This is a genomic window from Balneola sp. (assembly GCA_002694685.1).
Lineage (GTDB): Bacteria > Bacteroidota > Rhodothermia > Balneolales > Balneolaceae > Gracilimonas.
The window spans coordinates 359,787-417,457 of sequence record NZMW01000004.1 but is presented as its reverse complement, the minus strand read 5'-3'; the positions used below and the strand labels follow the sequence as shown (position 1 = coordinate 417,457).

The following is a 57,671-nucleotide window of genomic DNA, read 5'->3' as shown; positions in this document are numbered from 1 at the left end:
TTGTTACAAAAACGATGCTCATTAATCCTACCAGAACTGTCATCACATTTACAATCCTTTTAAAACTCCCTGAAAACAAAAGCCAAAAAGCGATTAAGCCGATTAACATTGACGTTAACCTGATATCAAATCCAAGAAGCGTTATATCAAGCCCAACAAAAAACTCCTCCCAGCCTAAAACAGCTCCGGAGATATTCCCCCCTTCATAGGCAATGTTTCCTATTACAATTGCACTCAAAACCATTAACATCCCGGCTATCTTCAAAAAGGGATTTCCCAATTGCTCTCGAATGGCTTCTCCAAATCCCTTCTGCGTAATGATGCCCAACCGACCGGTCATCTCCTGCAAAACAATAGTCGCGATGATGGAAAATAAAAGAGCCCAAAGCAGTACATAACCTGATCTAACTCCGGCCAGCGTACATACGGTTACTGTGCCGGGACCAATGAATGCTGCAGCCACTAATGTGCTGGGTCCAAAGTATTTTTTTAGTGGATTGTTCATGGCTCGGTATATAGTATGTAACTTCTAAAATCCCAAACGGATTTACGCTTCTAAACAAATAGAAATATCCGTAATGTTAGAGCAGAAGTTATCAAATATTATAGCTTTCCTTAAATTCACTATTTTAATAAACGTTAAACTATCAGGTAGCTTTTAGAGCAGATGGACGGAAAATACAAAGCAAATATTCGACCCGGCATGAGTGTTGGTATTGTACTCAAAAAGGATCAAAGATCAGGTAAAATTACCAAGGGTATTATTCTGAATGTGTTAACAAAATCATCGACCCACCCTCACGGAATTAAAGTTCGTCTGGAAGATGGGCAGATTGGAAGAGTGAAAGAAATTCTATGAGCACCCTTTCTTTAAGTGATTTTACTGAGCAAGTTATTGAGTGTGAAGAAGATTATGAGGGAAGAGTCATAGCGACTCTTCTTAAGTCTATAAATAATCAGCCTAATCAGCCTTCGATTCTATACATACATGGTTTCAACGATTATTTTTTCCAGGCGCATGTAGCGAATGCTTTTCACGAACAAAACTATAATTTTTACGCTCTGGATCTAAGGAAGTATGGGCGTTCGTTATTATCTCATCAGCATCCTAACTATTGCCGATCTGTTACCGAATACTATGAGGAGATTGACAAGTCCTTGCAGATTATTAAAGAAGAATATGATACTGAAATAACACTGCTTGGCCATTCTACAGGTGGTTTAATAAACAGCTTATATTTGAATGAAGGCCAAAACCGGAATTTAGTAGATAAACTCATCCTCAACTCGCCCTTCTTCCAGTTTAATATGAAACCGTGGCAAAGAGCAGTTATCCTGCCTCTAACGGGACTGATATCTGCTATTTCTCCTTATGCCTCCCAGAAAAAACCTTTCTCGCATTTATATGGGACAAGTATCTCAAAACAGAAAAAAGGGGAATGGGATTTTAATACAGACTGGAAACCTTTAAATGGGTTCCCTGCTTATTTGAAGTGGGTTCACGCAATCTATACCGGCCAAAAAAGACTTCATAAAAACTCTGACATTCATAAACCCATCCTTGTACTTCACTCAGATAAATCCAGCCAAAACACAACCTGGGATGATGAGATTCTTAAGACCGATATGGTCCTGAATGTAGAACACATGAAATACTATGGGAAAGAATTGGGGCCAAAAGTAGATCTAGTTGAAATCCCCCATGCCATCCACGATATATTCCTCTCTACAAAAGAAGTTAGAGAACTCGCTTTTGAAGAAGTGTTCAATTGGCTTGACGCTAAGGGTTCCTGAAGCACACCCAAACATTTGCTTATTCCCTAAAAATGGTTTTATTAGAGTAAACCATCCAAAAATAAAGGGAGGAAGGTATGAAAGTAAGTGAAATTCTAAATCAAAAAGGCCGGGATATTTTTTCAGTAAGTCCTGAAAGTACAGTTTTTGAAGCCATAGAAAAGATGGCGGAATATAACATTGGGGCTTTGCTGGTTATACAAGATTCAAAGTTAAAAGGAATTATTTCTGAACGTGACTATCGGAATAAAGTAATCCTGAAAGGACGTACTTCAAAAAGCACTCCTGTAAGTGACATCATGAGTGAGGATGTTATTTGTGTAGAACCCACCGACTCTGTGAACCTATGTATGCAGCTCATGACAAATAAGAAAATCCGTCACCTGCCGGTGTTGGACAATGAGCAGGTTGTGGGAGTGATTTCGATTGGTGATGTTGTTAAAACAGTGATCGCTAATCAAAAATCCGAGATCGATTCGCTGAGAAGCTATATCGGCAGTGGCGGTGGATACCCAACCTAGTTCTTGGAATATCTAGTATCATTGGGTTGATGTTCAATACCGACATGAATGTTAGCTCCATTTCTTTAGTTTGAAAATTGAATATTAATTAATCCCATAAACATGCTTCGTAATTTCATCTTCGTAGTTCTGGTTTCGCTTTTAACTTTTAGCTTGGGCTTTGCTCAGTTAAATAATGATCCGGATCGGATTGAAACGGAGCAGGGTGACTTGGTTATCCATCCTGTCCTACACGGAACTGTAATTTTTGAATGGAATGGACAAACGGTTTACATGGACCCATGGGGTTCAGCTAATTTGTATGATGAAAAACCAGCACCGGATGTCATACTCATAACTCATCCACACGGCGATCATTTAAGTCCAGAGGCGCTCGCGAGCCTGAATACGACTAACACTTCTTTCTACGTACCCCAAGCTGTTGCAGACGAAATGCCCGAAGAATATCTCGCGCAAACTACAGTAATTTCAAATGGCGAAAGCATGGAGTATGAAGGAATCACCATCAACGCCGTTCCTATGTATAATCTCCCGGAAGAAGGCGCACGGCATGCAAAAGGCTGGGGAAATGGATATGTGCTGAGTATGGGCGGTAAAGACGTGTACGTTTCCGGTGATACAGAAGGCATTCCTGAAATGCGTAATCTTGAAGGAATTGACGTGGCCTTTGTTTGTATGAACTTACCCTACACCATGGATATTAATCAAGCCTCAGATGCGGTATTAGATTTTGAACCGACCATCGTGTACCCTTATCACCACCGCGGACAAGATATCGAAGAGTTTAAAAAGCTGGTTGATGCTGGAAATAAAGATATCGAAGTGCGACTCAAGAATTGGTATCCAAGATAGGGCTTAACATATGAAGGAAGGAACTCCTACCTTCCTTCAAAAAGTATTATGAAGTGTACACTCTGTTCCTCCAAAACAGATCCCTTTTATTACTATGAAAAGGAAGACCGGCAATACCATCGCTGCCAAAACTGCCGGGCAATCTTGATGGATATAAATGACTACCCAACTCCCGAAGAAGAAATATTTCGGTATGAAAGTCATGACAATAATGTGGAAGACCCGCGCTATCAGGAATTTGTATCTCCACTGGTTGAAAAAATTATGGGGGCTTTTAAACCAGACTCTTTAGGATTAGACTTCGGTTCTGGGACAGGTCCCGTGATCACTAAAATGCTTATCGACCAAGGCTACACCATAAATACCTTCGACCCTTTCTTTGACAATAACCCTGATGTACTGAGTTTAAAGTATGACTATATCGTGAGTTGTGAGGTTATGGAACATTTTCATCATCCTCATAAAGAGTTCACCAACCTAAAAAAAATGCTTAAAAGCGGTGGTGCTCTTTTTCTTAAGACTGATATTTATACGGATGATATCGATTTTCACGCCTGGTATTACAAAAGTGACGAAACGCATGTTATCTTCTATCACCCTGATACATTAGAGTGGATGAGAAAAGAGTTTGGTTTTAAAAAACTGGATATCGACGGCCGCCATATCACCTTCACTATTTGAGTTTACCCTAACTTATTGCCCTGTAGACTATTAGAGAAAAATTATGCAAATTAGGCTCAACCTATGAGGCTGTTTGTTTAATAATCGGGATACAAAAGCTTCTCTAACTACATAATAAATGCAATGAAAAAGTTCTTAATGGTATTAGGGGTCACATTTTTTGTCTTAATAACTGCGGTTTCAGTTTTATTGATCTATGTTTCGAACGGACTTCCAAATGTTGGACCTGCTCCTGAGATTCAAGTCGAACAGACTGAAGCACGTATAGAAAGAGGTGAGCATCTTGCTAATAATGTAGCAGTTTGCATGCATTGCCATTCCCCACAGGAAAAGTCCAAATTCACCCATCCCATAAATAGCGAAATGCTCGGTGCCGGTGGGAATAGATTTGGTGTAGAAGAAAACTTTCCGGGCAATTACTATGCATCAAACCTCACTCCTGCAAATTTAGGTGACTGGACTGATGGCGAAGTATATCGAGCCATTACATCTGGTGTTGGAAAAGATGGACGAGCCCTATTCCCCATTATGCCTTATCCAAATTATGCACAAATGGACAAGGAAGACGTGTATTCTATAATCGCTTATTTAAGGACATTAGAACCTGTCGAAAATGAAGTCCCGGCATCTGAATCATTTTTCCCGATGAACTTCATCATAAATACAATACCCGCCAAAGCTGAGCTTTCGGATGCTAAACCTGACAAAAGTGATCCTGTGGAGTGGGGTAAATATTTAGTAACTACGGCGAGTTGCATGGACTGCCATACCCCCAAAGAACAAGGTGCTGATATACCGGGAATGACCTTTGCCGGAGGCATGGAGTTTCTTATGGAGGATGGAAGTATTACACGAACTGCAAATATAAGTCCCGATATGAATACCGGTATTGGCTCATGGACTGAAGCTCAGTTCGTTGACCGGTTTAAGGAGTATGCAGATTCTACATTTATATTTCATGAAGTCTCAGCCGGTCAGTTTAATACATCCATGCCATGGAGTATGTATTCCAGAATGTCGGAAGATGAACTTAAAGCTATTTATGCTTATCTGAGAACTGCCACTCCGGTTGAGAATCTCATAACTAAGTTTACGCCTGCTGGAGATTAATTTCTTACTCAGCAAGTAAATTGAAGCTGCTTACATAATAGTTTGGGTCAACGGCGAGTTTAAGGGATTCAACTGACCCAACCTTTAACCTCTGCCATGAAGTGGTTGGTTGCAGCCTGACTTCATTACCATTCAAATTCACATCTATCGGAAGGTTAAACCCCTCTACCGCATTCCCCCAGCGAAAGTTCAGCTCTCCATTTCTATAGGCATACTCCAGAGTTGGAATTCGGATATCTCGGAGATATTGATCAAAAACCGGATCTAAGTTCAACCCAATTTTTTCACTTATGTAATCTTCTATTTGTTGGGTTGATACGGTTTGGTGGTAGAATTCTTTATTCAGCCCTCGCAGTGTTGCCCTCCATAAAGAATCGTCATCTGCAACTTGCCGAAGTGTATGTAAAAGATTCCCACCCTTATTATACATATCTCCTGAACCTTCATGATGCACTCCGTAAGTTCCAATCAGAGGTCGATCATTCTGAATACCTAATCTAAGCCCCTGAACATATTCGTTAGCCGCCTTTTCTCCATAGTGATAATCCAAATATAAGCTCTCCGAATAGTTGGTAAAACCCTCGTGAATCCACATATCAGCAACATCTGCATAGGTAATACTATTGGCAAACCACTCATGACCGGTTTCATGAATAATGATAAAATCAAACTTCAACCCCCATCCTGAACCGCTCAAATCTCGTCCTAAATAACCGTTTTCATATCCATTGCCATAAGTGACCGAACTCTGATGCTCCATGCCAAGATAAGGGACTTCTACTAGTTTATAGCCATCCTCATAAAAAGGATACGGGCCAAACCAGTACTCAAAAGCATCCATCATTGGCTTTACCTGTTTGAATTGCTCTTTAGCTTTCTCGAGGTTTTCACGGAGCACATAATAGTCCAGATCTAAAGTACCCTTTTCACCCTCATACTCTTCGCTAAAATGTACATAGTCACCGATATTAATATTAACTCCGTAGCTGTTAATTGGATTTGAAACGAACCAATTCCACGTCTTAGTCCCGTTTTTAAGTTCATCAACTCCCCGGAGTCGGCCATTGGAAACATCCATTAATGAATCCGGTGTATTTACACTGATGAGCAGGCTGTCAACTTCGTCATAAGGATGATCTTTATTTGGCCACCAAATACTGGCTCCAATTCCTTGATTTGAAGTTGCAACAAAGGGGTTTCCATTGCTATCCTGAGTCCAGGTAAATCCACCATCCCAAGGCGGCCGAACCGCCACCGTTGGCTTTCCTGAAAAATTAATTTGAATTTGATTTACATCCCCTTCAACCTGCTTTTGGTTTAGGGAAATAAAAAAGGCATTTCCTTCTCTCTCAAAATCTAATGACTCCCCGGCCTGTGTAATTCTTGATATCTCCATAGGCTCCTGCAAATCAATCTGCATCACCTGAAATGGCTTCAGCACTTTATACTGCACTAGATTAGAACCTGAAATAGAACTATCCGCTATATCCACTTTAACGTTCAGGTGATAGTACGTCAGATCCCACCATTCCCTTTCCGGAGTAATTGAACCCCGAAGAGTATCTTGACGAGTAAATTCGGTTTGAGGGGTGAAAATTTGGGCATTAAGCGAATTTAAACTAAAGGCGAGAATGACAATCACAAGAAATATGAGACGACCAAAACTAAGTAAACTAAAATTCATATTGTTAAACTTGCATGATTGTTATTTCAGATAATTCTTGCCAAGTCATTATCGGCCAGTTACTTAATGTAACAAAAAAGGCAGTCTGGTATGACTGCCTCTTGGCTCTTAAAAACAAAAATGAATTTTTTTTAAGACATCAATTCAAGAATTTTCTCAACAGCTTCTTCAACTGAAAGTTCATCTGTATTAATTGTTAAGGCAGGGTTATCCGAAGCTTCATAATCAGCATCATAACCTGTTAATCCGGTAATCTCACCTTCTTCAGCTTTCTTATATAAACCTTTTGGATCTCTTTCTTGGGCTGTTTTAGGATCACATTTAATATGAACTTCCTGAAACTCTCCGTCCGGAAACAATTCTTTGGCTTCTTCTCTGTCCTTCACGTAAGGAGACACAAAGGTGCACAACACAATGTTTCCGTGCTCATAAAACAAACGAGCTACTTCGCCTACTCTACGGATATTTTCCGTTCTATCAGAAGCACTAAACCCTAAGTCGCCATTGAGTCCGTGACGAACCTGATCGCCATCGAGAAGCACGGTTTGTTTCCCTTCTTCCCAGAGCTTCCTTTCAACTTCTTTAGCTATAGTACTTTTGCCAGCACCGGAAATACCCGTAAACCAAATAATTTTAGATTTATGACCGTTTCTTTTTTCGCGAAGTTCGCGTGGAATGTTCCAAGGTTCCCAAACTACGTTTGGAGATTTCTTACGTCCGGAAGATTTATCTATTAGTGCCTCAGCATCTGCTTCATCAGAGGTGCCCGATTCTGTTGAACCCGCTCTTATCATACCTGCTCCAATAGTCACATTGCTTGCAGGGTCGATGATGATAAAACTTCCTGTTTTTTGATTGACCTGATATGGATCGTAGAAAATAGGCTTACTTGTCTTAAGCTTAACCCGACCAATCTCATTCAGGCTCAAAGAGTCCGAATCTTCACGGCTTAATGAGTCCACGTTAATTCTATAGATCAAGTCTTCAACAAATACCTGGACCGTGCGAGTGTTATGCTGGAGTATATACTGCTTGTTAAGCTCCAAATCTTTTTCATTCATCCAGCAGAGATAAGCCTCAAGCTCGTTACTTACCATGGGCACATTATTCTTGCGAACAATCATATCCCCACGGCTGATATCTATTTCATCCTCAATAGTTAGAGTTACGGAGTCACCCGGATAGGCAATATCAAGATTCTCATCCCTGGTTACTATTTCTTTTACTTTTGAAGTTAAACCTGATGGTAATACTTTGATTTCATCACCGGGACGAATATGACCAGAGGCGATCCTTCCTGAAAATCCACGAAAATTCTGATTTGGGCGTATCACATATTGAACAGGTAAACGAAAATCCACAATATTATCTGAAGCATCTACCTTAACGGTCTCTAAATGGTGTAATAATGTGGAGCCGTTGTACCATTCGGTGTTTTCACTTTTATCAACCACATTATCCCCCTTCAAGGCAGAAATAGGGATATATGTTACGTTACTTACATTTAACTTTTTAGCAAAAGCTCTGAAATCACTGACTATTTTATCAAATACTTCTTCATCATAATCTACCAAGTCCATCTTATTCACAGCCACTACCAAATGTGGAATTCGAAGAAGAGAAGATATAAATGCGTGACGGCGTGACTGAGTTAAAAGTCCTTTTGAAGCATCTACCAATATAATAGCTAAATCGGCAGTCGAAGCGCCGGTCACCATGTTTCGGGTATACTGAGTATGCCCCGGTGTATCAGCAATAATGAATTTTCTTTTTGGCGTCGCAAAATACCTGTAAGCAACATCGATGGTGATTTTCTGCTCACGCTCCGCTTTCAATCCATCTGTTAACAAAGCAAGGTTTACATCTTCTTCCCCGCTGCTTTTACTCGATTTCTCGATAGCTTCCATCTGGTCTTCGAAAATCGACTTAGAATCATAGAAAAGTCTCCCAATTAATGTACTCTTTCCATCATCCACACTTCCGGCTGTAGTAAACCGGAGCATATCCATATCAAGGTATTTATTATCTGTATTTGGATTGTTTTTATCGCCGTTATTTGAACTCATTTCTCGTCTTTAAAGTAATTTATATTCTTTTGATGGTCTGGCTTGATGTGTATTTGGCAATCTAGAAGTACCCTTGTCTTTTTCGATCTTCCATGGCCGTCTCACTTCGCTTATCATCGTGGCGATTACCCCGCTCTGTTTGACGTGCTGAAGCAACTTCCTGAATAATCTCTTCCATATTTGAAGCATCTGAAAGTACAGCCCCTGTACAAGTAGCATCACCAATAGTTCTAAACCGGACTGTTTTGGTTTCCAGTTTTTCTTCGTCCATACGATTCACAAAGTCTGTATCAGCTAACCAAACTCCCCTTCTATTGAAAACCTTTCGCTCGTGTGAGAAATAAAGCTCAGGAATATCAATTTCTTCTTGGGCTATATATTGCCAAACATCCATCTCAGTCCAGTTACTTATCGGAAATACTCGGAAGTTTTCTCCCGGATTTTTTCTTCCGTTGAACATATTCCACAACTCAGGACGCTGATTTTTTGGATCCCACTGGCCAAATACATCTCTGTGAGAAAAGAATCGCTCCTTAGCACGAGCTTTTTCTTCATCCCTACGGCCACCACCTAATGCAGCATCAACCTGATGTTCTTTAAGTGTATCTAAAAGTGTTGTGGTTTGAAGGGCGTTACGACTGGCATCAGGCCCCGTCTCCTCTTCAACACGACCGGCATCAATAGAATCCTGAACACTTCCTACAATTAATTCGACTCCGTACTTCTCAACTAATTTATCTCGGAATTCGATGGTCTCTTTGAAATTATGCCCCGTGTCAATGTGCATTAAAGGAAACGGTACTTTACCCGGATGAAAGGCTTTTAATGCTAAATGAAACATTACGATCGAGTCCTTTCCTCCAGAAAAAAGAAGAACAGGTCGCTCAAACTGAGCAGCCACTTCCCTCATTATATAAATTCCTTCGTCTTCTAATTCTTTAAGATGTGAATGCGTTCTTTTTTCACTCATTAGACTGATGTCAATATTTATGATTTTATAAAAATTTCCGAGTTCTATAGACTCTCTAAATCTGTTTTGGTATTTGTTCCTAAAAGAAAATAAGGATTTTTTAAGGACTCTTTGTTGTAAACCAAAGGTGAGAACTTTTCCCCTCCATCAATAGAATACCTGTAAATAGCATCGGCTGCACCGGTATCCCATTCCATGGTTGGTCCTAAGCGTGGGTATAAATCTGCTTTACCTTCAGCCACCAAACAAAACTTAATAGAGCTTCCGGAAGGCACTTCCTCACTGACCTCTATTCCAAGTTTAGATAATTTCTTCGCGGTTTGGTCATCACCGTGAGATCGGCTCACCACAATACGTGCTTTACCGGGTGCTTCAAATGCAGGACTGTTTAGCTTAACTGCTTCTTTTCCATTTTCCTTTTTAAAAGACCCTATACTTTTTTCTGCATAATACATAACATCGAAAGCAGGAACATAAACCACACCCATAACCGGTTTTTGGTTTTCTATTAAAGCAATATTGACGGTAAATTCGCCATTCTTCTTGATGAACTCCTTAGTACCATCCAGTGGATCAACCAACCAAAACTTAGTCCATTCTTTACGCTCTTCGTAGCTTGGAAGGCCGGATTCTTCAGAAATGATGGGAGTTCCCGGATCAATTTCTTTGAGTGCGTCTACAATTATATGATGAGCTGCGAGATCGGCTTTTGTTAGTGGAGAGTCATCTTCTTTGGTGATTACCTCCACGTCCGTCTCATAAAATTCTAATATCTTTTTTCCCGCTTTCTCTGCTGTCTTAATGACTTGATTAAGCATTCACCTATCTTTGTTTAAAAATTCCATATATGAGGAATCAAAGATACGGCTACTGTTGCTATGATCAAATTCAATGGGAGCCCGATTCTTGTAAAATCAGTGAATCTATATCCTCCAGGACCATAAACCATCAAATTAGTTTGATATCCAATTGGAGTTGAAAAACTAGAGGATGCTGCTATTATCATTACCATAGCAAAAGGCATAAAGTCTACCCCGAGTGAGTTTGCCAAAGATACTGCTATTGGGAATAGGAGGACAGCTGCGGCATTGTTTGTAATCATCTCGGTAAGAATCCAAGTTGCCAAATACGTAAACAATAGAGCTAATGTAGGATTGTCCCCAGCAAGCGATAACAAGTTAGCTGCGAGATGTTCTGCGACTCCTGTATAGTCCAGTGCGCTTCCCAAGCCTAAAGCTGAGGCGATTGCGATTAAAACGCGCCAGTCTACACTTTCCAGTGCAGTTGAGTATCTGAAACATTTGGTTACTAGTAACAATCCCCCTGCTACAATAGCCGCCTGAAGCATACTTAAAACACCTGTTGCTGCGAGCAATACCATGGCTACTAAAGACAATCCTGCAATCCAAGCTTTGTCATAGGTTACCGGAGAAGAGTCTTCAATTGAGCTCACTAAATAAAAATCACTCGAATTTCGGTATTTCTGAACAAAATTTGGGAGTGTTTCAAGAAGTAAGACATCACCACTTTTCAAAGTGATATCACCGATTTTCTCATTGATCCTTTCCCCACTTCTTGAAACCGCCAAAACGACCGCATCATACCGATCCCTAAAATTACCGTCCCTTATCGTTCTTCCCATCAATGGGTTGGAACGAGAAACGACCGCTTCAATCATCTGCCGTTCATTACGAGGCGCGTTAAGCTTAAAAACCTGGGTTGTAGCATGTTTCAAACCACTGATCTGTTGCAAATCTATAATGGAGTCAACAATTCCGGTGAAAATTAACCGATCATCCCCTCTTAGTTTTTCATAAGGACCAGGCGCCGGTATAGCTCTGCCATTACGCTGAATTTCAATTAGAAATAAGCCGGGTAGATTTCTCAGACCTGCATCCTCAATTGTCTGACCTGATAGAATAGCATTATCCTGCACAATCATCTCAATGGTATATTCTCTTGGATCCTTAAATGTATCCATACTGGAACCCCGGACCGGCAATAGCTTGTCACCAAATATAAGCAGATAAATAAAGCCAACTATTGCACATGGAATTCCGATTAAAGCAGGTTCTAGAATTCCTATAGATTGGGTTGATGCTTCATCAATTAACAACCCGTTGATAATCAGGTTTGTACTTGTCCCAATAAGGGTACAGGTTCCACCTAGAATAGCCGCATAACTAAGAGGTATAAATATTTTTGAGACCGGTATCTTTGAAATCCTACTCCAGCGCTCCAATGCAGGTATAAATGAGGCTACAATTGGCGTGTTATTTAGAAAAGCACTCATGATCATCACAGGACTCATAATCCTTAATTGAGCTGCTTTTACCGTTCTTGCATTCCCCATTACTTTTTGGACAATAAACTGTATTGCTCCAGTTTCTTTTAGACCTGCTGCTACGATATATAAAGCCCCGACTGTTAACATCCCTTCATTTGAGAATCCAGAAAGTGCCTGATCGGCAGGAATAATACCTGCTATGAATATGAATGCAAGTCCTCCGAAAAGAACTATATCAACCGAAATAGCAGTACTTATAAGCAGTACTAAGCATATTAGAATTATACCTAAAACTATTAGCCCCTCAATAGTCATAAGCAATACTCATTAATTAAAAGCCCTTTCTGCGAGAATAATAATAGTTAATGCACTTGTTAATGTAGCAACCGATTTTTGTAGTATCTCTCCAGCATCAGGCTTTGCACCTTCAGGCTCAGGCGCTTCATATATTACATTAATTCGTGCTCCATCTTCAACAGTAGGATTGTCTTTGAAAAGCCCTCTTCTTTTAACCTCATAAATTGCGCCATTAGCTTGCGTTAGCTGAACATATTTATAGCTATCTTGTTGCATGCCTCCAGCCTGATCCAGATAATAGGTAAGCTTTTCTCCTTCCTTGTATTTAATAAACCCATCTAAAGCTACATTTCCTGTTACAAGAACGGTATTAGGTATTTTGGGGACTCGAACAGTATCACCAGACTTTACAAATATATCTTGCGTTCTGTCACCTCTGAGTAATTCATCCATGTCGATAATTACTTCTTGGTTACCTCTTTTCAGACGTGCTCCGGAAGCATATCCTTCATTTGTTAACCCACCTGCTCTCTGAATAACTGTTGACAATTTTTCATTTTCTGAAAGAATTGTATAAACACCTGGGAATTCAACCTCTCCTTCTAAGGTTATAAACTGCTGTTCCTTAAACCTTGGATTTTTTCTTATATAAACTTGGTCTCTATGTGTTAAATTAAATTCTTTGGCATTATCTAGCATAGGCCAAAAATATTCCACCGAATAAAAATCATCCTTTTTATCTGAATCAGAAACTAACTCATGTGTAAGCTTGCTTGCGATTAAAGATTTATTGCTTGTTTTTTCAGTTCTTGTTATTTCAACATCACCAATATAAGCCCCCTCTCTGAATCCACCGGCCTTTAAAATCAAATCTTCCAGGGTCATATTTTCACTATACGAGAATCGTCCTGGATTCACTACTTCGCCTGTAATATTTACATATCGCTGATCTATAAGTTCAACAGTATTCCTTAAAATTTGGACATTATCTCTTTTTTGAAGAGTCATATTGAAACTGGAATTTTCATTTTGCATGAGTTCATCCAGTTCAAGATTGTATAATTCAGTGGTTGAATCATCTAAGGTTCGTGTCAGTAACGCTCTCCCAAAAAATGCATCGTCTTGCAAACTGTCTGCGGCAATAATCAAATCTCTAACAGTCTGTATGTCGTCAGACAGCTCATATGTTCCTGCTTGATTTACCTGACCATTTATTTCAACATAGTCGTCAGAAACATCAGAAATTTTGAATAACCTAACCCTATCCTGATCAAAAAGTTTAATATTTGTCCCTCCCATTAAGACTTCTTTTAGAGAGTAGTCAGTGATTTCTCTGGCAAAACTAGGATTCTGTCTTTCTTCAATTGGTATAACCCTACTTATCTGAAAACGATCACCATAAGCTTCCGGTTTGATGCCTCCGGAAAATTCAAGCAATACATTAACATCTTCATCTTCATTTAGTTCATAAATCGCTGGTCTCTTCACTTGCCCCTCAATAGAAACACTACTTTTTCTTGGCGGAATAAAAATTCTGTCGTTATTCTGTAGAGATATATTCTGATTCTCAGTGCCTTTTAAAAGCAAATCATACAAATCTATGGAAGCTATTTGCCGGCCATCCCTAATAACTCTAACATCTCTTAAAGAACCTGAAACTTTAGGTCCGCCAACACTATATAAAATATTAAATATGTTAGAATTATAATTGATTGTATATCCCCCAGGGTTTTTTACTTCACCCAACACATATAGCTGAATCGGGCGTAGTCTTGTCACCGTCAAGTCCATAAAAATAGTTGGTGGATTCTTTAATAAACCAGAATAGCTTTTTCCAAGTCGTATTTTCAACGATTCCCGTAGTTCAGATAATTTCTGCCCCGCTACAGTAACCATACCAATATTAGGTATTAGGAGTCTACCTTCTACATCAACCAATAGTTCATACTGAAACTCGGTAGCCCCCCAAACGGTAAGTCTCAATTGATCTTCCGGACCAACTACATATCCATCCCCTACAGGACCTACTGCTCTTGGCTTGAAGGGATCAGGTGTATCAGAAAAAATGTTATATCCAAAATATTCAAGATTACTATTTCCTGCACTTGCTGAGGTATTTGGTTTGTCATTTTGGCTCGATTCTGAAGTAACTACAATATCATTGGAAGTTGTAGCATTTCCACTTAAATCTTGAAATTGACTATCTGTAGTATCCCCCCCGTTTCTTAGCCTAAGATCTACCAACCATTCCTGGATTTGCTCCTCAGAAACCCCCTGACTACGGGCAACACGAGCAAGCTGATTAGGATCATTTGGATTAACACCTGCCTGTCTTGCTAATTGCTGAGCCTGAGCTAACGTTAAATTTCTACTTGATAGTTCTTGTTGTACAGATGTTTGTGCATACAAAGTAGTTGACACTAAAACAATACTAAGACCCAACAAAAATATTTTTCCGACATTCATAGCTACTAAAACCCTAACCTAAGTTTCCCCAATATTATAAATTGATTTCTTGACGCACTAAAATAGCAAATAACATGAAATTAAAAATATATGAATCGTTAATTCAAGATTTTTAAATAAGATACATTCATAATTGTAATCTTACCTGCAAACCAATCGAATTTCTAACATTCCCATCCACTTCACTTAGACCGCTTCCTATCGTCTGGGTGTTTTCAAAGATAGTGATTCCATACTTAAACCAAACATCAAGAAATTCAGCCGCTTCATATTTTATGGCTACATAAGCCCGCTGTCCCTGATCATATAATACTGTATTCGATAATACGTAGAGCAAATCACTTTCAAATTGATAGACTCTTGTAGTGAAACTATCTGTATCAAAAAGGGAAACTCTGCCATCAATTCGTAATTTGTTGATGGGCTGAATTCGTATATCCTGATAGATCAAAAACCCTGATTCCCAACCTGCACCGGCTTCTTTGTTGCGGACAAACTCAACTCTTGAGCGCAGGCGAACGCTTGAACTCACCCAATATTCGAAGTTGGTACGAATACTTGCTCTCTTTTCTTTCCCTAAGAAAAGTTCTTCTGATCCCCTCGGGTTTATTTGGACATATGCTTCATCCTGAATTTCATTTCTTACTAATACATAGATATTTAATCGTGAATTAAAAAACACCTCAGCCAGACCTAACATATCAAAACCCGAAGTAGCTTGTGTAGCACCAAATCGGGGGGAAGCAAAGTAGTACTGGTCAAAATATCCACTTAGGGTTACTTTTTGATTAAGATTATGCCGTAATCCTACATAAAACCCTTCTTCGTTTTGCGGGGATGATGATCGTTCTCCGAATCCGCTGGACATGAAGGACTGAAAATCACGCTGGTAGTTTCTGTACGAGATTGCCAAATCGGTATTATCTGCCAGCGGGGCCTCAACACCGGCGACACTTCCAAGGCCTCCGTTTTGACTTCGGGCCATCTCTCCAAATACAAAAGCATTCCCCAGCAGGCCTCTATAATCTATTCCCAATACTGAATTCTCCGAACCTTCGAAATCATAAAGGTTACTTAAAGACGTACCCTGAGCAATATAGCTACTGAAAGAATTATAGTATCCACTGGCACCGATCAGACCAATGGGCGTATCAACCCTTGCACGACCTCCTACAACCATCTGATCGATATTATTCTTTCTTTGTTGCTCATTTATAGTGCGATGAAATCCACTTGAGGTTGGAAACCGGGTAGTATCTCCGCTAATTATTGAAGCCGTTCTGGGGCGATTTGAGTAAAAAGCAGTAACTTCAATAGTCTCTCCATAGGTTGCCGCAACACCTCGGAAAAAGTCGGTTTCCTGAGCGGATGAGTAAGGCTTTATCCCGCGCTCATTTTTACTGATGGTGCCGGTTACTTCCCGACCTTTACCGAATGCACCACCGGTCCATAACACTAATCCCTGACCAAAGCTGAGACTGTAATCACCAACCACAAAGTCTTTAAGCTTTCCATTATTGGTGAGTGCCAAGTGGCCGGAATTATAGTCAAAACCCGTAATGCCTTGAAGAGTCTCTCCGGGATCTTTTTCTTGTGTTAGGTTGACGGACAAGTGATTTGTGGTCATTCGAAATCGCTGATAATATTTTACAGGATTCCCCAGATACCCCCCGGCTGAATCGGGTTCCTCAAACCCTTCTCTTGTTTGCAGGTTTTGTTGATATCGAGAAAACACCTCGAACTTTCGGTTGGCGAGCCAATATTCAGGCCTCATATACATTTCACGAAATTGATCTTGTGCACCGCCAATAGAAACATAGGGCGACATCCGCTGGTAAGTTGCCTCGCCGATTCCCCGAACGTCCAGCAGCTCGTTTCTGCTTTCAAAAGGCTTATTCTTTCGGAAATCGATAATAGCCCGAGCAATTTTCAGGTTTATTCCTGGAACCTGCAATAATTCATCAAGACCCCCGCTATTAATGTTTACCGGATTTGCTGCGAGGTCTTCCAAAAACTGGGTCAGTTGCTCACCATCCAAACCCGATTCTTCCGAATCCAATTCTTCGAAAGCCTTTTCAAGCTGTTCTTCTACACTTGATGCTGTTGTATCCTGACCATATAGTTGGATAGTTGAAAATGCCATCACCCCAAAAAAGCTAAAGATCGATATGCATATAATTCTAACTTTCATTAGAAAAATAGCATAAAATCCAGACCCGGACTCAGACCCAATTCCTGATGTTGCTGAACAGCAAAATTGATATCCCACCTGTTGTTGCCATACCCAAAACCAAGCGAATAGGTCAGCGGTTCCGTTGAGAGACCTACCCGACCTTTTAGGTTTTCAATAATTTTAACTTCCAACCCACCCCGATATGAAACAGGAAAATTCACATCCTTAACAACATCAAAGGCGAGCAATGCCAACTCATTTAGTCCATAAGAGAATCCGATCGCAACTTCTCTGGGCAAGTCTTCCCTTATCCCCTTATAGCTTGGTTGATTTAGATTGGTTGATTTCGCTCCTACCCACAGGCTTTCTGTGATTTCAGCAGCAATACCAACATCAACCCCAATAGCTCCACCGGCTCCGTAATCTTCCCCAAAAGAAATGTGGCTGTAATTTAAAGCGACTCCAAAGTGAAGCAAGCGCCATTCATTTTTAATCCCCAACCGAGCACGGGTTTCACTAAATAGCTTGTCTCCATATCTGTGAAATCCCAAAGAAGTGACTCCAAACTTTGTTGGTATGGTACTGATGGCAGACATATCAGTTAACTCTGCAAAGCCATAATTTCGGATGCCGTAAAATCCTACGGCAATTTGTTCGTTGTTAGCTAAGGCCGGGTTTGAAAACAAGGACCAGTCGTAACCGGGAAGTGCGGTAGTGGCTTGTCCCATCCCCAGGCCTTTTGCCCCCATGTTAAGTTGTGCATGTGCCGGCAGGGAGAACAATCCCAAAATTAAACTCAAAGAAATTTTATATAGAAGGCGTTGTATTCGTATCATTAGGGCGCTATTATAATCAACAATATGATCTATACAAGAACCATTCTCAAAGTAATAAAGCAGATCCTTTTTTGTGGGATTCTTTTTTTGATGCTCCCCACTCAAGCTCTTGCTCAGGAATTCGAATGTGTTGTCGAAATTAATACTGACCAGCTTGAAGGGTCTTCATTCGAATATCTCAAAAATTTAAAACCCACTCTCGAGAACTATATCAATGACTACCAGTGGACAGAAGAAGATTTTGAAGAGCTAGAGCGTATTAACTGCCAAATTCAAATTTTGATGACCAGCAGCACCTCTGACTTCACTTTTTCTGCTGAGGTAGTGTTTCAGGTTGAACGCCCGATCTTTAACTCCACGGCGCGCACCACAACTGTTTTGTTAAGTGATAATGCCTGGCAGTTCAATTATCCTGAGGGCAAGTCGTTAATTCATGACGAACTTCAATTTGAAGCCATTACGGGATTCATTGATTACTATTGCTACATGATGCTTGGCTACGACTTTGATACTTTTTCTGAGTTGGGAGGTGAAGAATACTTTGTTAAAGCTCAAAACATAGTAAACCTTGCTCAATCTACGGCGGTAGTCGGCTGGACTAGAAGTACCAATAACCGCAGAAATAAAAATACCTTGGTAACTGATTTAGTTTCCACAAACTACCAGCCGCTGAGAAGTGCTTATTATAGATATCACAGACTCGGTTTAGATCAATTTGTAGATCAACCCAAAAAAGCGCGACAAGAAATTTTAACTGCTTTGAAATCCATTCAAGAAGTTAAGCGAAGATCTACCAGCAACTATTTATTCGACATTTTCTTTGATACAAAATCCCGGGAAATTGCCGCCATATTCGATGAAGCTGAAACCGCTGTCAGGCTTGAAGCATATGATGTGCTACAACAAACCGATCAGGGTCATTTATCTGAATACGAAAGCTTACAGAATTAGTACTCAGCCGGCAAAATTCACTTAGTGTCCGTGACCATTTTTCCCGTTCGTATATCCATTTCCATTTGATAATTGTCCTTCACCAAACGAAGTCCGAGTCGTCTTTGTAGAACCTAAATCAAGGTCACCATTTGCATATACAAATTTTTGGCTTAGCTCCTCTTTTATATAAGGATGGTGTGGATCTGAATTGTTTATCACGGCATCTGATTGCCCAGCTACTTTTTTATTAATCTCTTCTATCGATGTTTTCAGGGTGTGAATTTGCCCCTGTAACTCTTCGGCTGTTGCTGCATTTTCCTGCGCGGCTCCCGAAGTACTTTCTGTCGTTGATGCTATTCGCTGAATGGTGCTCTTAAGATTATCTAAGTGTACAATTTGAGCGTCGCTGCTTTCAAGTACAGTCTCTATCCATTCTTTGAGCTCATTGATTTGACTAAATATTTGGCTGGAAACTTTTGTGCCTCCTTCGGCTTTATAAATATTTTCCTCAACCATTTTTTCAATCTCAGTAGCTGATGAGGCTGTCTTTTGAGCCAAAACACGAACCTCTTCAGTAACCACCGCAAATCCCTTCCCAGCTTCACCTGCACGTGCAGCTTCAACAGCAGCATTTAAAGCTAAAAGGTTTGTTTGTGAGGCAATACTGTCGATAATCTGAGTGATTTTGGAAATATCACTACTCGATTTTTTCAGGTCTTCCATAGATTCATTCATCTTCGCGGAATTAGAAGAAATTGCATCTACCTTATTCTTCACAATTCCGGTTTTATCATTTAAATCTACAATTCTCTTGTTCATTTCTTCGATCGATTCGTTGGAATCAACGACCGCCTGAGAATTATCAGAAGCATCGATTGCCAGCTGTTGTCCAGATTTAGAAATGGAGTCTGCTGCTTGACTGGTATACCGGGCAGAATCATTTAAGTCATCTAGAATATCAAATACCTCAGCATTGTTAATGTACTCATCTGTAAGGCTTATGATTATTCGAGCGATTGTCAAAGTTTCGGCAACTACAAATGCAGCATGTAGCGCTACGATATCCCAACCACAACCGTAATCAAAAACCATAATTGGAGTTCCTGCAACACTAAGCTCATACATTTGAGCCGCATTGAACAGCACATGATGTACAGCAATGGTTACCGCTGCCGTTAATACAGGCGCGATATCTTTGTATCTAAGTAAAAATGCGAGAGCCACAAAAATGTGAAAATGGAGTTCAATTTTACCCAAGTTCTGCTGGATGAATAAAACTGAAAAAGCCATGAGCGCAGCGCCAATTGTCATCCTACTCCAAACTGAGCCGGGATTAATACGAAAAGCTAAAAAGGCTACTCCAAAAATCACCCCGCCACCAACAATTCCCAATAGATAAGTACTGTATGGAATTGCTGTAATAGTAGCTGCAATTACCCAGTGGAGAGCCAACAATTTGATCATAAATCGGTCAGTATCGATAAACGAATTGCTCAGCCCTCTCAGCACACCATTTGATAGTCGGCTATCGTATGCTGGAAATAATCGTAATAATAATCCACTCCCTGATTTGTTCATTTTCACTTTATTGATCTATTTGAAATGATTTCTGTTAAAATTTGCTGAAGTTTTTCCGTGCTTACATCATTGGATATCACTTTATGAATACTCCAATTTTTGTTTAGTTCAGTAAGCACGTAAAAATGATCGGTATGGTTTATTTCTCCGTCCTTTGCCAAATTATCTTTTACCTGAATCCCAAAATCTCTCTTAAGCTGATTGAGTTCTTGCTTATTGAGATTTACGCCTACGATATCTGGTGAGAAAAATTGACTGTATTGATGAGCTCGATTTAGTTGTGATGCAGCATTTACATCCAAGAAATAACCCCCAAGCTTTACTTCTGGATCATCTTCTTTGATAGAGTAAATCACATCCGCTAGTTTTGATACCGAGGTAGGACATATAAAAGCACATTCAGCATATCCAAAAAAAACAACCTCTACCGTATTTTGTGAATCTGAAAGGAACCCATCTGAAGTCACTACACTGCCTTCAAGCGGGGTTGCTTGCTCAGAATGTGAGAATGCCAAAAAGATACTAACAGGTAATATCCAGACGCACAGAAGCAGTAAAATTGATCCCAATTTTTTCATCGGTCCTTTGCTGACATTAAATACTTTACCACCAGCTTATCGGTCTTTGAAAAATAATCTTAACTTAAAATGTGGAATGGTTCGTCAGATATCTTTTTTATAAGAATGACAATTGGATTTAATTCTTAAGATTCAGAAAAAGAGTATTTGAATCCGTACATTTACTAATCCAATTTTGTATATTAGGCGCCCAAAAAAGCGGTTCCATAACTTAATTTTAGAAGACTAAAAATTTAGCGAATGAAATTTTACGTATGTATTAAAATGGTGCCAGATGTTAACGCACCTTTGCAAATTAAAGACGGGCAATTAATTCAAGATGCTGACCGAATGATCCTTAATGCTTACGACGCCTCCGCTGTTGAGGAAGCATTGGTTCTTAAGGAAGCTCACGGTGGCGAGGTTGAAGTTGTTTGTATCGGCTCAGCTAAAGCGTCAGAAACCATTCGTAAGGCCTTGGCTATGGGAGCTGATAAAGCAACGCACATTCAAACATCAGGTGATGAAAGGTATGATTCAGGAACCTATGCTAGAATCCTGGGCAAATTTTTCGAAGATAAAGAGTACGATGTAATCTCACTTGGAAAACAATCGCAGGATACTGATTCAGGATTAACTGGAAGTATGGTTGCTGAATTACTCGACCTCCCCTACACAACAAATGCGGTTGGCTTGAAAGCTGAAGATGGAAAACTGATTGTTAAACGTCAGGGTGATTCCGGACAGGAAATGATCGAGCTCCCAACACCTTGTGCAGTTACATGCTCAAATGATATGAACGAACCGCGTATTCCAAATTTAAAAGGAATTATGGCTTCCAAACGGAAACCTGTTGAACAGATTGAACTTTCTTCTATGGGTTTAGATGAAGATGCATTATCCCCTAATACCAATGTTTTGGGGTATGAGGAAAAGCCAGAACGACAAGCAGGTGAAAAGTTTGAGGGTGAACCGGATGAAATAGCCCGTGAAGTAGCACAACTTCTTGACACCAAGTCTAACGTACTTTAGAAATTAGAAATGATAGATTAGAGGTTTGAATACAAAAACTCTGATCCATAAGTCAAAATTTACGATTCAAAGGAACTATTCATGAGCACTATTTTAACTCACATCGCAATTTCAGACGGCAAAATAAAACGATCGTCTTTAGAAGTTTTATCTCATTGCAAAGCTTTAGCCGAATCAGGTGGTCATTCTGTGGAAGCTGTTATTATTGACGAAAAAGCATCTTCTTATGTTGAAGGCGTTCAGAAATATGGGGCTTCTAAAATCTATGTCGTTGAAGATCCTATTTTCAAAAACCACATGAACACACCATTGCTGAAAGCTTTTGCTAATGTAATGGAGGCAGCAAATCCTTTTGTTGTAGCATTTGCTTCTACGGAAGGCACAAAAGATATATTAGGTGCCTTGGCCGCAAATCAGAATGCAGCAGTTTTGCCGGATGTATCTGAATTTGAACTTACAGACGACGGAATTAAAGCTAAACGGCCGGTAATGGCAGCTAAAATAATAGCCCAGAATGAAGCTAAAGGCGATAGAGTATTAGTCTCCGTCCGTTCCGGTTCTTATGAACTAGCTGAGAATCCTACAGAAGCTGAAGTCGTGAACATCGACTTCAACATGGATGAGTCTGAACTCAAATCTACCCTTAAAGAAATCATTTCTGCCTCTGGTGACACTATTGACCTTAATGAAGCAGAATCTATTGTAGCAGCCGGACGTGGAGTTAAAGATGAAGAAGGCCAAAACCTGATTTCAGAATTAGCATCCACTCTAAATGCCGGAATTGGAGCTTCTCGAGCACTAACAGAAGCAGGTGTTTACGACCCAAGTTTGCAAATTGGCCAAACAGGTAAAGTCGTATCTCCTCAACTATATATCGCAGTTGGAATCTCTGGTGCAATACAGCATGTGGCCGGTATGGCAAATTCCAAAGTGATTGTAGCCATCAACAAGGATCCGGACGCCCCTATTTTCGAAATCGCTGATTATGGAATTGTTGGAGACTTATACAAAATACTCCCTCCTTTCATCGAAGAAATCAAAAAAATCAAAAACTAATGTTTAATGTTAATTGCTGAATGTTAAATGGGCTATACCTCATTTAACATTTAAAATTCAACATTTAAAATTTTACTCATGGACGAAAAGTTTGATTGTATAGTAATTGGCGGAGGCGTTGCCGGACTAGCTGCTGCAATGACGCTCGCTCGGAATAACATGAAATTCCTTCTGATTGAGCGCGGTGAATTTGCCGGTTCTAAAAATGTCTCAGGTGGAGTGTTATGGGGAAGTGACCTTGCTAAACTCGTTCCAAATTATTGGGAAGATGAGAATGGCGGCTGGGAGCGATTTATAAATCACCGCCGGCTTACCTTTATGGACGAGCAATCGACTTTTTCTTTGGATTTTAAATCCTCGCATTTTGATGAGTCTCCTTATTCCGGAGTTGTAGTATTACGCTCAAAATTTGATAACTGGCTTTCCGGTAAAGTTCAGGAAGCAATTGATGCTTCTGATTATGCTATGGATTCCTTCATCGCAACCAATATAAAGGTTGACGAAGTACTGATGCAAAACGACAAAGCTGTTGGCATCAAAACCGGAGAAGATGAGTTCCATGCAGACTCAGTAATTATAGCTGAAGGCGTAAATAATCTCTTAACCCGGCAAGTTGGCCTTCAGGATAAATACGTTCCGGCCGATCATATGCTAACCGGAATCAAAGAAATTATTCGGTTTGATCAGGAAGTGCTGGAACAAAAATTTCAGCTCAACGGACTCAGCGGAATGAGCAATGAATTTGTGGGCTGGGCTACCGATGGCGTTGAAGGCGGCGGGTTTTTATATACCAATCGTGATACCATTTCTCTTGGCCTTGTACTTGGCATTAAAGACATGCGCGACAAGCAGAAAAGTCCGCATGATATTTTGAATCATTTCAAAACGCACCCTACTATCGCTGATATCATTAAGGATGGGGAAATTGTTGAGTACTCAGCTCATGTAGTTTCTTCTGGTGATAAGCGTGCAATGCCAAAAGAACTTTATAAAGATGGAATTCTGCTGGCCGGTGAATCTGCCAATTTATTGATGAACGCAGGTAAAGCCATTCAAGGCATGGATTATGCTATGCGCTCAGGCATTTTGGCTGCTGAAACTATTGTGAAAGCTAAAGAGAAAGGTGACTTCACTTCTTCTACTTTAAAAGAGTACCGAAAAGTGATGGATGAAAGCTATGTAATGAAAGATATCAATGGCTTTCAGGATGCTGTTCATCTGCTACACACAGAAACCATGCAGCAAAAAGTACCGAATTTGGTTTGTGATTTTGGGCGTCAATTCTTCACCATCAAAAATGAGCCGACTCCGAAATCAAGAGATATGATTAAAGGTGCTATCAAAAGACATTCATCTATTTGGGAATTAGCGAAACTCGGATTTAAAGCAGGAAAATCGTTATGAAAAACTTAAAATTAAGCGAACGACTTGGATTAGTTAGCTATCGAAATCAGGCCAAATCTGAGATTAAAGCACATATTATTGTCGACACGGATATTTGCAACTCAACCTGTCCCCATAAATGTACAACCTACGTTTGTCCGGCAAACTGCTACACTATGGATGATAACGGCAAGGTTCACTTTCAGGTTGAAGACTGCATCGAATGTGGTACGTGCATGTATGCTTGTGATCAGGGAGCTGTAGATTGGAATTATCCGGATCCTGAGATTGGACGTGGCGTGACCTGGAACTTTGGGTAATTTTCAGAATCCCAATTCCTGAAGCGTTTTATCTTTAGTCGCTAAGCCATATTCATAATGAAGTGCAGTAGCTACAATTAGTCGGTCAGCGGGATCATCCGGAAAATTGTCCGGTAATTTTTTTTGAGCCAATATCACTTCTTTTTGAATTGGAATTACCTTACACACTTCAGGTTTTGTAGCCAGCTCAATCCACGTTTCTAAGTTAGGCTGAAGCTGAATGGCTCCTTTTCTTTCGAGCAATTCCACCTCCCAAATAGACGCAGCTGATATCGCTATTTCTTTTGCAGCTGCGGCCTCATCAAGTGTTTGCCTTTCATCATCTGTGAGAGCTCCCTCATCAAGCAGCCACCACAACCAAATATGGGTATCAAGTACAATCATTTCTATGCCGATTTGCGATGGAATTTAGAAATCTGAAAATCCTGATTTATCAGGAGAAAGATCTGCTGTTGATCCTTTACCCTTCAGATCTTTCCAGGGAGTGCCTGCCGTTTTCGCTTTCAATTCGAGTTCGTTCTTAAGGCTGCGTATAATTAAATCCTTAAGGCTTATACCCTCTTCAACGGCTTTAATTTTAGCTTTTTTCATTATTTCGTCGGGAATATCTACGGAAGTTCTCATACGAGAATACTATCATATTTATGTTTGTATGTCAACGCCTGTAACAACTGCTTTCTTTTTTGAGTAGATGAACAGAATGACTATCCTTGATAAAATCTGAAAGAATTCAGCTATGAAAAAACTCCCCTTTTTTATCACCATTTCCCTGATTTTATTACTCTCCTTCTATCCTTCTTTTTCGGAGGCAAAGGAATATGAAATTCCTACCATAAAAGTTGAAGTCACGGTCAATCCTGACGGTACAATCAGAATCACCGAGCATCTCACTTATGTTTTTGATGGGAGTTATTCGTGGGCAAATTACGAACTTGCTAAAACTGCATCCTCTTTTATCAGAGATATAAGAGTATCCGAGAGTAATAACGACTTCATCAACTTGAACACAGAAGAGGAAGGCTCCTTTCTGGTTGAGGAATCCGATAACTCTTACAACATTAAATGGTTTTATAGCGCTGAAGATGAAGAACGTACTTTCTCAGTTTCCTATACACTTGAGGGAGCCATTACCATTGGACCCGAATGGAGTGAATTTTTCTGGAATTATGCGTCAGATAATCGAAATAAATCTACAGATAACTATTCCATTGTCATTCAGCTTCCCGAGACTGTAGAAAAATCTGACTTACACTCTTGGGTTCGTGAGCCTGCCTGGGCAATGGAGTCTTTTACTTTAGATAATGGATTTCGGTTTAGCGGTACAGAAATCAGCAAAAACCAAGCAGTCATCATTCGAACCGTCTTCCCCACTTCAGTTTTTAATGAAAATGCAATCAGCATTAGTGACCCTGATTTTTCTTTAGCATGGGCCAAAAATGACGAAGAAAGCTACCGCCAAGAACAAATACTGGCACAGGCTGAGGAAGAACGGCTAATAAATCTGGGTGTTAAAGTAATTGTCATACTAGTGGGATTGAGCATTATTTGTTTTATCTATTTCTATCGTAAATATGGATCAAGACACAGAATAAATCTCTCCCGAAATGAAAGCCTGATGATACCGGGAAATCAAAAACCGGCTGCCATAGGTTGGTTACTTATGCATAGAAATGTAACCGGTGGCCATGTAACAGCTACTTTACTCGATTTAGCACGAAGAGGTTATCTCCAATTAAAAGAAGAAGAGCCTGAGGAGGGATTATTTTCATCCAAAGAATCTGAATTCAGCATTCATTTAGCTGATAAAGAAATTGAACCCAATATGGTTAATTGGGAATCAGACTTCCTGAATTTTCTTAAAGGACGAATTGAGAGTGAAGGTCATAACATCAAGGATATTTTTAAATACAGTGATTCCAAAGTATCCAAGTGGTTTCGGGAATGGCAATCCATGGTTAATCAATTTGGAAAAGACCGAGGCTGGATCGACGACACAAGCTATTTGGGAATGTATTGGAACCTAGGGCTTCAGTCTGTACTTATGCTTTGTGGAGCAGTTGGGATTTTTCTTATTCATCCGGTTGTAGGCCTATCCATTATCTGGTGCTTAATAGCTTGTCTTTTATCTCTGGTCATTGTTCGAAGAACTCCTAAAGGAGAAGAACTTTATCAAACCTGGAAGAATTATCACAAAGCTTTAAAAAATGCCAAAGATTACTCAATACCTGACAACCACCTTGGTTTACACTTTATTTACGGGATAGCCTTTGGTCTGGGTAAATCAAATATCGAACAGATGTTTGAACAGAATCAGGCAGCAGCATCTTTAATAACCTGGATGGTTATTCTTCCCGGAAGTAACAATTCCCCAACTACTATTGCTTCTTCGTTCAGTAACCTTGCTGCTACAGGAACAATTTCGGCCGGAGGTGGGGCTACAGGAGGCGGAGCCGTTGCAGGAACTGCGGGTGGTGGCGCCTCTGCAGGAGCTGGTTAAATTACTGTTTATAATGATCCTAAATTTGTTTAAATAATAAAATCTAAAATACGAAACATTATCAGCTTAGGCTTGTTTCAATTAGTGAACTCGAACAAACAGATTTTATTTAATGCAGTATTTAATAAGGAAGTTTAGATTTTTATCAATATTAACCATTCTGGTCACCTCATTTGCATTTACAGCGTGTAGCTCCAACAGTGGATCTGGTACCGGTACAATGCAAGTTTCCCTCACCGATGCTCCGGCAGCATATGATGAGGTAAACATTGAAATTACTCAGGTATTAGTTAATAAAGACGAAGACGCTGAAGAACCTGATGAGGACGGGGAAGGCAATGAAGACGGTGACGATGATAAGAACGGCTGGTATTCTATAATGGATAATTCCATGACCGTTAATCTTTTAGATTATCAAAACGGTGCTACGCTTGACCTCGGCCAGACTGAACTTGAAGCCGGCAGATATAACCAAATTCGCCTCATGCTTGGCGACGATAACACAGTAGTTATTGATGGCGAAACATACGCCCTTGTAACTCCGAGCGCAAAACAATCCGGTTATAAACTGAATGTGCAGGCAGATGTTGAAGAAGGTCAGGTATACGATCTTGTTATCGACTTTGATGCTTCTCAATCTATCACAGTTACCGGAAATGACCGATATATTTTACGACCGGTTCTCAGAACGGTAGATTTAGAAGAACAAGCAAGCATCTCTGGTACCGTTCTTCCATTAGAAGCTGAACCATGGGTCTACGCTATAGTAGGTGAAGACACCGTTGGTACACAGCCAAATGAAGAAAATGGCAACTTTAGCCTGGTTGGTCTTGATGACAACACATATGATGTTTTATTCGCCCCAACTAACGATGCTTATGCTGATTCATTAGTTGAAGGCATTGAACTAGAAGATGGTGAACAGTTCGAATTCGAATCAACAATTGAACTGGAAAATACAAGTCTGATTAAATAAAGACTTTAGATATTAAATCTTGAAGCCTGCTTCTTTTGAAGCAGGCTTTTTTTATGGCATAATAAAAACTACCTTTTCGCCGCGCTTCACACTGATTTGTCACTCTAGAACTCATGAACACCACAGAATTTTACGAAAGCTTAAACATTGTTCCTTCTTTCAGAGAAGTCTCAAATCACACTCATTATACCCCACTTCCCGATGACTGGTATCTAGCTTTAGCCGATATTCGCAACTCAACAGACGCCATTCGAATGGGTAAATATAAGGAAGTAAATATGGCTGGGGCTTCCATCATAGCAGCTCTCAATAATTTCTATGGGAAAGAAAATTTACTGCCTTATTTGTTTGGGGGTGACGGCTCATTCATCGCACTTCCCAATAAAGATATCGACGATATTAAAGGAATACTCGCATTCTGTAAGAAAGCCGTAAAAGATGCTTATGATTTAGAAATGGCCATTGGATTAGTATCTATAAAAGAACTGCGAGAAAGAGGTCATGAAATTAGCGTAGCACGATTACAATTATCCGAATTTATCGACCAAACCATATTTTGGGGAAGTGGAGTTACTTTTGCTGAAACCCTTATTAAGGAGGAAGACAGACTTAAGGATGTTACACCGATAGAAGCCGATTTTTCCGGACTAGAATGTAGGTGGAGTCAGGTTCCCAGCAACAAAGATGAAGTAGCAGCATATATAATTCAGGCTTTTGGTGAGAACGAAAATGAGACCGTTGATATTTATGAAGCATGCTTTAAAAAGATAGAAGAAATCTACGGTACTGAAGATGATTTCCACCCCATCAGGGAAAGTGAGTTGCAGATGACCACGAACCCAATATCACTTGGGGTTGAATGGAAATTAAGAACACAGCCTCCTACCCTTATAAAAAAGCTGAAACACATTGGCATGATGATTTTTCAGCTAGTTACAGGTCTTTACCTGATGAAATTTAAAAAGAAAACATCTGCCACAGATTGGGGAGATTATAAACCGGATTTGGTACGCCATGCAGACTACAAGAAATTTGGAGATGGACTCCGATTTGTAGCTTCAGGAACCATTAAGCAACGCTTGGAACTAACCAAGTTTCTGGACAATCTTTTTCAGAACAAGAAATTAGCTTATGGGATACATTCATCATTCGCAGCAATGGTTACCTGCTATGTTAAAAGCTATCAGAAGGACCATATCCACTTTGTGGATGGAACCGATGGCGGTTATGCAAAGGCTTCTCAAGAGCTAAAAAACCGGAGAGCGGAACTCAATAAGTAATTAGCCTGCGTTATTGAACAGGTGTTCCCAATTTCTCTCTTACTGCAGGTGCAACTTCTTTGGCAAAGAGTTCAATAGAGCGTAAAAGCTTTTCATGAGGAACACTTCCAACACTCATCTGGAGCAGGAACCGATCATGACCGAATATCTCGTGCTGATAAATGATCTTATCGATAATGTCCTGTGGGCTTCCAACCACGTTCGCTCCTTTCAAAGTAATTGAAGCATCAAACTGCTGCCTGCTCATTGGCGGCCACCCTCTTTCCTTACCAATTTTATCCATCGTAGTCTTAAATGCCGGAAATGCAATATCAGCTGCTTTCTGAGTTGTTTCTGCTATAAAACCATGCGAGTTAATACTCAATGCAGGTTTGGGTTGATTGTGTTCTTGAGCAGCCCTGCGATGTAAATCTGCCATTTGCTTAAACTGCGCCGGTTGACCGCCAATAATTGCTATCGCCATTGGCATTCCCATTGCTCCTGCTTCATAGGCTGATTTAGGGGTTCCTCCAACCGCTCTCCATACCGGTATTTTCTGCTGATACGGTCTTGGGTAAACTCCTCTGTCATCAATGGAAGGACGGTATTTTCCTTGCCAGCTGATATTTTCTTGTTCCCGAATTTCCATTAACAGCTGAAGCTTTTCTGAGAAAAGCTCACTATAGTTTTGCAGGTCATAACCAAAGAGTGGGAATGACTCGATAAAAGATCCACGACCCACCATAATTTCAGCCCGCCCCTTCGAAAGTAAATCAAGGGTAGAATATTGCTGATAAACCCGCACCGGATCTTCCGAACCCAGCACCGTTACAGCACTGCTTAATCGAATGTTTTTGGTGCGCGTTGCAGCTGCAGCCAATAATGTGGACGGCGAAGACGAGACATACTCTTCTCTATGGTGTTCACCTATAGCAAAAACATCCAGACCTAGTTCATCGGCGAGTTCAATTTCTTCCATAAGGTTCTGAAGCCGCTCAGCAGGGTGAAGAGTCTCTCCTGTTTCAGCGTTCGGAGTGTTTTCAACAAAGGTATAAATTCCAAATTCCATCGTGACCTGATTATCTACTTTGAATTAGTTCAATGTTAAACTAATGATATTTAAGCTAAAAAGAATCTCATCTGTATTGATTTCATTGATCAACTTGATTTAACATATTAAGGGTATGGTTACCGTCAAAACAAAACGTGTATATGAAGAAGCCAGTTCAGAGGATGGATATCGCATTCTCACTGAACGACTCTGGCCCCGGGGAGTTTCCAAAGAACGGGCAAAACTGGATCAGTGGATGAAAGGGGTTGCTCCCAGCCATGATTTAAGGAAATGGTTTAATCATGATCCTGACAAATGGGATGAATTCAAAGATCGATATCGTAAAGAACTATATGGGTCTGAAGACATTCAAAAACTAATCAAGCTGGCAGAACAAAAAGAAACCATCACCTTTATATATGCCTCAAAAGATGAAGAGTATAACAGTACTGTTGTTCTTAAGGAGTTTATAGAACAGCTTCTCTCCTAATAGAAGGTATGTCCTTGGGATGCTTGGGGTGATGTTCTTGCTCTACGATTGTCCCCAACTTGAGCCAAAAGAAGAGAACTGCGATTACAGGGAAAATAGCGACTATAGCCAATATTTTATAAACCCATGCTCCAAACAAAGTAACCGGCAAAATACTGGTTGGCAATACAAGGCTGCCTATTAGCATCGCTATTGAAATCAAAACCGCATAAAAATATATTCTCTTCATGGATACCATTTGGTACAGAAACCAAATTATTCCGGTAGATAAAGCCCCAAGTAAGGTAGTGTGCAGATATAGAATTCGAACCCCATGGTCAGCTAACCACATCCCCATTGGGGTTACAGATGCCGTTATTTGCATCAAAGATTTCAATACAAGAAAAATGATAGGCCATATCCATAAGGAAATATGATTCCGGTGGGTGCGAATTATAGAATAAGCAAACAGTAGAACTCCTTCAGCGATTAAAATCCCGCCTGTTCGTGCAGCAACGGATAAATCAAAATTGATGAGTCCTTCTGAAAATCCATAGGGGAAGGTAAACGGTGCCCCTACCGCTATTAATGCAACAAGAGCCGTTGGTGAAACCACAAAATCGTCCTCTTTCATGGCTAATGCTTTGCTAATGAAACCCATTAACACCAAAATCACCCAGCCTTCTACAAAATTGGCTAAAAAGAAATGTGTTAACGCCTTTGGCAATAGTGGCCCGCCGATTTCAAAGATTTGCGTTCCGCCAACCGACCAAGCTCCTAAAGAACATATGAATAACATTACCAGTGCTGCTTCATAAAAGATGTTAGCCTGAAAATTTTTCTTTTTGAATTTAGTGATCACATACCCTGCCATAAATCCATACCAGCCCAACATCACCATTCCGGAAAAAATAACGGCCAGAGGCAAAGAAGTTGAGCTTATGGAAACTGACTGATACCCAAACAAGAGAAATACCGGAAAAGAGAGTATCCCAAAAATCAATATCCACCAAAGTGAATTCTTCATCAGGCGTGCTCCAAGCGCTGCATGGTAGCCGGATATAATGTCTAGTTTGATAAAGTATAAAGGAAGTAAAGAAGCCCATCCAAAAAACATAAGATGAGAATGAGCATGGCGAATATTTTCTAAATTCAGAAACTCAGGCAGCGGGAACACAAAACCCATTCTGAAAACAAAACCTGTCAAACCGGCCAGTACGAAACTAAACAAGGCCCATTGCCAGATTCCCGAATTTTTAGCTAAAGTTGTCATCAGATACTCTATTCATTTTAAATCACCCTAAAACAATACTGCTATTTCATTAAGGTTGAATGAAGATTGGTGTTTATGGAGCATTTATACTGTTTGGGAAAACAATTTTTTCTCAGGTTTACTTTGATGAAGCTTACGGTCAAAAGCCATGCAAACATTCCGAACAAAGGGAATTCCTTCTTCCGTTAAGGTGATTCTTCTACCCATAATTTCTACCAGACCATCTTCTTCAAGCTCCTGCAGGTTTTCCCTGATTTCCTCAAATAGATACTGATCTCCCAAATACTCTGTTTGAAAACGGCACATCATGTTCATAATATTCTCACGCTGAAGCAGGTCCTCATCCGAAAGTAAATGACCTCGAAAAATGGGAAGCTCCCCTTCTTCAACTCTGGACTGGTAATCTTTGAGCTTCTTTTCGTTTTGCGCAAAACTATACCAGCTATCACTTATGGCCGACATGCCCAACCCAATTAGTACTTTTGTTGAGCCTGCGGTATACCCCATAAAGTTTCGATTCAGATCCTTGATGGTCATGGCTTCAAATAAAGAATCCGAAGGCAGCGCAAAGTGATCCATCCCGATTTCACGGTAGTCATGATCAAAAAACATTTGTTTACCGAGCTCATAAAGCGCTCTTTTTTCATCCGCTTTTGGAAGGTCATTATCATTAAACCCCCGTTGCCCGTTTCCTTTTATCCAAGGCACGTGGGCGTAACTATAAAAGGCTATCCGGTCGGGACGAAGCTCGTTCGTTTTCTCTATCGTATGCTTTACGCTATCCAGACTTTGATGGGGTAACCCAAAAACTAAATCATGGTTAATTGAGGTGTACCCGATTTCCCGGGACCATTCTTGTACCCTCTTTACATTTTCAAAGGGTTGAATGCGATTGATGGCAAATTGAACCTCTGGGTTATAATCCTGCACTCCATAAGACACTCTCCTAAAGCCCAGATTATATAAAGTCTGCAAATGCTCTTTAGTGGTATTATTTGGATGTCCCTCAAAACTGAATTCATAATCATCACAAAGTTCAGCTTGATCCAGAATTCCACTTATCAGTCGCTCCAGGTTTGATGCACTAAAGAAAGTAGGTGTGCCCCCGCCAAGATGTATTTGACGGATTTGTGGGGTGAGCGGAAGAACATCAAGATACAGCTGCCACTCTTTTAGGATAGTCTTTATATAAGGATCCTCAACATCGTGCCTTTTTGTAATCTGTTTGTGGCATCCGCAAAACGTACACATGCTTTCACAAAACGGAAGGTGAATGTAAAGACTGATTCCCTCTGCATAGCTATCCAGGAATGACCTATTTAATGTAGACTTCCAATCCTTAGCCCTTATTCCGTATTCATCCCAATAGGGAACTGTTGGATAACTGGTATAGCGCGGACCCGGTACGTTGTATTTTCTGATTAACTGGGTATTCATCATTTCTCATAGTTTTTTCGAAAATGATGATACCGGTTGTTTATTAAGATTTCGTGAAATGACCTTTCAAATTTTAAAAAACATAAAAACCTCCTCAGATCTTCCATATTGAGGGTTTTTCATTTCGGACTTACTCTTTAAATCCTTACCATTGGCTCGGCTTTAGCATTTTTATATAAGCGTTGCTGCATTTTTTGTTTACTAATTGAAGGATTAAGTACTACACATTCCCTTCCTTGCGCATGCTCTAAGTCTATTACTTCATAAAAATCTCTTCGAATATTTTAACCACTTCTGATACATGAAGGAATTCTTTGCAAACTTTTTTGACAAATATGGACTGTCGTTCATCATGGTGGCCAGCTACTTTGGTAGTGGTTCCATTTTTATAGCGAGTCAGGCCGGCGTGGAATATGGCTACGTCTTAATATGGGCCGTAATCGGAGCTGTGCTTCTTGGCTTTATGGCGCAAGATATGAGTGCACGGCTCGGCATTTATGGAGACACCCTGATGACCTTCATCCGAAAAAAAATCGGTAAAAACGGAGCTTTAACACTTGCCTTATTCCTTTCCGTGGGTTGTATTGCCTGGACTCTCGCCCTCACTGCAGCAGTTGGAATGAGTTTTGAAGTACTCACGGGCGGAGCTGTGAGCTGGCAACCATTGGCCGTTGTAACGGGTATCCTAGCCATCATTGTTGGAGTTCTGCACTATGGTTATGTAGAAAAAGTAATGACTGGAATGATGTTTTTACTGCTGATACTTTATTTGGTAGTAGCCGGTGCAAGCGGACCTGAAATGACTGAAGTCGCAAAAGGCTTTATTCCATCCATACCAGATACCGGAGCTATGCTTTTGGGAGCTGCTATTTTAGGTACAACTGCTTTATGGCCTAATTTTTTCCTGGAATCTATTCTAGTTAAGCGCAAAGGTTGGAACAGCGACAAACACGTCAAGAACATGCGCACCGATCTCACCATGGGATACACCGTTGGAGGTTTGATTACGGTAGCGATTATCATTGTATCTGCAGCAGTATTACGTCCGGCTGGCTATACTGAACTTACTACTTTTGTGGCTCCGGGTGAAGCGCTCGAAATTGTACTGGGCCGCTGGGCAATGATTGTATTTTTGATTGGGGTTATCGCGGCCGCCTTCAATAGTATTGTCCCGATTATGTGGACGATTCCCTATATGATTCTGGAAGCTCGGGGCATCGATCATAAAGAAGGAACAAGCAAAAGCTTCAAGCTAATTTTTGCTGGAGGTATTTTGATTGGGATGTTTTCTCCACTCGTCGCCAACGTAACCGGTCTCAGTGTTGTGGAAATGATTACACTTTTTCCCGCTTATAATGGAGTATTTGGCCTCCCCATAACAGCCGCATTGTTATTCTGGGCTATGAACGATAAAAAACTGATGGGCGAAAATACGAACTCTTGGAAGCTGAATACCGCCAATTTCATGCTTGTACTGTTTTCTGGATACATTGCAATAAATTCTGTGCAAGGTGTCTTATCGGCTATCTTTGGCGGTATGTTTTCATAAATATATACAACGCTACCTGGAATAGATGAGCTTTTTTCTCAGCGTACTTTTATCAGCAGTGACCACAATGAGCGTGGAGATTATGATCCTTTTGCTCATCATTGCACTGGTGGGTGGAATTTGTATCACAACCATTGGCCCGGGAGGGATATTTGTGACCATTGCCCTATTTGCGATGCTCCCTCTTGATCCCAGCACAGTTGCAGGAACAGCCAGTGCTACATTCATTGCAACTGGAATAGTTGGTAGCCTTGGTTATCTCCGATCCGGAGAACTGAAAGGGAAAGTAGCGGGTAAAGCCGCCGGTATTTTAAGCCTCACTTCTGTTATTGGAGCTTTTGCCGGAGCTCAAATCAATACTCTATTAAATGCCTCTGCCTTTGCTGTGCTACTAGGGCTATTTGTTCTATTTACCGGGCTGCTCATCTTATATCGACAGAAAAAAAAACTTAAACCAGATAGTCGATTACAAATTGATTCTACAAAGGGATTACTGGGACTCGCTGGCGTTGGACTCGCAGTGGGATTGCCCGGAGGGTTATTGGGTGTTGGCGGACCCGTACTCGCCGTGCCGTTGATGGTCGTATTAGGCGTGCCGATGTTATTGTCGGTCGCCCTCGCTCAGGTTCAATCCATATTTATTTCTGGCTTTGCTACGGTAGGCTATATGATTCATGGAGCCGTTGACTGGTATCTCGCATTATTTCTGACCATTCCATTATTAATAGGAACCATATCCGGGTGGTACATCGCACAACGAATTAAAGCCAGTAAATTACAAGTATCACTGGCGCTGGTGCTTATAGCTTTAGGGATTTATTTGATGGCTGGAGGAGCAACGCCGGGAGGAAGTTGAACAAATCTGAGACAATCTGTTCTCTATCCCCAGATTTTCAGCATAAAGAAAACAATCACTCCGGTAACCGAGACATACAACCAGATGGGGAATGTCCAGCGTGATACTTTTTTATGGGTTTCAAATTTCCCGCTCAACGAAAAGTAGAAGCTTGAAAGAACCAGCGGGACTACAAAAACAGAAAGCACAATGTGACTTATTAATATGAAGAAGTAGATAGGACGAATAAATCCTTCTCCCATAAACTTGGTATCTCCCACAAAGTGATGATACACTACGTAGCTGACCAGAAATAATGAAGAGGTCACAAAAGCGGCAAGATTAAAACGCATATGTTTTTGGAAATCTCTGCGCTTTATTTCACGAAAAGCTAATAAAAGAAAGATCGTACTCAGAGAATTCAGCGCAGCATTTACAGCTGACAAATTCTTTATCCACGGAACAGGTGCCTCAGCTCCTTCTTTAAAATAGATCAGCCAAAAGAGGAGCAGAACAGCTATTACACTGAGTCCGGCGATTAAGCCAATGGCTTTCTTCGCACTAATTTGTTCTAGAATTCGAGATGACTCCGGCAGCGTAAATTTTTCAGACATGGTTAATTGCTTCTATATGTTTGCAAGACAAAGTTAAGACTTGCTAAACCAAAAGGTGAGTTTTTTCGATTCCTTTTTCGAGATATTAATTTGCCACAAAAGTTCTAAAAACCGTAAGAGATGGAACTTGTATGACATGGATTGTTCGGTTGGTCACGGATTGGAGAAAAAATGGGGCATGTCTCAAATGCATCCGTTTTGAACCCTGATTAGCAGGATTATAGGATAGCTATGATTTTTTGACTCTCGTTCCGACTGCTCCGCGTCGGAACGTAACAAGGAAGCTATATCATGTCAATACTAATTACCTAGCTCCAGCTCTAGTGCTGACGTTCAGGTTCATAGATTATAGATTAGACATCAGAAGCTGGAGCTTCACCGACTCCGTTGCGAAGATGGACCTTCGCAACGAGGTTAAATCGTTAACATCTAACAACAATGCCCTGCCAAGCTGTGACCAAGGCGTTCTCTTTCCCTTGGCGTGAGCGGCTTAATGCAAGCGAACGTTAGGGAAAGAGACAGAGATAGGGTCCTGTTGTCTGGGGCACGGTGCAGGACAGAATTCTATTCAAAAACCGGTCAATCGTATTTTACCTGTTCGTTCGTTGTTTTCAATGTATCCAGTGATTAACATATAGAATAAAGTTTCCTTTCTTACTTAAATACACTGGGTGATGAAATGCTGAAACAAACTACTCTTATTGTTCTGTTTATAATCCTTTTTCTGATTTCTTGCGGTACTTGGAATAATAGAATTCAGATTAATGGTGCGGTTTGGAGTGATGACAACTCGGGTATTGCATATATACTAAGTAGCTCAGAGTTTAAAGACCACTGGCCGACCGGAGGCACTTCTCGCAATCACTCTTTCAGTATTTATATGATGGATAGTGAACTTCAAACTAAATCGTTACTAGTGCCTGACATTCAAGGGCAAGCCGTCCAATTGTTTTATATGAAATCACAACAGTATCTCTTATTTGGAGGGCATGATGATAAATTTTCTTTGGCTGATAGTGAAACAGGTGAAATATTACAGACATTTAAGCCGACAGAAAAAGCCGTATGCCCTGATAAAGTGGGTGATTTTCAATCATTTTATGTACTACCCTCGCACAGTGGTGATAAATTAGCGATCGTTGAAACTACTCCAAGCTGTGAAGTCAAAATTAGCCTTCTGTTAAAGAATTCGAACAACTGGGCAGATGGCGCTAACTATAAAATCCAAGGCAACAATTTTGATGATCTGACCTGGGTGAATAATGATTCACTGCTTATAAGTAATTGCCTCGAAACCTGTAGTCAAGAGTATTATCTGGTAAGTATAGATTCAGGTGTTGAAAAAGTTGCCTCTGCGAACGATTTCTATGAACCCTGTACCTTTGTTAATACCAGCAGCAGTTTTGTTTCAAAAGATGGAACCGAGCTCTATTTAGATCCTGAAGAAAGGAATAAGATTTCTAAACGCTCGATTTTTGAGAATCCAGATTTATTTCTCTATGGTGAACTAAGTGAAGAGTATTATCAGCCGGGATGCAGTAGGTTTTAATCATTTATACTCATCCCGAAATCCTCCCTCTTAACAAGTGTATTTTCATTCTGGTTACGTTGCTCCAGCTTTCAGTGAAGCGATATGAGGGGACACCGACTCATTCCAGCCACGGGAAACTGGCGTTTGGGCTAATTGGGGTGTTATGAATTTAGTTTGAGGCAGAGCCTCTGAAGGGCATCACGGAGAAGAGCACCGTGACGAGAGTAAATGCATCCGTTTTGAACCCTGATTAGCAGGATTATAGGATAGCTATGATTTTTTGACTCTCGTTCCGATCGCTCCGCGTCGGAACGTATATATGGAGACTCTATCAGGTCAATACTAATTACGGAGCTCCATTGCGAGGATGGACCTTCGCAATGATGGTAAACGCATAAACCCAATAAGTGGGTGTTACCGATTACCTCAACTCGCACTGATTTGTTCGAAAACTCAACCTGATTCTGACAGCGTATATTATTCAGTTATGGTTTATTGCTTCTATATGTCTGCGAGGCAAAGTTAAAAGATGCTAACCGGAAGGTGAGTTTTTTCCATTCCTTTTTCGACATTTTTCCTAAATGTGTACTATCTTTTCAATCTCACATCACAAATGTGACTACGGAGTCTCGACCTGTCTATTTAGAATTATTTTAAATAGGAGTCTGTTCGTCCTTTTTGTTCAATTTAGAATGAAAAAATTGATAGATTTGCGCGACTTCTGAACGGGAGCAATCCTGCTCTATACGTAAACTCAAATCAGCAATCTTTATGGCGCAGATTTTCCCCAAGTGGACAAATCAAGTTCCCCGAAAAATTTTAATTGGATTAATCGTTGTATTGAACGCAGTTATTTTTGGCGTTTGGTATTTCTTCTCTCCTCAATATACTGACGTTGGATACGCTCCGGAACAACCTGTTCCCTACAGCCACAAACTGCACGTAGACCAATTAGGTCTTGACTGCCAGTATTGCCACACCAGTACTTTCGACTCTAAACAGGCAAACATCCCTGCTACTCAAACTTGTATGAATTGCCATAACCAGATTCAGACGGATAGCGACAAACTCGCTCCAATTCGTGAAAGTTGGGAGTCAGGAAAAGCGGTTGAGTGGGTAAGAGTACACAACCTACCTGATTACGCTTATTTCAATCACTCCGCACATACTAATGTGGGTGTAGGTTGTGAAAGTTGCCACGGAAGAATCGATAAAATGGAAGTTGTATACCAATCAGAGCCACTTAGCATGGGATGGTGTTTGGATTGCCACCGTGAGCCTGAAAAATATGTACGCCCCGTTGATGAAGTAACAACCATGGGATATCAAGTTGAAAACCAGCTCGAGATCGGGAAAGCGCTGGTAGATAAGAAGAATATTCATGCACCAACTTATTGCCAGGGTTGCCATTACTAATGAATGATTTAGAATCTACAGATCGACAGATGAGTGAAGAAGTAAAAGAAACGACGTATTGGAAGAGTTTAAATGAACTTGCCAATAATAAAGAATATCAAAAATACGCCGAGCGTGAGTTTACTGAAAACGCTACTGAACTAAGCGACGGTGTATCAAGGCGTGGATTTCTCCGCGTGATGGGTGCTTCTGTTGCACTGGCCGGGCTGGCAGCTTGCCGGCGTCCGGTTCAAAAGATTTTACCATACTCACGGCAGCCTGAAGATGTTGTTCCGGGCATACCTTTATATTATGCAACTGCAATGCCTGTTCAAGGTAACCTTGTTGGGTTGATTGCTGAAAACCACGAAGGCCGCCCGACCAAGCTTGAAGGTAATGACATGCACCCGGCCAGCCGTGGTGGAACCAGTATTTTTAATCAGGCAGCCATTCTTGGTCTTTACGATCCTGATCGATCTCGATCACCTCTATATAATGGTGGTAAATCAACTGTTGCTGATTTTGAAGCGTTCGCCAAATCTCATTTTGCAAATACCGGCCAACGCATAGCTTTTATTTCTGAAGCGAATTCCTCTCCTACTTACCAAACTATCAAGGAGCAGGCGCTCTCGAAATTCAACAACTCCACATGGGTTACTTATGAGCCATTTGGTGAAGACAATGTTGTAGAAGGAAACCGAATTGCTTTCGGCGGACGTTTGAGAACTCATTACAATTTTGAAAATGCGGATGTCATCGTTTCTCTAAATGATGACTTCATGAGTTCAACACACCCTAATAATGTTGAGTACGCTAAGCAGGTTTCTTCTCGCAGAAAAGTAACCGACACTGATGGTGAAATGAATCGCATCTACTCAGTAGAAGATTCTTTCTCCCTAACCGGTTCTTACGCTGATCACCGACTGAAACTTAAAGCAAGCCAAATGGAAGCATTTACTTATGCTCTGGCTGCTGCACTTTCAACCCGTATTAATGGATTGAGTGCTTTCAGTGGTTACACAAATGAATTTACTGATCACAAATGGATCACTGCTCTTGCTGATGACCTTGCCGCAAACGCCGGAAGATCAGCAATATCGGCTGGAGCTCAGCATAAGCCTGAAGTACACGCCGCTGTTGCAGCTATCAATCAGGCACTTGGTAATACAGGTAGCACGGTTCACTATTTAGATGTACCACACATTGATGAGCAAAGCAGTACCGAAGCTTTCGCTGATGTAGTCGCTGAAATGAAAGCGGGTAACATCGATACTGTTGTTATGGTTGGTGTTAATCCGGTTCATACCGCCCCTGCAGATCTTGACTTTGAAAATGCCCTATCCAACGTTGATACCATTGTTAATCTCTCTGATTATGTAGATGAGACTTCAATGAAATCATCATGGCACGTCAACCGTGCTCACTTCCTGGAAGCTTGGGGCGATGGGTATTCTTATGGCGGAGCACGTTCTGTGATTCAGCCACAAATCCGTCCTTTGCATGAAGGCTTAAGTGAAATTGAATTTTTAAATACAATTGTATCCGGATCTATGACTTCCGGCTATGATTTAGTTCGAAATACTTTCCAAGGATATTACAGTTCAGGTTTTGATAACCAATGGACAACTATTCTTCATGATGGAATTGACACAACAGGCAACTTCAACCAAGTTAATGTTCGGTTAACTTCCGGTTTTGCTTCTGCAATGAACAGAGCGAAGTCAAATGTGTCTTCTACTACCGGAATGGAAGTCGTTATTCGTCCTGATGCTACATTATATGACGGACGATATGCAAACTTAGGCTGGCTTCAGGAACTTCCTGACCCAATGACGAAAGTGACTTGGGATAATGTAGCTCTTATGAGTCCTGCCACAGCCAAAAGCTTAGGTATTGAAGAAGCCGGTGCCGGACAAGACGATTATGACGTTGTAGAAATTACAGTAAATGGACGATCTATCAGCATTGTAGCTTGGGTACAGCCCGGTCATGTTGATGATGCCATCACCCTAACAACCGGTTATGGACGAGAAGGAATTGGCCGAGTAGCCAGCTCATATATCGATTATACCGCCGGCGGTGTAGATGTATATCCATTGAGAGGAACAGACAATATGTTGTTTGCCTCTGCAAATGTATCTACTACAGGTGATACGTATGAAATTGCATGTGTTCAGGATCACCACAGCCTTGAAGGACGAGATATGTATCGTCAGGCTTCTATTTCTGAATACAAAGACAACCCAGATTTTGCTTCCTTTGCCTCAGTTCACACTTATGAAGTGCCTGGCATGAAAGAAGCTGAAGAAATGGGCGAAGATCAGCCTATTTCTCTGTTTGATGAGCAAACTTATCCAGACTACGAACCGCAATGGGGAATGGCTATTGACCTGAACTCATGCTTCGGTTGCGGTGTGTGTGTGATTGCTTGTCAGTCTGAAAACAATATCCCCGTTATTGGGAAAAAAGAAGTGAAACGTGGACGTGAAATGCACTGGATTCGCAATGATCGCTATTATGTAGGCGATGATGCTGAATCTCCACAAGCTGTTCACCAGCCAGTTCCTTGTATGCATTGTGAGTTGGCTCCTTGTGAGCAGGTTTGTCCTGTTGCGGCAACTACCCACAGTGAAGATGGCATGAACCAGATGACGTACAACCGCTGTATCGGAACTCGTTACTGTGCAAATAACTGTCCTTACAAAGTTCGTCGATTCAACTTCTTTAACTATCCTAAAGAGTATTTAACTACGGGCGACGATCCTGATATCATCCAAATGGCGATGAATCCGGAAGTAACTGTTCGTTTCCGTGGTGTGATGGAAAAATGTACGTATTGCGCTCAGCGCGTAAACCGTGCCAAAATTGAAGCCAAGAACGAAACAGGTTCACCAAAACCAGCAGATGGCGCAGTTAAAACAGCTTGTCAGCAAGCATGTCCTGCAGACGCTATCTACTTTGGTGATTTGACCGACGATAACAGCGAAGTTGCGAAAATGAAACGCAACGAGCGAAATTTCCAGATGCTCGAGGAGCTTAACACGCGTCCAAGAACATCATATATGGCGAAACTTACGAATCCAAACCCGGCTTTGGCTTAAGATATTAATCAGGAATACAACCAAAACATGAGTAAATACCAATACGTACCGGAACCCGCTCTTGTAAAAGGCGACCATGACTTTTCAAGCCTGACAAGACTGATTACCGATATTAATTTACGCCCTACTCCAAAAGCATGGTACTTATGCATGATTGCGGCCAATGGCTTGCTTTTCGTGATGGTAGCTGCAATTGGTTATTTGATCTGGGAAGGAACTGGAATCTGGGGACTTAACAACCCTGTTGGCTGGGGTTGGGCCATCATTAACTTTGTATGGTGGGTTGGTATTGGCCACGCCGGAACCCTGATTTCTGCGATTCTATTCCTGTTCCGACAAGATTGGCGTACCGCCATTAACCGCTTTGCGGAGGCGATGACTATTTTTGCCGTAATGTGTGCCGGTGTATTTCCGGCTATTCACGTTGGTCGTATCTGGGTTATTTACTGGGTATTCCCCGTTCCTAACTCCATGCAGATGTGGCCTAACTTCAACTCTCCCCTTTTATGGGACGTGTTTGCGGTATCAACCTACTTTACAGTATCACTACTCTTCTGGTATGTAGGTCTTGTGCCTGATCTTGCTACAATTCGAGATCGTGCAACAGACAAAATTAGAAAAGTTGTTTACGGAATATTTTCTCTGGGATGGACTGGTTCTAACCGCCACTGGTGGAATTATGAAAAAGCATATATGATCTTAGCCGGTCTTGCGACTCCTTTAGTACTTTCTGTACACACCATTGTATCCTTTGACTTTGCCGTCTCCATGATTCCGGGCTGGCATACAACCATTTTCCCTCCTTACTTCGTTGCCGGTGCTATTTTCTCCGGTTTTGCGATGGTACTTACCTTGATGATTGTTGCTCGCAAGATTTACGGCATGGAAGACATCATGACCAACGATCACATGGAGAAGATGAACATTGTTATTCTCGTAACAGGTTCTATGGTAGGATTTGCCTACATGATGGAATTCTTTATCGCCTGGTACAGTGGCGTTGAATATGAAAAAGCTATTTTTATTCTGAGAGCAACAGGTCCTTATGCATGGGCATATTGGGCAATGATGACTTGTAATGTGTTGTCTCCTCAGTTCTTTTGGTCTAAGAAATTACGAACCAGTGTCGGATTCACCTTCTTTATCTCTATTGTGGTGAATATCGGTATGTGGTTTGAGCGATTTGTTATTACAGTTACTTCACTTGCGAATGATTACCTGCCTTCAAGTTGGGATTATTACTCTCCAACCATCTGGGATGTGTTGACTTACGTTGGAACCTTTGGTCTGTTTTTCACCATGTTCCTTCTGTTCTTACGCTTCCTGCCAATGGTTGCCATTGCAGAAATCAAAGCGGTGATTCCTTTAGCTGACCCTCATAACTATGATGAAGAGACTAAAGAATTCAACCCGCCAAAAGTAGAAGTACCAGAACCTCAAGCTGAGAAGGTTTAACGAATATGAGTACACAAACAGAAAATAAGGACATGTACGGCATCATCGCCGAGTTCAGAAATCCTAAAGAACTAACTGATGTGGCTAAAACCATTTCAAAATCAGGCTTTAGTAAATTTGACACCTTTAGCCCCTTCCCGATTCATGGAATGGATAAAGCTATGAATCTAAAGAAATCAAAACTTGGCTGGATTGTACTTGGTCATGCTTTTCTTGGTTTTGCAGGCGCTATTGCTATGATGTATTACATGTCAGTAATTGATTATCCTTTGAATATTAGCGGGAAACCATTCTTTAATGCTCCTGCCTGGGTACCGATTATCTTTGAATTGACAGTGTTGCTTTCAGCATTTGGTACTGTATTTGGAATGTTTTTTCTAAATGGACTGCCAAGATTTAACAATCCTCTTTTTAACGTAGAACGCTTTAAGAAAGCTACCGATGACGGGTTTTTTGCCTGTATCGAAGCTGATGACGATATGTTTGAGTCTGACAAAGTGAAAAAGCTTTTTGAAGAAGCCGGAGCTACTCACATCGAGGAAGTTTATGAATAAAAAGAATACCCACATATCATTTCCAGGAATGAATTTTAAAGGAATGTTTAAAATTGCGGGCCTTTTTGCGCTCGGAATTTCTCTTTCAGCTTGCCAGGGGCAGCTTTCTGAAAAGCCCCCTATCCATCCAAATATGAACATGGATCAGCAACCTAGAAAAGAAGCTCAAGAAGAAAATAACTTCTTTGCTGACGGTCGCTCTATGCGTCAACCGGTAGAAGGTACTGTTGCTCGAGGGCTTGCAAAGTTAGATGTAGCTTATTATGAAGGTGTAGATGAAAACGGCGACTATATTGATTACATCCCCGTAGATATCACCAAATCATTCCTCTATCGTGGAAAAGAGCGTTACGAAATTTACTGTACACCGTGTCACGGACAAACAGGAGCTGGTAATGGTATTATTATGACCGGTGGTTATGGATATGTTCCTGCCCCTTCCTATCACGACCAGCGTTTAGTTGATGCTCCAGACGGTGAACTCTATTCAGCTATTTATAATGGAGTGCGAACTATGACATCCTACTCAACACAAGTTCCCGTTGAAGATCGCTGGGCTATCGTAGCATATATCCGTGCACTGCAGGAAAGCCAGAATGTTAACGAACAAGAAATGCAGGATTATCCTGTTGATATAGCAGCACTGCAAGCAGAGTTTACTGCTGAAAGAGAACGCCAAGATTCAGTTGCTGCTGCAAGGGCACCTAGTGATGCTCCCGAACCAACAGTCGATCTTGGAAAAGAAGTGATTACAGCCAATGGTTGTGCAGCTTGCCACAATGAAGACGGTGCTGCTGGTGGAATTGGTCCAACTTGGGCCGGTCTATTCGGAAGTGAAGGTCAAGTAGTTACGGCTGACGGTGAAACGATTACTGTAACTAAAGATGAAGACTACATCCGGCAATCAATTGTTGAACCGGAAGCGGCAAAACCTGTTGACTATCAGCAAGGCGTGATGGCTTCTTACAGCTATCTTGCTGATCACGAAATCGAGTCGATCGTACTTTATATCAAAAATTTATCTGACAACTAAGAACTTTGCTTAATACATCCAAAAAATGAGTCATAAGCCTACAATAACAGATTCTTTACAATTTCCGGCCGACAGCAAAGTTCCTCGTGCACTTTTTGGTGTTGGGGCTGTTGGATTGATAGCCAGTATCATTGGTTATTTCTTAGATGCCGATCAGTTTTTCTTCTCGTACTTAGTAAGTTTTGTGTTCTTTAGTGGAATAGCACTTGCCGCACTTCTGATGGTAATGTTACACCATATTACGAAGTCCTCTTGGGGTGTCTTGTTTCGCCGTATTTCAGAAACATTTATTTCAAATATCTGGATATGGGCAATCTTTGCGATCCCGGTAATACTTGGAATTCATAACCTGTACCACTGGAGCCACGAAGATGCCGTAATGGCTGATAAAATCCTGAAAGGGAAGTCAGCCTATTTAAATACCCCTTTCTTTATCGCACGACAGTTTATCTACTTTGCCATTTGGGGATACCTTGGATACAAACTCCACAAAGTCTCTGTCGAAATGGATAAAACTAATGACTGGGGTTTAACTGCACTTCTTAGAAAAGTAAGTGCACCTGGTATTCCTTTGTTTGCTCTTTCAGTAGCATTTGCCAGTTTTGACTGGTTGATGTCTCTTGACCCCCACTGGTTCTCTACAATGTTTGGAGTGTATTTCTTTGCAATCAGTTTCCAGACTTTCTGGCCTGTTATGATCTTGTTGGTCTTTTACATGCAACGCAAAGGCATTTTAAAGAATACGATACGACAGGTACACATCTATGATTTAGGTGCCTGGTTCTTCGCTTTTACTGTTTTCTACGCTTACATCGCCTTTAGCCAATTCCTATTGATTTACTACGCTAACCTTCCGGAAGAAACACTTTGGTACTTCCATCGATTAGAAGGCAGCTGGAAATATATTGCCTACAGTTTATTGATCTTCCGTTTTGCAATTCCATTTTTGGTACTTCTGAATCGCGAAGCGAAGAAAAACCGCACAATTCTTACCATTATATCTATCCTGGTTCTCGTAATTCACTTTGCTGAGATATACTGGATTGCAATGCCTGTATTGTTTAAGCATGGAATCCACTTTAGCTGGATGGATATCACCGCTTTCTTAGGTTTGGGAGGCATCTTCTTTGGCTTGTTCTTTAACACCTTCAAAAAACACGATATGGTTCCGAAGAACGATCCAAAACTTGACGACTGTCTTTCTAAATCATATCACCAATAATCGAATTTACCGATGTCAGAAAAGTATAGTTCAGAATTTAAAGCGAAAGTAGCACTCGAAGCAGTGTCTCAGGGTCGCTCTGTGATTGAGAAAATTGCCAAGAAACATGATGTTTCTGAAGAAGAAATCATTTCTTGGGCAGCACAACTTCAAGACGAAGCTTCTCAAATCTTTACTACAGAAGCTGCCGGTGATTCCGATCACGACTTAGTTGAACATGTAGATATTACTACTGAGGATGAAGAATTTGCCTATGCAGTTGGACATGGGGTGATGAGTGATACTCTCAACTATAAAAAACTCATATTTTGGTCCACACTTGGGACTTCTCTTGTAGTTATTTTCGTTATAGGTTTGGTTTACTTCTCACAATACAGCCTGTTTGAAACTCAAAAACAAGTTTCGACTAATAGCACGTATTCAGAGATTAAAGAATTAAAAGCTCAGCAAGATCAAGAATTGAATAGCTTTGGTGTTGTTGATTTAGAGGAAGGTATTTACAGAATTCCTATTGACAGTGCTATTAGCAAAATAGCACAAGACTAATAATCATCATGAGACGCTTTACACTGTTAGCAATTAGTTTGCTTGCAGTGTTTCTGACTTCACTATCTGCATTTGCGCAGGTAAATCGTGAAACACCGGATGCGCTGCAAGATTTAGGCATCAATGAACATCTGGGAGATTTCATCCCTTTGGATGCTAAGTTTGCCAAATCAAATGGCGACAGCGTTGTTCTTGGTGACTTATTGGAAGAAGGAAAACCCGTTTTATTAAATCCACTCTATTACGATTGCCCAATGTTGTGTGGCCTTGTTCTTGATGGAGTGATTAATGTTGTTGATGAACTGATTTGGAAGCCCGGCAAAGAATTTATTGTCATCTCCATCAGTATTGACCCTAAGGAGGATGCGGCATTAGCGGCAAAATCAAAGGAAAATTACTTGGGTCAGATGGATTCAACGGCCAAAGCCGGCTGGCACTTTTTGACTGGCAACAAAGACCAAATTGATAAGGTCGTTGATGCGGTTGGTTTTGAGTATAAAGAAATTGAAGAGACCGGAGAATATGCGCACAGTGCTGCAATTACACTCCTGAGTCCAAAAGGGAAAATAACCCGTTATCTGTACGGTATTTCCTATGATGAATTTAATGTACGCAGTGCCTTGTATGAATCTGCGGATGGAAAAATTGGTAACACCGTCGATAAACTCGTTATGTTCTGTTATCAATATGATCCCGATTCCGGTAGTTATACGCCGGTAGCAATTAATATTATGAAGCTTGGTGGCTTGGCTACACTGATTATTCTCGGTATATTCCTCGGCGTGCTTTGGCTTCGCGAAAAACGCAAATAACCAACCTCAAAACTGAATTTTACTAATGGGCAGTTTATTCGATTTTATGCTTCCGGAGCTTAAATCTCCGATGACGGGAGCAAGTACCGATGCGCTGATGGCTTTCATACACATCGTAAGTTTTATTATACTAGCCGGCGTTACCATTGCGATGATTTATTTCGCAATTAAGTACAAACGCAAATCAGAAGACGACGAAACACCGCTTATCACCCACAATAATACGCTGGAAATTACTTGGTCGGTCATTCCATTGCTTTTAGTATTTGTTGTATTTGGATGGGGATATAAAGGCTGGTTAAACCTTAAAACAGTCCCTGATAACGCATACGAAATTCAGGTTTCTGCATACAAATGGGGTTGGACCTTCAAATATGAAACAGGCGCCCAAGTTGGTAATGAAGTCCATGTACCAGCAGGCCGTCCCGTTAAATTGGTGATGCAATCACAGGATGTCCTCCACTCTTTCTTTGTTCCGGATTACCGTATTAAGCACGATGTGCTTCCAAACCGATATACTTATGTTTGGTTCCAGGCTGAAGAACCTGGCGAATCACAAGTTTTCTGTACCGAATATTGTGGTACATCCCACTCCGATATGTTAGCTAAAGTAGTTGTGCATACCGAAGAAGGATTCCAAACCTGGCTTGCTGAACAAGGAACAGGTTCAGGTGGAACTCCTGTTGAGCGTGGCGAACAGTTATCAACCCTTCAGGGATGTGTTACCTGCCACTCTGTAGATGGTTCGGAAAAAATCGGCCCATCTTGGGCAGGTCTTTATGGTGCTGAACGTCAAATGGAAGATGGAACTTCCGTAACAGCCGATGATAATTACATCCGTGAATCCATTCTTGACCCTGCTGCAAAAATTGTTGAAGGTTACCAAAATCAAATGGTTAGTTATGAGGGACGTCTCAGTGATGACGACATCTCCGATATTATTGAATACATTAAAACGTTAGAAGAATAACATGGCAACAGCTGAAGTATCTAATACAAAAACACTAAAAGTTAAGCGGTTTAAGCCTTCTGAAGACCCTAAGAATACCTACCTGACCGATGAGAAAGGTCTTTGGGCTTGGATGACGACTGTAGATCATAAGAAAATCGGACTCATGTACTTGGGTTCTGTTGCTCTATTTTTCTTAATTGGTGGTGTTTTAGCATTATTATTAAGAACGGAACTCCTAACTCCTGCTAAAACTTTTATCGAAGCTGATACTTACAATCAGTTTTTCACTTTACACGGCGCCATTATGGTGTTTTTCGTGCTTGTGCCTTCTATACCTGCAGCCTTAGGTAACTTTGTGTTACCGATGCAGGTTGGAGCAAAAGACGTTGCATTCCCGAGGTTGAACCTCGCCAGTTTATATATTTACTGGATTGGAGCCATCTTCACCTTCATCGCACTCGCTAATAATGGGCTTGATACCGGATGGACTTTTTACACTCCTTACAGTACCACTTCAACCTCGAGTGTAATATGGGTTACCATGGGGGTCTTCATACTTGGATTTTCCTCCATTTTAACCGGAACTAACTTTATCTCGACGATTCATAAAATGCGAGCTCCCGGTATTACCTGGGGTAAACTTCCGTTGAATATCTGGGCTTTGTATGCAACCAGTATCATTCAGATTCTTGCAACTCCGGTATTAGCTATTACTGTGCTTTTACTTACTATGGAGCGTACACTCGGAATTGGTATTTTTGATCCTGCTTTAGGCGGTGATCCTGTTCTCTTCCAGCATTTCTTCTGGTTCTACTCCCACCCAGCAGTGTACATTATGATTGTACCTGGGTTTGGTATTATTTCTGAAGTTATTACCACTTTCTCAAAGAAACACATTTTTGGATACTGGGCGATTGCTCTTTCCTCACTGGCTATTGCGTTCATCGGTTTCCTCGTATGGGGGCACCACATGTTTACATCCGGTCAGTCTGCTGTAGCAACAACTGTATTCTCATTCCTGACTTTCCTTGTAGGTATCCCGACAGGTATTAAAATCCTAAACTGGGTAGCCACGCTATATAAGGGCTCCATTGAGATGAAGACTCCGATGATTTATGTATTCATCTTCTTATTTCTATTCTCTATTGGTGGATTTACAGGAATTATGTTGGGTGCTCTCTCTGCAGACATTCACCTGCACGATACCTATTACGTTGTAGCTCACTTTCACTATGTGATGATGGGTGGAACACTGATTGCACTGCTCGCTGGATTACATTACTGGTGGCCAAAAATGACCGGTAAAATGTATAACGAGTTTCAGGCTAAGATTGGAGCTGCTTTAATTTTCATCGGCTTCAACATGACCTTCCTCCCTCAGTTTATTATGGGTTCACAGGGAATGCCAAGAAGATATTATAACTACATCGATCAGTTTACAGTATTTCACCAAACTTCTACCATAGGATCTTATATCCTTGGCGTTGGGTTCTTATTGATCGCCTACTATCTATTCGTCTCTTTGTTTAGAGGAGAAAAAGCCGGTGCTAACCCTTGGGGTAGTCGTGGACTTGAATGGCAGGCAACATCACCGCCCGACTTCCACAACTTTGATCATACACCGGTTGTAATCAACGGACCTTATGACTATCACAAGCCAATGGAAGAATTCCAGCTTGGTCTCGCTGATTCTCATAACGGGCATGATCCAAGCCACGAAGCAGTTTCAGCTGCAAAAGCGGTAGAATCCAACTAAAAAATGTTAACACAAAAAACACAACTCGGGAAGTAAATGGCGAATCATTCGACTTCACACCCCACGCATGTACAGCATCACTTTGTTGACTCCGATCAGCAATTTGATACTGCGAAAATGGGTATGTGGGTGTTCTTGGTAAACGAAATCCTTTTCTTTGGCGGATTATTCTGTGCTTACATTATATACAGAGCATGGTATCCGGAACTCTTCACCGAAGCAGCACTCGAGCTCAATACCTTTTGGGGTGCGGTCAATACCGTTGTCCTTATTGGTAGTAGTTTAACGGTTGCAATGGCTATCCGGTCTGCCCAGAAAGACCAAATTGAAGGGCTCAAGAAAAACCTTTTAATCACTATTGGACTCGCAGTTGTCTTTATGGTAATTAAAGGATTTGAGTACGCACACAAGTTTGAACTTGGTATTTTCCCAGGTGAATATTACACCTATGAGGGATTAGAGCACGCTCAGGCCGCTGTATTCTTTAGTATTTATTACATGCTTACAGGCGTTCACGCATTGCACGTAATTATTGGAATCGGTCTTATTTACTGGATTTACAGACGCGCCAGTAAAGGAGAATTCAGTAGTGAATACTACACTCCTGTTGAGATTACCGGGCTGTACTGGCACTTGGTTGACCTTATCTGGATCTTCCTGTTCCCACTTCTCTATCTTATTGAATGACCCATTTACTCTAAACGATTTTAACTATGAGCGAACATAATCACGAACATCATGTTTCTTCTGCAGGCCAGCTTTGGGCCGTAGGTACTGCATTATTAATTTTGACTATCATTACGGTAGTCCTTGCTAAATTTGTAGCTATACCACCTCCATTTGATGTAGTAACAGCAATGGCTGTTGCATTGGTTAAAGCATTTTTGGTAGCCGCATTTTTCATGAACCTTTATTGGGATGTAAAATTCAATGCCATGTTACTAATCATGGCAGCTACTTTTTTCATCTTGATGGTAGCTGTTACACTGCTAGATACTATGTATAGAAATGATGTAGTACCCTCCTTCTAAATCTTTAGAAGAAGCAATATTTTTAAGCCCGGTTCATTTTATGAATCGGGTTTTTTTATTGGCTGAATTATGCTTGTAAATAATTATAGCCTATTCTGAATCCTCTTCTCTGATTGTTATATTCGAATAACTAAAAAAGACAGTACATGAGCTTATCAAAAACTACTTTAGGTCCATTTGAACTCTATACCATAGAAACGGGAGACTTTCGCCTTGATGGAGGTGCCATGTTTGGAGTGGTTCCTAAAACCCTCTGGTCAAGAGGCCTTGCTGCGGATGATAACAACCGAATCCCAATGACCATGCGATGCCTCCTAATTAAATCAAATAATACCGGTAAGGTTTACTTGGTTGATAATGGAGCCGGCACCAAGTTTAGTGATAAGATGGAAGGCATCTATCAATTGAAGTATAAAGACAAGAATCTTGAAAATTCACTGAAATATCATGGGTTTTCTATTGAAGATATTTCAGATATCATTTTCACCCATCTTCACTTCGATCACTGTGGGGGCAGCAGTTTCTATAATGAATTTGAAGAACTTGAGCTCACTTTCCCTGATGCCAATTATCACGTTGTAGACAAACATTGGGATAATGCGAATAATCCCAATGCCCGGGAGAAAGCCAGTTTTCTCCCTGAAAATATTCAACCGATCAAAGATTCCGGTAAGCTGAACCTGGTAGCCGAGAATCACGAGTATGAAAAAGGACTCTCTGCCCTTAGTGTAAATGGACATACAATTGGGCAACAGCTTCCGGTAATTAAAGCTGATGGGAAAACACTCGTTTTTGTTGCCGATCTTTTACCTACCCACGTTCATGTTCCACTTCCTTGGGTAATGGGGTATGATATGTATCCTGTGCAAACGCTGGACGAAAAAGAAGCGTTTTTAAAGCAGGCATCAAAGAATGAATGGTATCTGTATTTGGAACATGATGCTCATGAAGAAGTTATCCGTGTCCAACATGAAGAAGGAAGATTTTCTGTTGCAGAAACTTTGAGCCTAAATGATCTTTAATTGAAATAAAGAGCAATGATTTCAGTTTTTATTGCACCTTTATGCCTTATAAAATTCTATGAAAAATTCTGATCAACAACACTCTTCGGTATCTGTTGAGAAACAGCTAAAAGCTGCTTATAAAAGTCTGCTTGTAAAGAAGAACATCAGTTCTTTTCTGAGGTCTGCTTTCATTCTTCTCATTGGAGTAACGGCTTTCGTCATACTTGAGCATGTATTCTACTTGTCGATAGCTACCAAATCTGTTTTGCTCCTCCTTCTGATATCAGCATCCGGGTTCTCACTTTGGAAAGACTATGCTAAGATTGATCCCACCGGTTTTAAAAAATTCTATAGAACCTTTAGCCGTGAGAGTAATCTACCCGAACTAAAAGACACTTTAGACTTAGAGAAATCAACACAGGGTAATCGGGCTTTAGTTGACGCTGCTATTATCCAGAATCTTAGCAAAATTGAGCCAAAACGGCTTGAAGATATCCTTAATAATTATATCAGAGAATCTGCCTATTACAAGTATTACACGCTATTTATAGGCTTATCTATAGCCTCTCTTATTGTGTTTTGTTTTACAGCTATCAACTTCAATGCAGCAACACAGCGCTCTTTTTCATTTTGGGAAAGTTTTGAGAAACCAAATCCTTACCAATATGTCATCAATCCTGGAAATATCACCATTGAACAGGGAAGTCCATTTCAGGTTGATATAGAATTTCAGGGCGACTTAGTTCCCGATAACGTAAGCCTTCAGATTAAAACTTCTGTTGAAGAAAATTTCAGAACGCGTGCCATGGAGTTATCGGGGCTTAGCTTTAGTTCTATACCACTAGACCTGAATAATGATTTACAGTATTACGTGCAGATGGACGGATACAAAAGCGAAGTATTTAAAGCAGATGTGCAACTTCGCCCAAGGTTCAGTGAGTTACAGGCCACCATCATTCCGCCTTCCTATACAGAATTAGATTCGACAACCGTCACCTACCCAATTTCACAAATAAGACCTTATGAAGGCTCAACTTTAAAACTATCAGGCAGACTCAATAAGTCCGTCTCTTTCCTTCAACTTTACACTACTAATGAGCTGTTGGATCTATATGTGCAGAACGACAGCACTTTCAAGTATCAGATTCCGGTTAAAGAACCCGATACACTTGGTTTTCATATAGAAGATCAAAACGGACTTACCAGTCAAAATCCATTTCAAATAGTAGTAGCCCCCCAATTTGATCAATATCCTTTAGTGGAAATTATTGAGCCCGAACAATCCATTCAGGAAGTAAATCCTACTGAAATTGAAATCCTGTTTCGTGCTACAGATGACTTTGGGCTTACTGCTGCATCACTCAACTATGAATTGCGAAGAGCTTATGTAGAAGAACCATTAACCGGATCTATAGCATTAGACAGACCGCAAGAGTCGGTATTACAACCTTTCGTTTGGGGATTGGAGTCCTTTGGACTAAAACCTCAGGATGAACTCACCTTCTGGATTACCGTTAGTGATAACGATGGATACAATGGCTTTAAGTCTGCAAATTCTCAAAAACTGGTTCTCACCGTACCTTCTCTGGTAGATTATTTTGAAGACATCGACAAGAAAGAGGAGGATGTTGAAACTGACCTTGATGAAATCTCGGAAGCTTTTGAACAAACTCAAAAACAATATGAGCAGTTCAAAGAACGAATGAAGGACAATCCTGAAAACGCTGGCTATGAAGAGAGAAGAGAGTTAGAGCAGGTTCAAAAACAGCAGGAAGAAGTCCAGAAGAAAATTGATGAACTCAATAAGAAGTTTAGTGAGCTGAAGGAAGAGCTAAGCAAAGACAATATGCTCTCTGAAGAAACTCAAAAAGCTTATGAAGAACTTCAAAAGTTGATGGAGGAAATTGATGACCCTGAGTACCTGAAGGCTATGGAGAAGTTGAAAGAACAGCTCAGCCAAATGAATCCGGAACAGATGAGTGAAGCTATTGAAAACCTGGAGTTCAATGAAAAGCTGTACAAAGAGCGCCTTGAAAGAACCATTGAACTATTCAAAGAGCTGAAGTTGAATTCTGACTTAGACAAGCTGGCAAAGTCTTTCGAAGATATGGCTCGAAAAGAGCAAGAGCGACAAGAAACAGATGGAGAACCCCAAACATCCAAAGAACAACAAGCACTTGAACAAACGCTCAAAGAAAATGAACAGCTTAAAAGCCAGGTCGATTCTTTGTCTCAGAATACTTCAGATAAAAATAAACAAACTGTAAGTGAGTATCAGGAGCAAACAAAACAGGAGCTTGAAAAAATTAGCGAACAACTTGAGAAGGAAATAGGCGAGAAAAATTCTGGTGATAATTCAGGCGAAAAGCAGGAAGGTCAACAGGGACAAAAGCAAGATCAGAATCAACAGCAACAACGTCAGCAGCAGTATCAGCAAATGGCTGAGAAAACCCGAAGCATGATGCAAAGCATGGGGCAACAACAGCAGCAGATTAATATCGCTGGACTTCAATACATTTTATATTCATTATTAAATCTTTCCCTGGAACAAGAAGATCTGACCACTCTTGCCTCTGCAACAGAAAATAGAAGTCAGGCTTATGTAAGCTATGCACGAAATCAGCGTAATGTGGAAGGTATTTTTAAGGCTGTCTCTGATTCTCTTTACCAACTTTCTGCTCAAATTCCTCAGTTTTCTAATCAAATCAATGAGAAGAAATTAGAGGTTGAAAAGAGGTTGCAGCGTTCATTAGAACAGATGTCAGAACGAAATAGAAGTCAGTCATCCGTTGCATCCCGGCAGGCTTTGGGTGGAATCAACGATATTGCCTTTATGATTGCTTCTTTGCTTGAGCAGTTGCAGAACTCCCAAAATAGCAGCGGGGGCGGTGCAGGAAGTATGAGCATGCAGCAGATGATGGAACAGCTTAGTCAGTCCGGTGAGCAGCAGCAGAAGCTCAATCAGATGATGCAGGACATGATCAACGACATGCAGGGAGAACGACTCTCTCAGGACCAAATGGAGCGTTTGAATCAAATCGCCAAACAACAAAATCAGATTCGCAAACAACTGCAGCAGCTCCAGCAACAAGGCGAAATGGACGGAGATCAGATTGGCAGTGAATTGCAGCGCATGATTGAAGACATGGAAGATACCATCAACGATCTCCGAGGAGGTTCTACAGACCCCATTATGATTGAGCGCCAGCAAAATATTTTATCACGAATGCTACAAGCTGAACAGGCTATGCAAGAGCGGGATGAAGAAGACAAGCGAGAAGGAAACATTGCCGAGAATTACGATCAGAACCGACCTCCGGAACTGACCCTTGAGGAGCTTGAGAAACAGATTCGGAATCGTCTCAACGATCCCAACTTCACCAAATATTCTCCTGACTATCAGCGCCTAATTGAAAACTACTTTGAGTTATTGAAAGAGCTTAGAGAACGTCAAAGTGTTCTCTGAAAAATATTTAGGGCAGATCAAACTGATTGAAGCTCTTTCTTATTATGCTCAACTAGATACTCGTAAGCTTCAAGTACACCTGCTGTGGTCTCTTTAGTTACAATCTCAGCTGTGTCTTTCACAAACGACTTAGCATTTATTGGGGCGAACGACTTCCCAACAATCTTTAAACCCGGCAGGTCTCCACTGCTATCTCCGATATAAGCTACTTCGCTTAAATCGAGATTAAGCAATTCACATAGATTTGTAATCCCCTCTCCTTTATTGGCTTTTTTCAGGATGATGTTCACGGATATATCAGTAGCATGAACCTCGAACATAGGATATCTCTCCGGGATGTAGTTCAAAATCTCCTCATGCATGTGAGCTACTTTAGCAGGATCAGGATTGACCAAGCCGGCATCCGTATATTTAGAGAATTCTGGATACGTGCCTTTATAATTCTTGATCAGCGTATTGTCGATCCATTCTTTGATTTCAGTAACAGCCAATTTTGCCTGATCATCAAAGTGAGAATTCCATGTTATTTCATTTGTTTTAATATCATACATACCTCCCCCGCTTTCAAATACCATCGGAGTGTCAATATCTAACCATTGAGCTACTGCTTCAACATAAGGAAATGGCCTGCCTGAGCAGATGGTAAGAGCCGGAATTTCTTCAACTTCCTTACTTCTGATATTTAACTCTTTTATTTTTGAAATAGCTTCCCAATCCGGACTTATAAAAGGGTGGGAAATACACCCATCCAAATCAGTGATGAATAGCTTGATCATAATATTTTTTAAGTGAGTAAATTAATAAGTGAGACAATGAGAGAAATAATTTATCTACCAAAATCATCCTCGAGTCGAACAATATCTTCCTCATCTGATGGGTTCTTGGGATCAGTATGTTGCCATATTTCAGCAATTATTCCCCAATTTTTAAGACCGACCAGACGATGCCTCTCTCCTTTTTCTAAGGTAATTAGGTCTCCCGCTTTATATGTCTTCACCTCATTTTGTTCATCCGTTTTACTGCGAACTACGCCTACAGGTCCTTCAACAACCTGCCACATTTCCGCTCGCCTGTGGTGATATTGCCATGAAAGTCTTTTACCGGGTTCAACCAATAAGATCTTAGGGCTTAGTTTACCGGAGATATTGACATCGCTCATTTCAACTTCATCATCGAAATAAGTATCTATAAATTTCTGAGCCTGATCTTCGTTTATAACAAAAAATCCACCCCATGGGCGCCCAAAGTCGTGATCAT

The 57,671-nt window shown here is 40.8% G+C and carries 51 protein-coding genes (2 of these 51 cut by a window edge); 32 read left to right on the top strand and 19 right to left on the bottom strand.

Annotation, left to right across the window (positions count from 1 at the left end; genetic code table 11):
• A protein-coding gene (locus CL667_07355; GenBank protein ID MAL17512.1) for a manganese transporter crosses the window boundary here: on the bottom strand, positions 1-505 show its 5' portion. Its footprint begins 731 nt before the window's first position; only the first 505 of its 1,236 coding nucleotides appear in the window; its start codon is at positions 503-505; the stop codon falls past the left edge of the window.
• Positions 506-667: 162 nt separating this feature from the next.
• On the opposite strand from CL667_07355, the gene CL667_07350 reads away from it, so the two are divergent.
• The 6 genes from CL667_07350 to CL667_07325 all read left to right on the top strand — a co-directional run bounded on the left by CL667_07350 (position 668) and on the right by CL667_07325 (position 4,958).
• On the top strand, positions 668-859 hold the full coding sequence (locus CL667_07350; GenBank protein MAL17511.1) for a hypothetical protein: 192 nt from the start codon (positions 668-670) through the stop codon (positions 857-859).
• A complete protein-coding gene (locus CL667_07345; protein MAL17510.1) occupies positions 856-1,794 on the top strand; it encodes an alpha/beta hydrolase in 939 nt (312 codons plus the stop codon). The genes CL667_07350 and CL667_07345 overlap by 4 nt, the downstream gene beginning before the upstream one ends.
• Positions 1,795-1,871: 77 nt before the next feature.
• Positions 1,872-2,315 (top strand): histidine kinase, encoded by a 444-nt coding sequence (locus CL667_07340; protein ID MAL17509.1) that lies wholly within the window; start codon positions 1,872-1,874, stop codon positions 2,313-2,315.
• Between the two features lie 102 nt (positions 2,316-2,417).
• The gene (locus tag CL667_07335; GenBank protein ID MAL17508.1) at positions 2,418-3,167 is read left to right on the top strand and encodes an MBL fold metallo-hydrolase; all 750 of its coding nucleotides are present in this window, start codon (positions 2,418-2,420) and stop codon (positions 3,165-3,167) included.
• A 147-nt stretch (positions 3,168-3,314) separates the two neighbouring features.
• Positions 3,315-3,848 carry a methyltransferase gene (locus CL667_07330; protein ID MAL17507.1) on the top strand — a complete coding sequence of 178 codons (534 nt, stop codon included), beginning with the start codon at positions 3,315-3,317 and terminating at the stop codon, positions 3,846-3,848.
• Positions 3,849-3,971: 123 nt separating this feature from the next.
• Positions 3,972-4,958: a cytochrome C gene (locus CL667_07325; protein ID MAL17506.1), complete on the top strand. Its 987-nt coding sequence runs from the start codon at positions 3,972-3,974 to the stop codon at positions 4,956-4,958.
• Between the two features lie 4 nt (positions 4,959-4,962).
• On the opposite strand, the gene CL667_07320 is transcribed toward CL667_07325, so the two are convergent.
• The 8 genes from CL667_07320 to CL667_07285 form a co-directional block, all read right to left on the bottom strand.
• Complete coding sequence (locus tag CL667_07320; GenBank protein ID MAL17505.1) at positions 4,963-6,642, bottom strand: peptidase M1; 1,680 nt, start codon at positions 6,640-6,642, stop codon at positions 4,963-4,965.
• Between the two features lie 131 nt (positions 6,643-6,773).
• On the bottom strand, positions 6,774-8,708 hold the full coding sequence (locus tag CL667_07315) for a bifunctional sulfate adenylyltransferase subunit 1/adenylylsulfate kinase (GenBank protein MAL17504.1): 1,935 nt from the start codon (positions 8,706-8,708) through the stop codon (positions 6,774-6,776).
• A gap of 61 nt (positions 8,709-8,769) precedes the next feature.
• Positions 8,770-9,678 (bottom strand): sulfate adenylyltransferase subunit CysD, encoded by a 909-nt coding sequence (locus CL667_07310; protein ID MAL17503.1) that lies wholly within the window; start codon positions 9,676-9,678, stop codon positions 8,770-8,772.
• 44 nt (positions 9,679-9,722) lie between these two features.
• Positions 9,723-10,496: a 3'(2'),5'-bisphosphate nucleotidase gene (cysQ, locus tag CL667_07305; GenBank protein ID MAL17502.1), complete on the bottom strand. Its 774-nt coding sequence runs from the start codon at positions 10,494-10,496 to the stop codon at positions 9,723-9,725.
• Between the two features lie 14 nt (positions 10,497-10,510).
• Positions 10,511-12,280 (bottom strand): SLC13 family permease, encoded by a 1,770-nt coding sequence (locus CL667_07300; protein MAL17501.1) that lies wholly within the window; start codon positions 12,278-12,280, stop codon positions 10,511-10,513.
• Positions 12,281-12,292: 12 nt separating this feature from the next.
• Complete coding sequence (locus CL667_07295; protein MAL17500.1) at positions 12,293-14,728, bottom strand: hypothetical protein; 2,436 nt, start codon at positions 14,726-14,728, stop codon at positions 12,293-12,295.
• A gap of 127 nt (positions 14,729-14,855) precedes the next feature.
• Entirely contained in the window at positions 14,856-16,919 is a 2,064-nt protein-coding gene (locus tag CL667_07290) for a hypothetical protein (GenBank protein MAL17499.1), read from the bottom strand.
• Positions 16,919-17,650, bottom strand: coding sequence for a hypothetical protein (locus CL667_07285; GenBank protein MAL17498.1), 732 nt, complete (start codon positions 17,648-17,650; stop codon positions 16,919-16,921). The genes CL667_07290 and CL667_07285 overlap by 1 nt, the downstream gene beginning before the upstream one ends.
• Before the next feature lie 111 nt (positions 17,651-17,761).
• Here CL667_07285 and CL667_07280 point away from each other — a divergent pair, with 111 nt between their 5' ends.
• Entirely contained in the window at positions 17,762-18,688 is a 927-nt protein-coding gene (locus CL667_07280; protein ID MAL17497.1) for a DUF4835 domain-containing protein, read from the top strand.
• 21 nt (positions 18,689-18,709) lie between these two features.
• Here CL667_07280 and CL667_07275 read toward each other — a convergent pair whose 3' ends face one another.
• Positions 18,710-20,248 carry a hypothetical protein gene (locus tag CL667_07275; GenBank protein ID MAL17496.1) on the bottom strand — a complete coding sequence of 513 codons (1,539 nt, stop codon included), beginning with the start codon at positions 20,246-20,248 and terminating at the stop codon, positions 18,710-18,712.
• A 2-nt stretch (positions 20,249-20,250) separates the two neighbouring features.
• Positions 20,251-20,826, bottom strand: coding sequence for a hypothetical protein (locus tag CL667_07270; protein MAL17495.1), 576 nt, complete (start codon positions 20,824-20,826; stop codon positions 20,251-20,253).
• Positions 20,827-21,066: 240 nt separating this feature from the next.
• Here CL667_07270 and CL667_07265 point away from each other — a divergent pair, with 240 nt between their 5' ends.
• From CL667_07265 to CL667_07250, 4 genes are all read left to right on the top strand, one after another.
• A complete protein-coding gene (locus CL667_07265) occupies positions 21,067-21,837 on the top strand; it encodes an electron transfer flavoprotein subunit alpha (protein MAL17494.1) in 771 nt (256 codons plus the stop codon).
• Between the two features lie 81 nt (positions 21,838-21,918).
• Positions 21,919-22,893 (top strand): electron transfer flavoprotein subunit alpha, encoded by a 975-nt coding sequence (locus CL667_07260; GenBank protein ID MAL17493.1) that lies wholly within the window; start codon positions 21,919-21,921, stop codon positions 22,891-22,893.
• Between the two features lie 78 nt (positions 22,894-22,971).
• Positions 22,972-24,297 (top strand): electron transfer flavoprotein, encoded by a 1,326-nt coding sequence (locus CL667_07255; protein ID MAL17492.1) that lies wholly within the window; start codon positions 22,972-22,974, stop codon positions 24,295-24,297.
• Entirely contained in the window at positions 24,294-24,596 is a 303-nt protein-coding gene (locus CL667_07250) for a 4Fe-4S ferredoxin (protein MAL17491.1), read from the top strand. The genes CL667_07255 and CL667_07250 overlap by 4 nt, the downstream gene beginning before the upstream one ends.
• A 3-nt stretch (positions 24,597-24,599) precedes the next feature.
• Here the strand turns inward: CL667_07250 and CL667_07245 are convergent, their stop codons facing one another.
• Positions 24,600-24,980, bottom strand: coding sequence for a PIN domain nuclease (locus CL667_07245; GenBank protein MAL17490.1), 381 nt, complete (start codon positions 24,978-24,980; stop codon positions 24,600-24,602).
• 24 nt (positions 24,981-25,004) lie between these two features.
• Positions 25,005-25,220 (bottom strand): hypothetical protein, encoded by a 216-nt coding sequence (locus CL667_07240; protein ID MAL17489.1) that lies wholly within the window; start codon positions 25,218-25,220, stop codon positions 25,005-25,007.
• Between the two features lie 112 nt (positions 25,221-25,332).
• On the opposite strand from CL667_07240, the gene CL667_07235 reads away from it, so the two are divergent.
• The 3 genes from CL667_07235 to CL667_07225 all read left to right on the top strand — a co-directional run bounded on the left by CL667_07235 (position 25,333) and on the right by CL667_07225 (position 29,349).
• A complete protein-coding gene (locus CL667_07235; protein ID MAL17488.1) occupies positions 25,333-27,093 on the top strand; it encodes a hypothetical protein in 1,761 nt (586 codons plus the stop codon).
• 112 nt (positions 27,094-27,205) lie between these two features.
• Complete coding sequence (locus CL667_07230) at positions 27,206-28,069, top strand: hypothetical protein (GenBank protein ID MAL17487.1); 864 nt, start codon at positions 27,206-27,208, stop codon at positions 28,067-28,069.
• Between the two features lie 113 nt (positions 28,070-28,182).
• Complete coding sequence (locus CL667_07225) at positions 28,183-29,349, top strand: hypothetical protein (protein ID MAL17486.1); 1,167 nt, start codon at positions 28,183-28,185, stop codon at positions 29,347-29,349.
• Positions 29,350-29,359: 10 nt separating this feature from the next.
• Here the strand turns inward: CL667_07225 and CL667_07220 are convergent, their stop codons facing one another.
• Positions 29,360-30,397: an LLM class flavin-dependent oxidoreductase gene (locus CL667_07220; protein ID MAL17485.1), complete on the bottom strand. Its 1,038-nt coding sequence runs from the start codon at positions 30,395-30,397 to the stop codon at positions 29,360-29,362.
• A gap of 115 nt (positions 30,398-30,512) precedes the next feature.
• Here CL667_07220 and CL667_07215 point away from each other — a divergent pair, with 115 nt between their 5' ends.
• Positions 30,513-30,869, top strand: coding sequence for a hypothetical protein (locus CL667_07215; GenBank protein MAL17484.1), 357 nt, complete (start codon positions 30,513-30,515; stop codon positions 30,867-30,869).
• Here CL667_07215 and CL667_07210 read toward each other — a convergent pair.
• Positions 30,847-32,121 carry a hypothetical protein gene (locus tag CL667_07210; GenBank protein MAL17483.1) on the bottom strand — a complete coding sequence of 425 codons (1,275 nt, stop codon included), beginning with the start codon at positions 32,119-32,121 and terminating at the stop codon, positions 30,847-30,849. The two genes, CL667_07215 and CL667_07210, sit on opposite strands and share 23 nt — an antisense overlap.
• A gap of 84 nt (positions 32,122-32,205) precedes the next feature.
• Positions 32,206-33,561 (bottom strand): oxygen-independent coproporphyrinogen III oxidase, encoded by a 1,356-nt coding sequence (gene hemN, locus CL667_07205; GenBank protein ID MAL17482.1) that lies wholly within the window; start codon positions 33,559-33,561, stop codon positions 32,206-32,208.
• 298 nt (positions 33,562-33,859) lie between these two features.
• Here hemN and CL667_07200 point away from each other — a divergent pair, with 298 nt between their 5' ends.
• Positions 33,860-35,107: an iron transporter gene (locus CL667_07200; protein MAL17481.1), complete on the top strand. Its 1,248-nt coding sequence runs from the start codon at positions 33,860-33,862 to the stop codon at positions 35,105-35,107.
• 25 nt (positions 35,108-35,132) lie between these two features.
• Positions 35,133-35,963 carry a permease gene (locus CL667_07195; GenBank protein MAL17480.1) on the top strand — a complete coding sequence of 277 codons (831 nt, stop codon included), beginning with the start codon at positions 35,133-35,135 and terminating at the stop codon, positions 35,961-35,963.
• 23 nt (positions 35,964-35,986) lie between these two features.
• Here CL667_07195 and CL667_07190 read toward each other — a convergent pair whose 3' ends face one another.
• Positions 35,987-36,556, bottom strand: coding sequence for a hypothetical protein (locus tag CL667_07190; protein MAL17479.1), 570 nt, complete (start codon positions 36,554-36,556; stop codon positions 35,987-35,989).
• Between the two features lie 679 nt (positions 36,557-37,235).
• Between CL667_07190 and CL667_07185 the strand changes: the two genes are divergently transcribed.
• The 15 genes from CL667_07185 to CL667_07115 all read left to right on the top strand — a co-directional run bounded on the left by CL667_07185 (position 37,236) and on the right by CL667_07115 (position 56,414).
• On the top strand, positions 37,236-38,105 hold the full coding sequence (locus CL667_07185) for a hypothetical protein (GenBank protein ID MAL17478.1): 870 nt from the start codon (positions 37,236-37,238) through the stop codon (positions 38,103-38,105).
• A 753-nt stretch (positions 38,106-38,858) separates the two neighbouring features.
• Positions 38,859-39,503, top strand: a complete 645-nt coding sequence (locus CL667_07180; GenBank protein ID MAL17477.1) for a cytochrome C — start codon at positions 38,859-38,861, stop codon at positions 39,501-39,503.
• Entirely contained in the window at positions 39,503-42,583 is a 3,081-nt protein-coding gene (locus tag CL667_07175; protein ID MAL17476.1) for a hypothetical protein, read from the top strand. The genes CL667_07180 and CL667_07175 overlap by 1 nt, the downstream gene beginning before the upstream one ends.
• A gap of 27 nt (positions 42,584-42,610) precedes the next feature.
• Entirely contained in the window at positions 42,611-44,038 is a 1,428-nt protein-coding gene (locus CL667_07170) for a hydrogenase (GenBank protein ID MAL17475.1), read from the top strand.
• 5 nt (positions 44,039-44,043) lie between these two features.
• Positions 44,044-44,592 (top strand): hypothetical protein, encoded by a 549-nt coding sequence (locus tag CL667_07165; protein MAL17474.1) that lies wholly within the window; start codon positions 44,044-44,046, stop codon positions 44,590-44,592.
• Positions 44,585-45,625, top strand: a complete 1,041-nt coding sequence (locus CL667_07160) for a hypothetical protein (GenBank protein ID MAL17473.1) — start codon at positions 44,585-44,587, stop codon at positions 45,623-45,625. Before CL667_07165 ends, CL667_07160 begins: the two co-directional genes overlap by 8 nt.
• 25 nt (positions 45,626-45,650) lie before the next feature.
• Positions 45,651-46,847, top strand: coding sequence for a hypothetical protein (locus tag CL667_07155; GenBank protein ID MAL17472.1), 1,197 nt, complete (start codon positions 45,651-45,653; stop codon positions 46,845-46,847).
• A gap of 12 nt (positions 46,848-46,859) precedes the next feature.
• On the top strand, positions 46,860-47,393 hold the full coding sequence (locus CL667_07150) for a hypothetical protein (GenBank protein ID MAL17471.1): 534 nt from the start codon (positions 46,860-46,862) through the stop codon (positions 47,391-47,393).
• An 8-nt stretch (positions 47,394-47,401) separates the two neighbouring features.
• A complete protein-coding gene (locus tag CL667_07145; protein MAL17470.1) occupies positions 47,402-48,205 on the top strand; it encodes an SCO family protein in 804 nt (267 codons plus the stop codon).
• A 25-nt stretch (positions 48,206-48,230) separates the two neighbouring features.
• Entirely contained in the window at positions 48,231-49,175 is a 945-nt protein-coding gene (gene coxB, locus CL667_07140) for a cytochrome c oxidase subunit II (protein ID MAL17469.1), read from the top strand.
• Between the two features lies 1 nt (position 49,176).
• The gene (gene ctaD, locus CL667_07135; protein ID MAL17468.1) at positions 49,177-50,913 is read left to right on the top strand and encodes a cytochrome c oxidase subunit I; all 1,737 of its coding nucleotides are present in this window, start codon (positions 49,177-49,179) and stop codon (positions 50,911-50,913) included.
• A gap of 36 nt (positions 50,914-50,949) precedes the next feature.
• Positions 50,950-51,600: a cytochrome C oxidase subunit III gene (locus CL667_07130; GenBank protein MAL17467.1), complete on the top strand. Its 651-nt coding sequence runs from the start codon at positions 50,950-50,952 to the stop codon at positions 51,598-51,600.
• Between the two features lie 26 nt (positions 51,601-51,626).
• Positions 51,627-51,944 (top strand): hypothetical protein, encoded by a 318-nt coding sequence (locus tag CL667_07125; GenBank protein MAL17466.1) that lies wholly within the window; start codon positions 51,627-51,629, stop codon positions 51,942-51,944.
• 146 nt (positions 51,945-52,090) lie between these two features.
• Positions 52,091-52,966: an MBL fold metallo-hydrolase gene (locus tag CL667_07120; protein MAL17465.1), complete on the top strand. Its 876-nt coding sequence runs from the start codon at positions 52,091-52,093 to the stop codon at positions 52,964-52,966.
• Positions 52,967-53,024: 58 nt separating this feature from the next.
• On the top strand, positions 53,025-56,414 hold the full coding sequence (locus CL667_07115) for a hypothetical protein (GenBank protein ID MAL17464.1): 3,390 nt from the start codon (positions 53,025-53,027) through the stop codon (positions 56,412-56,414).
• Between the two features lie 17 nt (positions 56,415-56,431).
• Here the strand turns inward: CL667_07115 and CL667_07110 are convergent, their stop codons facing one another.
• A complete protein-coding gene (locus CL667_07110) occupies positions 56,432-57,190 on the bottom strand; it encodes a hypothetical protein (protein MAL17463.1) in 759 nt (252 codons plus the stop codon).
• Positions 57,191-57,240: 50 nt separating this feature from the next.
• Positions 57,241-57,671: the 3' portion of a phosphoheptose isomerase gene (locus CL667_07105; GenBank protein ID MAL17462.1), read on the bottom strand. It continues 73 nt past the right edge of the window; 431 of the gene's 504 nt are visible here — the last part of the coding sequence; its start codon lies off the right edge, out of view — the gene reads right to left on this strand; it ends in the stop codon at positions 57,241-57,243.

Bases quoted from the DNA above. Each gene is read 5' to 3' on its own strand.
- CL667_07230 (MAL17487.1), top strand. From the start codon at position 27,206: ATGCAGTATTTAATAAGGAAGTTTAGATTTTTATCAATATTAACCATT.
- CL667_07350 (MAL17511.1), top strand. From the start codon at position 668: ATGGACGGAAAATACAAAGCAAATATTCGACCCGGCATGAGTGTTGGT.
- CL667_07180 (MAL17477.1), top strand. From the start codon at position 38,859: ATGGCGCAGATTTTCCCCAAGTGGACAAATCAAGTTCCCCGAAAAATT.
- CL667_07310 (MAL17503.1), bottom strand. From the start codon at position 9,678: ATGAGTGAAAAAAGAACGCATTCACATCTTAAAGAATTAGAAGACGAA.
- CL667_07270 (MAL17495.1), bottom strand. From the start codon at position 20,826: ATGAAAAAATTGGGATCAATTTTACTGCTTCTGTGCGTCTGGATATTA.
- CL667_07155 (MAL17472.1), top strand. From the start codon at position 45,651: ATGAGTCATAAGCCTACAATAACAGATTCTTTACAATTTCCGGCCGAC.
- CL667_07120 (MAL17465.1), top strand. From the start codon at position 52,091: ATGAGCTTATCAAAAACTACTTTAGGTCCATTTGAACTCTATACCATA.
- CL667_07280 (MAL17497.1), top strand. From the start codon at position 17,762: ATGATCTATACAAGAACCATTCTCAAAGTAATAAAGCAGATCCTTTTT.
- CL667_07285 (MAL17498.1), bottom strand. From the start codon at position 17,650: ATGGGGGCAAAAGGCCTGGGGATGGGACAAGCCACTACCGCACTTCCC.
- CL667_07200 (MAL17481.1), top strand. From the start codon at position 33,860: ATGAAGGAATTCTTTGCAAACTTTTTTGACAAATATGGACTGTCGTTC.
- CL667_07330 (MAL17507.1), top strand. From the start codon at position 3,315: ATGGATATAAATGACTACCCAACTCCCGAAGAAGAAATATTTCGGTAT.
- CL667_07170 (MAL17475.1), top strand. From the start codon at position 42,611: ATGAGTAAATACCAATACGTACCGGAACCCGCTCTTGTAAAAGGCGAC.
- CL667_07275 (MAL17496.1), bottom strand. From the start codon at position 20,248: ATGAACAAATCAGGGAGTGGATTATTATTACGATTATTTCCAGCATAC.
- ctaD (MAL17468.1), top strand. From the start codon at position 49,177: ATGGCAACAGCTGAAGTATCTAATACAAAAACACTAAAAGTTAAGCGG.
- CL667_07340 (MAL17509.1), top strand. From the start codon at position 1,872: ATGAAAGTAAGTGAAATTCTAAATCAAAAAGGCCGGGATATTTTTTCA.
- CL667_07125 (MAL17466.1), top strand. From the start codon at position 51,627: ATGAGCGAACATAATCACGAACATCATGTTTCTTCTGCAGGCCAGCTT.
- CL667_07185 (MAL17478.1), top strand. From the start codon at position 37,236: ATGCTGAAACAAACTACTCTTATTGTTCTGTTTATAATCCTTTTTCTG.
- CL667_07265 (MAL17494.1), top strand. From the start codon at position 21,067: ATGAAATTTTACGTATGTATTAAAATGGTGCCAGATGTTAACGCACCT.
- CL667_07335 (MAL17508.1), top strand. From the start codon at position 2,418: ATGCTTCGTAATTTCATCTTCGTAGTTCTGGTTTCGCTTTTAACTTTT.
- CL667_07160 (MAL17473.1), top strand. From the start codon at position 44,585: ATGAATAAAAAGAATACCCACATATCATTTCCAGGAATGAATTTTAAA.
- CL667_07190 (MAL17479.1), bottom strand. From the start codon at position 36,556: ATGTCTGAAAAATTTACGCTGCCGGAGTCATCTCGAATTCTAGAACAA.
- CL667_07345 (MAL17510.1), top strand. From the start codon at position 856: ATGAGCACCCTTTCTTTAAGTGATTTTACTGAGCAAGTTATTGAGTGT.
- CL667_07225 (MAL17486.1), top strand. From the start codon at position 28,183: ATGAACACCACAGAATTTTACGAAAGCTTAAACATTGTTCCTTCTTTC.
- CL667_07250 (MAL17491.1), top strand. From the start codon at position 24,294: ATGAAAAACTTAAAATTAAGCGAACGACTTGGATTAGTTAGCTATCGA.
- CL667_07215 (MAL17484.1), top strand. From the start codon at position 30,513: ATGGTTACCGTCAAAACAAAACGTGTATATGAAGAAGCCAGTTCAGAG.
- CL667_07165 (MAL17474.1), top strand. From the start codon at position 44,044: ATGAGTACACAAACAGAAAATAAGGACATGTACGGCATCATCGCCGAG.
- CL667_07130 (MAL17467.1), top strand. From the start codon at position 50,950: ATGGCGAATCATTCGACTTCACACCCCACGCATGTACAGCATCACTTT.
- CL667_07245 (MAL17490.1), bottom strand. From the start codon at position 24,980: ATGATTGTACTTGATACCCATATTTGGTTGTGGTGGCTGCTTGATGAG.
- CL667_07220 (MAL17485.1), bottom strand. From the start codon at position 30,397: ATGGAATTTGGAATTTATACCTTTGTTGAAAACACTCCGAACGCTGAA.
- CL667_07175 (MAL17476.1), top strand. From the start codon at position 39,503: ATGAATGATTTAGAATCTACAGATCGACAGATGAGTGAAGAAGTAAAA.
- CL667_07115 (MAL17464.1), top strand. From the start codon at position 53,025: ATGAAAAATTCTGATCAACAACACTCTTCGGTATCTGTTGAGAAACAG.
- CL667_07235 (MAL17488.1), top strand. From the start codon at position 25,333: ATGAAAAAACTCCCCTTTTTTATCACCATTTCCCTGATTTTATTACTC.
- CL667_07290 (MAL17499.1), bottom strand. From the start codon at position 16,919: ATGAAAGTTAGAATTATATGCATATCGATCTTTAGCTTTTTTGGGGTG.
- CL667_07315 (MAL17504.1), bottom strand. From the start codon at position 8,708: ATGAGTTCAAATAACGGCGATAAAAACAATCCAAATACAGATAATAAA.
- CL667_07110 (MAL17463.1), bottom strand. From the start codon at position 57,190: ATGATCAAGCTATTCATCACTGATTTGGATGGGTGTATTTCCCACCCT.
- coxB (MAL17469.1), top strand. From the start codon at position 48,231: ATGGGCAGTTTATTCGATTTTATGCTTCCGGAGCTTAAATCTCCGATG.
- CL667_07195 (MAL17480.1), top strand. From the start codon at position 35,133: ATGAGCTTTTTTCTCAGCGTACTTTTATCAGCAGTGACCACAATGAGC.
- CL667_07210 (MAL17483.1), bottom strand. From the start codon at position 32,121: ATGACAACTTTAGCTAAAAATTCGGGAATCTGGCAATGGGCCTTGTTT.
- CL667_07255 (MAL17492.1), top strand. From the start codon at position 22,972: ATGGACGAAAAGTTTGATTGTATAGTAATTGGCGGAGGCGTTGCCGGA.
- CL667_07300 (MAL17501.1), bottom strand. From the start codon at position 12,280: ATGACTATTGAGGGGCTAATAGTTTTAGGTATAATTCTAATATGCTTA.
- cysQ (MAL17502.1), bottom strand. From the start codon at position 10,496: ATGCTTAATCAAGTCATTAAGACAGCAGAGAAAGCGGGAAAAAAGATA.
- CL667_07320 (MAL17505.1), bottom strand. From the start codon at position 6,642: ATGAATTTTAGTTTACTTAGTTTTGGTCGTCTCATATTTCTTGTGATT.
- CL667_07145 (MAL17470.1), top strand. From the start codon at position 47,402: ATGAGACGCTTTACACTGTTAGCAATTAGTTTGCTTGCAGTGTTTCTG.
- CL667_07240 (MAL17489.1), bottom strand. From the start codon at position 25,220: ATGAGAACTTCCGTAGATATTCCCGACGAAATAATGAAAAAAGCTAAA.
- CL667_07150 (MAL17471.1), top strand. From the start codon at position 46,860: ATGTCAGAAAAGTATAGTTCAGAATTTAAAGCGAAAGTAGCACTCGAA.
- CL667_07260 (MAL17493.1), top strand. From the start codon at position 21,919: ATGAGCACTATTTTAACTCACATCGCAATTTCAGACGGCAAAATAAAA.
- CL667_07325 (MAL17506.1), top strand. From the start codon at position 3,972: ATGAAAAAGTTCTTAATGGTATTAGGGGTCACATTTTTTGTCTTAATA.
- CL667_07295 (MAL17500.1), bottom strand. From the start codon at position 14,728: ATGAATGTCGGAAAAATATTTTTGTTGGGTCTTAGTATTGTTTTAGTG.
- hemN (MAL17482.1), bottom strand. From the start codon at position 33,561: ATGATGAATACCCAGTTAATCAGAAAATACAACGTACCGGGTCCGCGC.